40 protein-coding genes (1 of these 40 running past the window's edge) are annotated in these 57,671 nt (G+C 59.3%); 22 read left to right on the forward strand and 18 right to left on the reverse strand.

What is annotated here, in order from left to right:
* Positions 1-105: 105 nt before the first annotated feature.
* The 3 genes from AC1RJ3_RS26250 to AC1RJ3_RS26260 all read right to left on the reverse strand — a co-directional run bounded on the left by AC1RJ3_RS26250 (position 106) and on the right by AC1RJ3_RS26260 (position 3,336).
* Positions 106-1,953, reverse strand: a complete 1,848-nt coding sequence (locus AC1RJ3_RS26250; protein WP_493081440.1) for an amidohydrolase — start codon at positions 1,951-1,953, stop codon at positions 106-108.
* A gap of 307 nt (positions 1,954-2,260) precedes the next feature.
* Entirely contained in the window at positions 2,261-2,575 is a 315-nt protein-coding gene (locus AC1RJ3_RS26255; RefSeq protein ID WP_019690779.1) for an SCP2 sterol-binding domain-containing protein, read from the reverse strand.
* 50 nt (positions 2,576-2,625) lie between these two features.
* Positions 2,626-3,336: a histidine phosphatase family protein gene (locus AC1RJ3_RS26260; RefSeq protein ID WP_103319722.1), complete on the reverse strand. Its 711-nt coding sequence runs from the start codon at positions 3,334-3,336 to the stop codon at positions 2,626-2,628.
* 205 nt (positions 3,337-3,541) lie between these two features.
* On the opposite strand from AC1RJ3_RS26260, the gene sohB reads away from it, so the two are divergent.
* The gene (gene sohB / locus AC1RJ3_RS26265; protein WP_103319724.1) at positions 3,542-4,564 is read left to right on the forward strand and encodes a protease SohB; all 1,023 of its coding nucleotides are present in this window, start codon (positions 3,542-3,544) and stop codon (positions 4,562-4,564) included.
* A 205-nt stretch (positions 4,565-4,769) separates the two neighbouring features.
* The gene (locus AC1RJ3_RS26270; protein WP_493081337.1) at positions 4,770-8,600 is read left to right on the forward strand and encodes a leucine-rich repeat domain-containing protein; all 3,831 of its coding nucleotides are present in this window, start codon (positions 4,770-4,772) and stop codon (positions 8,598-8,600) included.
* Positions 8,601-8,679: 79 nt separating this feature from the next.
* On the opposite strand, the gene AC1RJ3_RS26275 is transcribed toward AC1RJ3_RS26270, so the two are convergent.
* Together AC1RJ3_RS26275 and AC1RJ3_RS26280 are read right to left on the reverse strand one after the other, a co-directional pair.
* A complete protein-coding gene (locus AC1RJ3_RS26275) occupies positions 8,680-9,174 on the reverse strand; it encodes a DUF934 domain-containing protein (RefSeq protein ID WP_054597001.1) in 495 nt (164 codons plus the stop codon).
* Entirely contained in the window at positions 9,158-10,816 is a 1,659-nt protein-coding gene (locus tag AC1RJ3_RS26280) for a nitrite/sulfite reductase (RefSeq protein WP_489112094.1), read from the reverse strand. Before AC1RJ3_RS26280 ends, AC1RJ3_RS26275 begins: the two co-directional genes overlap by 17 nt.
* A gap of 521 nt (positions 10,817-11,337) precedes the next feature.
* Here AC1RJ3_RS26280 and AC1RJ3_RS26285 point away from each other — a divergent pair.
* Positions 11,338-12,423, forward strand: coding sequence for an ABC transporter substrate-binding protein (locus AC1RJ3_RS26285; protein WP_347929805.1), 1,086 nt, complete (start codon positions 11,338-11,340; stop codon positions 12,421-12,423).
* 7 nt (positions 12,424-12,430) lie between these two features.
* On the opposite strand, the gene AC1RJ3_RS26290 is transcribed toward AC1RJ3_RS26285, so the two are convergent.
* Complete coding sequence (locus AC1RJ3_RS26290) at positions 12,431-12,649, reverse strand: DUF2970 domain-containing protein (protein WP_054597004.1); 219 nt, start codon at positions 12,647-12,649, stop codon at positions 12,431-12,433.
* 77 nt (positions 12,650-12,726) lie between these two features.
* Positions 12,727-13,083, reverse strand: coding sequence for a hypothetical protein (locus AC1RJ3_RS26295; protein WP_054597005.1), 357 nt, complete (start codon positions 13,081-13,083; stop codon positions 12,727-12,729).
* Between the two features lie 504 nt (positions 13,084-13,587).
* Here AC1RJ3_RS26295 and AC1RJ3_RS26300 point away from each other — a divergent pair.
* Entirely contained in the window at positions 13,588-18,489 is a 4,902-nt protein-coding gene (locus tag AC1RJ3_RS26300) for an NAD-glutamate dehydrogenase (RefSeq protein ID WP_054597006.1), read from the forward strand.
* Between the two features lie 76 nt (positions 18,490-18,565).
* On the opposite strand, the gene AC1RJ3_RS26305 is transcribed toward AC1RJ3_RS26300, so the two are convergent.
* The 4 genes from AC1RJ3_RS26305 to pdxR all read right to left on the reverse strand — a co-directional run bounded on the left by AC1RJ3_RS26305 (position 18,566) and on the right by pdxR (position 22,270).
* Positions 18,566-19,324, reverse strand: a complete 759-nt coding sequence (locus tag AC1RJ3_RS26305) for a lytic polysaccharide monooxygenase auxiliary activity family 9 protein (protein ID WP_493081341.1) — start codon at positions 19,322-19,324, stop codon at positions 18,566-18,568.
* Positions 19,325-19,441: 117 nt separating this feature from the next.
* Positions 19,442-20,149, reverse strand: coding sequence for an ATPase (locus AC1RJ3_RS26310; protein ID WP_493081343.1), 708 nt, complete (start codon positions 20,147-20,149; stop codon positions 19,442-19,444).
* A 268-nt stretch (positions 20,150-20,417) separates the two neighbouring features.
* Positions 20,418-20,711 (reverse strand): antibiotic biosynthesis monooxygenase family protein, encoded by a 294-nt coding sequence (locus AC1RJ3_RS26315; RefSeq protein WP_216742248.1) that lies wholly within the window; start codon positions 20,709-20,711, stop codon positions 20,418-20,420.
* Between the two features lie 125 nt (positions 20,712-20,836).
* Entirely contained in the window at positions 20,837-22,270 is a 1,434-nt protein-coding gene (pdxR, locus tag AC1RJ3_RS26320; RefSeq protein ID WP_493081345.1) for a MocR-like pyridoxine biosynthesis transcription factor PdxR, read from the reverse strand.
* Between the two features lie 187 nt (positions 22,271-22,457).
* Here pdxR and AC1RJ3_RS26325 point away from each other — a divergent pair, with 187 nt between their 5' ends.
* Together AC1RJ3_RS26325 and AC1RJ3_RS26330 are read left to right on the forward strand one after the other, a co-directional pair.
* Positions 22,458-22,979: a GNAT family N-acetyltransferase gene (locus AC1RJ3_RS26325; RefSeq protein WP_493081347.1), complete on the forward strand. Its 522-nt coding sequence runs from the start codon at positions 22,458-22,460 to the stop codon at positions 22,977-22,979.
* A gap of 244 nt (positions 22,980-23,223) precedes the next feature.
* Positions 23,224-23,718, forward strand: coding sequence for a hypothetical protein (locus tag AC1RJ3_RS26330; RefSeq protein ID WP_054597012.1), 495 nt, complete (start codon positions 23,224-23,226; stop codon positions 23,716-23,718).
* Positions 23,719-23,909: 191 nt separating this feature from the next.
* Here the strand turns inward: AC1RJ3_RS26330 and AC1RJ3_RS26335 are convergent, their stop codons facing one another.
* Together AC1RJ3_RS26335 and ccoN are read right to left on the reverse strand one after the other, a co-directional pair.
* A complete protein-coding gene (locus AC1RJ3_RS26335; protein ID WP_347929811.1) occupies positions 23,910-24,131 on the reverse strand; it encodes a cbb3-type cytochrome c oxidase subunit 3 in 222 nt (73 codons plus the stop codon).
* A gap of 57 nt (positions 24,132-24,188) precedes the next feature.
* Positions 24,189-25,616: a cytochrome-c oxidase, cbb3-type subunit I gene (gene ccoN / locus AC1RJ3_RS26340; protein ID WP_103319758.1), complete on the reverse strand. Its 1,428-nt coding sequence runs from the start codon at positions 25,614-25,616 to the stop codon at positions 24,189-24,191.
* Positions 25,617-25,880: 264 nt separating this feature from the next.
* Between ccoN and AC1RJ3_RS26345 the strand changes: the two genes are divergently transcribed.
* The gene (locus AC1RJ3_RS26345) at positions 25,881-27,554 is read left to right on the forward strand and encodes a nitrite/sulfite reductase (protein WP_347929812.1); all 1,674 of its coding nucleotides are present in this window, start codon (positions 25,881-25,883) and stop codon (positions 27,552-27,554) included.
* Positions 27,551-28,045 carry a DUF934 domain-containing protein gene (locus AC1RJ3_RS26350; RefSeq protein WP_054597015.1) on the forward strand — a complete coding sequence of 165 codons (495 nt, stop codon included), beginning with the start codon at positions 27,551-27,553 and terminating at the stop codon, positions 28,043-28,045. Before AC1RJ3_RS26345 ends, AC1RJ3_RS26350 begins: the two co-directional genes overlap by 4 nt.
* Positions 28,046-28,121: 76 nt before the next feature.
* On the opposite strand, the gene AC1RJ3_RS26355 is transcribed toward AC1RJ3_RS26350, so the two are convergent.
* On the reverse strand, positions 28,122-29,528 hold the full coding sequence (locus AC1RJ3_RS26355; protein ID WP_493081351.1) for a DUF1254 domain-containing protein: 1,407 nt from the start codon (positions 29,526-29,528) through the stop codon (positions 28,122-28,124).
* A gap of 271 nt (positions 29,529-29,799) precedes the next feature.
* Between AC1RJ3_RS26355 and AC1RJ3_RS26360 the strand changes: the two genes are divergently transcribed.
* The 8 genes from AC1RJ3_RS26360 (at position 29,800) to AC1RJ3_RS26395 (ending at position 43,437) form a co-directional block, all read left to right on the forward strand.
* On the forward strand, positions 29,800-30,243 hold the full coding sequence (locus AC1RJ3_RS26360) for an SRPBCC family protein (protein WP_493081353.1): 444 nt from the start codon (positions 29,800-29,802) through the stop codon (positions 30,241-30,243).
* Positions 30,244-30,474: 231 nt separating this feature from the next.
* A complete protein-coding gene (tpx, locus tag AC1RJ3_RS26365; protein WP_019690760.1) occupies positions 30,475-30,975 on the forward strand; it encodes a thiol peroxidase in 501 nt (166 codons plus the stop codon).
* 179 nt (positions 30,976-31,154) lie between these two features.
* Complete coding sequence (locus tag AC1RJ3_RS26370) at positions 31,155-32,477, forward strand: MdtA/MuxA family multidrug efflux RND transporter periplasmic adaptor subunit (protein WP_493081355.1); 1,323 nt, start codon at positions 31,155-31,157, stop codon at positions 32,475-32,477.
* A complete protein-coding gene (locus tag AC1RJ3_RS26375) occupies positions 32,474-35,578 on the forward strand; it encodes an MdtB/MuxB family multidrug efflux RND transporter permease subunit (RefSeq protein WP_493081357.1) in 3,105 nt (1,034 codons plus the stop codon). Before AC1RJ3_RS26370 ends, AC1RJ3_RS26375 begins: the two co-directional genes overlap by 4 nt.
* Positions 35,575-38,682: an efflux RND transporter permease subunit gene (locus AC1RJ3_RS26380; protein WP_477772024.1), complete on the forward strand. Its 3,108-nt coding sequence runs from the start codon at positions 35,575-35,577 to the stop codon at positions 38,680-38,682. Before AC1RJ3_RS26375 ends, AC1RJ3_RS26380 begins: the two co-directional genes overlap by 4 nt.
* The gene (locus tag AC1RJ3_RS26385) at positions 38,679-40,172 is read left to right on the forward strand and encodes an efflux transporter outer membrane subunit (protein WP_054597021.1); all 1,494 of its coding nucleotides are present in this window, start codon (positions 38,679-38,681) and stop codon (positions 40,170-40,172) included. Before AC1RJ3_RS26380 ends, AC1RJ3_RS26385 begins: the two co-directional genes overlap by 4 nt.
* Before the next feature lie 220 nt (positions 40,173-40,392).
* Positions 40,393-42,474 (forward strand): putative bifunctional diguanylate cyclase/phosphodiesterase, encoded by a 2,082-nt coding sequence (locus tag AC1RJ3_RS26390; protein WP_347929817.1) that lies wholly within the window; start codon positions 40,393-40,395, stop codon positions 42,472-42,474.
* A 216-nt stretch (positions 42,475-42,690) separates the two neighbouring features.
* Entirely contained in the window at positions 42,691-43,437 is a 747-nt protein-coding gene (locus AC1RJ3_RS26395) for an SDR family oxidoreductase (protein WP_347929818.1), read from the forward strand.
* Here the strand turns inward: AC1RJ3_RS26395 and mapR are convergent.
* The 3 genes from mapR to AC1RJ3_RS26410 all read right to left on the reverse strand — a co-directional run bounded on the left by mapR (position 43,434) and on the right by AC1RJ3_RS26410 (position 46,909).
* Positions 43,434-44,843, reverse strand: coding sequence for a GntR family transcriptional regulator MpaR (gene mapR / locus AC1RJ3_RS26400; RefSeq protein WP_103314357.1), 1,410 nt, complete (start codon positions 44,841-44,843; stop codon positions 43,434-43,436). The two genes, AC1RJ3_RS26395 and mapR, sit on opposite strands and share 4 nt — an antisense overlap.
* A 224-nt stretch (positions 44,844-45,067) precedes the next feature.
* Positions 45,068-46,480, reverse strand: a complete 1,413-nt coding sequence (gene ccoG / locus AC1RJ3_RS26405; protein WP_347929819.1) for a cytochrome c oxidase accessory protein CcoG — start codon at positions 46,478-46,480, stop codon at positions 45,068-45,070.
* 195 nt (positions 46,481-46,675) lie between these two features.
* Positions 46,676-46,909, reverse strand: coding sequence for a DUF3203 family protein (locus AC1RJ3_RS26410; protein WP_493081361.1), 234 nt, complete (start codon positions 46,907-46,909; stop codon positions 46,676-46,678).
* A 207-nt stretch (positions 46,910-47,116) separates the two neighbouring features.
* Here AC1RJ3_RS26410 and AC1RJ3_RS26415 point away from each other — a divergent pair, with 207 nt between their 5' ends.
* The 3 genes from AC1RJ3_RS26415 (at position 47,117) to glgB (ending at position 54,868) form a co-directional block, all read left to right on the forward strand.
* The gene (locus AC1RJ3_RS26415; RefSeq protein WP_493081363.1) at positions 47,117-49,114 is read left to right on the forward strand and encodes an alpha-1,4-glucan--maltose-1-phosphate maltosyltransferase; all 1,998 of its coding nucleotides are present in this window, start codon (positions 47,117-47,119) and stop codon (positions 49,112-49,114) included.
* A gap of 181 nt (positions 49,115-49,295) precedes the next feature.
* Positions 49,296-52,637: a maltose alpha-D-glucosyltransferase gene (treS, locus tag AC1RJ3_RS26420; protein ID WP_493081365.1), complete on the forward strand. Its 3,342-nt coding sequence runs from the start codon at positions 49,296-49,298 to the stop codon at positions 52,635-52,637.
* Entirely contained in the window at positions 52,634-54,868 is a 2,235-nt protein-coding gene (gene glgB, locus AC1RJ3_RS26425) for a 1,4-alpha-glucan branching protein GlgB (RefSeq protein ID WP_054597029.1), read from the forward strand. Before treS ends, glgB begins: the two co-directional genes overlap by 4 nt.
* A gap of 84 nt (positions 54,869-54,952) precedes the next feature.
* Here the strand turns inward: glgB and AC1RJ3_RS26430 are convergent, their stop codons facing one another.
* Entirely contained in the window at positions 54,953-55,819 is an 867-nt protein-coding gene (locus tag AC1RJ3_RS26430; RefSeq protein ID WP_103314363.1) for a universal stress protein, read from the reverse strand.
* Positions 55,820-56,046: 227 nt separating this feature from the next.
* Here AC1RJ3_RS26430 and AC1RJ3_RS26435 point away from each other — a divergent pair, with 227 nt between their 5' ends.
* The 3 genes from AC1RJ3_RS26435 to AC1RJ3_RS26445 form a co-directional block, all read left to right on the forward strand.
* Positions 56,047-56,658, forward strand: coding sequence for a MiaE family protein (locus AC1RJ3_RS26435; RefSeq protein ID WP_054597031.1), 612 nt, complete (start codon positions 56,047-56,049; stop codon positions 56,656-56,658).
* Between the two features lie 154 nt (positions 56,659-56,812).
* Positions 56,813-57,520 carry a winged helix-turn-helix domain-containing protein gene (locus AC1RJ3_RS26440; protein WP_347929823.1) on the forward strand — a complete coding sequence of 236 codons (708 nt, stop codon included), beginning with the start codon at positions 56,813-56,815 and terminating at the stop codon, positions 57,518-57,520.
* Positions 57,521-57,671, forward strand: partial view of an ATP-binding protein gene (locus tag AC1RJ3_RS26445; protein WP_489112107.1) — the start only. Its footprint extends 1,127 nt past the window's final position; only the first 151 of its 1,278 coding nucleotides appear in the window; the start codon lies at positions 57,521-57,523; its stop codon lies beyond the right edge, outside the window.

The following is a 57,671-nucleotide window of genomic DNA, read 5'->3' on the forward strand; positions in this document are numbered from 1 at the left end:
GTCCAGCGGGAGCAAGCTCCCTCGCCACAGATACTTCTCAGGCCTCCAGACTTCCTTAAGTGAACAGCATTGCGCCATTGGCGGGCTTACTGTCAAAGGCATTCGTCAAAACGCAAAACACGAACAGCCAAACGCGCCCCAGAATCCCTGGAAGTCGCTGACGGGTGCGTTCGACAAGCGCGCCCGCTCATGGCTGTGGGCATGCACTGCGCAGGCACCTGCGCACTGATGCATCTGGGCGGTGAGCGGTGCCAAGGGTTTCCAGTGCCCCGGCACGTTCACCACCGGTGACCAGTCGGGCATGACCGGCAAACGCGGTGGGCCGAGTTTTTCGAATTCGAGGCTGCCGTACACCACCTTGCCATCGACCACGGTCAGCACCGATTCAATCCATTTGATCGCTTCGTCGTCGACGCTGAAGTAGTCGGCAGACAACGCCACCAGATCGGCCAGTTGCCCGACCTTGATCTGGCCCTTTGTGCCTTGCTCGGAGGAGAACCAGGCGCTGCCATGGGTGTAGAGTTCCAGCGCCGTGTCACGGCTCAGGCCTTGCGGGTAAAGCTCCAGGCCGCCGACGGTGCGGCCGCTGACCAGCCAGTAGAGTGATGTCCATGGGTTGTAGCTGGAAACCCGTGTGGCGTCGGTGCCGGCACCGACCGGAATACCTTCGGCGAGCATGCGCTGGATCGGAGGGGTGTGCTCGGCAGCCTTGGCGCCGTAACGGTCGACAAAGTATTCGCCCTGAAAAGCCATGCGGTCCTGAATCGCAATGCCGCCGCCCAGTGCACGAACCCGCTCGATGTTCTGCGGGGTGATGGTTTCGGCGTGATCGAAGAACCACGGCAGCCCGTCGAACGGGATATCGCGGTTGACCTTTTCGAACACATCGAGCATCCGGCTGATCGATTCGTTGTAGGTGGCGTGCAGGCGAAATGGCCAGCGCTGCTCGACCAGATGCCGCACCACCGGTTCCAGTTCCTGCTCCATGGTTTGCAGCAGATCGGGGCGTGGTTCGAGGAAGTCTTCAAAGTCGGCGGCGGAGAACACCAGCATTTCGCCAGCGCCGTTGTGCCGCAGGAAATCGTCACCCTGGCCGTAGTGCGAGGTACTGGTCCAGTTCTTGAAGTCGGTCAGTTCTTCCTTGGGTTTTTGGGTGAACAGGTTGTAAGCGATGCGCACGCTCAGTTGCCGGTCCTTCGCCAATTGCTGGATGACCTGATAGTCGTCCGGGTAATTCTGAAAGCCGCCACCGGCATCGATGGCGCTGGTGACACCGAGGCGATTGAGTTCGCGCATGAACTGCCGGGTCGAGTTGAGCTGATACTCCAGTGGCAGCTTCGGCCCCTTGGCCAGCGTCGAGTAGAGAATCATCGCATTCGGGCGGGCGATCAGCATGCCTGTAGGGTCGCCATTGGCATCGCGCTGGATTTCGCCACCCGGCGGGTTCGGGGTATTGCGGTCGTAGCCCACCACTTTGAGTGCTGAGCGGTTGAGCAGGGCGCGGTCATACAGGTGCAGGACGAACACCGGTGTGTCAGGCGCAGCCTTGTTCAGCTCTTCAATCGTCGGCAGGCGCTTTTCGGCGAACTGGAACTCGGTCCAGCCACCGACCACGCGCACCCATTGCGGTGCCGGTGTGCGATCAGCCTGGTCCTTGAGCATGCGCAAGGCGTCGACCAATGACGGCACACCTTCCCAGCGCAGTTCGAGGTTGTAGTTCAGGCCGCCACGGATCAGGTGCAGGTGCGAGTCGTTGAGGCCAGGGATCACCGTACGTTTTTGCAGGTCGATGACTTGCGTGCTGGCGCCGCGCAGGGGCATGACGTCCGTATCATTGCCGACGGTAATAAACCGCCCGTCCTTGATGGCGACCGCGCTCGCAAGGGGTTTATCCCGGTCGACCGTGTGCATGCGACCGTTGAACAGGATGAGATCGGCTGGGGAGTTGGTCATGCTGGTGCTCTGCGCAAATAGAGGACTGGTCCAGGCGCTGACGGTGCCTGCCGAAAGGCCTTGCAGTACGCGGCGGTGGTTGAAATCGTCGTGTTCATCAGGTGGGCTCATGGCGCCGTTCTCCGCAGGTGTTCGGTCGAGCGAGCAGCCGAATGTGCGAGCCATACGGCCAGCAAAGAATATAGACGGCAAATCCGCAGTCGATGTGTCGGGCGGGCACATTTACGACCGGCAGAAACGACGAATCCCGCCATAAGGGCGGGATTCGTAGGCAGCCAGAGGGCTCCCGAGGCTGGGAGCCGTCGTCTTAGCTTGGGAACAGCTCGGACAGTTTCATGGCCAGCATCATGTCGCCTTCAGCGCGCAGTTTGCCGCCCATGAATGCCTGCATGCCGTCGGTCGAACCGTCGACGATGCCTTCCAGGGTTTCGCCGTCCATGACCAGAGTCACTTGAGCGTCCGGGTTCTCGCCTTCTTTCAGCTCGCACGTGCTGTCTTTAACGATCAGCGAGAAGTTCTTGGTGTCGTCGATGCGGAAACCGAAAACCAGGTCCAGACCGGCAGCAGCGGCTGGGTTGAACTTGGCTTTCATGGCTTGTACGGCGTCAGCTACGGAGGTCATGGTTCGATCCTTTTATGAAGTGTTACAGCAAGGGTCACAGTGATCCGGACTCAACGGAAAGTGATGAGTTCCGGGGCCTTCAGCAGTTGCAAATGTGCATGACTGTTGAAGGAAGCCAGTGTCACCTCGCGACCACGGAACTTCAGTTGGTTGAGCGAGGTGTTAACGATTTGCCAATTCAGCTCAAAGGCCTGCCTGGCCGGCATTTGAGTAATCAGGTGGAGCAGGGCAGTGATGGTCCCGCCGGAGGTGAACACGGCGATTTTCTGGGTGTTGTCGGCCTGTTCGAGAATACGCTGCAAACCGGCCTGGACCCGCTCGACGAAGCCTGGCCAGCTTTCCAGCCCCGGTGGGTCGTAAGTACCGGCCAACCAACGCTCGATGATCAAGGCAAAGATTCGCTGAAACTCGCCGCGATTCTGCGCGGCATTGCGCAGAATATTCAGGGCTTCGGGTTCTTCGGGCAGCAGGTCCGGAATCAGCGCGCGAATCACCGCGTCGGCGTCGAACTCGTTGAAGGCTGAATCGATTTCCAGCGGCGGCACTGGCAGGCCGACAGCGCCGAATTGTGCCAGGGCACTGCTGGCGGTGTGTTGCTGGCGACGCAGGTCGCCCGACAGGCAGCGATCGAAACTCAATCCCAGTTCAGCCAGGTGACTGCCGAGTATTTCTGCCTGGCGAATACCGGTCGGCGACAGCACGTCGTAGTCGTCTGCACCGAAAGAGGCCTGGCCATGTCGAATCAAATAGATGCTGCCCACGTCCGCGTCATCCGGGTACGTTGAAGGTTTTGCGAGGTTATGAGGATGGCGATGAGCTGTCAATGAAAAAACATACGCTTGTTTGAAATGCTCGTTGGGGGCCTGTCACGGAAGGTTTCACGACTGGTCGCAACGCGGCTGCATGGGTATGCTGAAGGTATACGCGCCTGCGTGTTCTGCGGCGCACTGTCGTTAAGGAGTCAATGTGGAGTTTTTTGCCGAGTACGCAAGTTTTCTGGCTAAAACCGTTACCCTGGTGATCGCCATTCTGGTGGTCCTGGCCAGCTTTGCGGCGTTGCGCAGCAAAGGCCGGCGCAAGTTCACGGGCCAGTTGCAGGTCAGTAAACTCAATGATTTCTACAAGGAACTGCGTGAGCGCCTGGAGCAGACACTGCTCGACAAGGACCAGCTCAAGGCCTTGCGTAAATCCGAAGCCAAGTCCGAGAAAAAACAGAAGAAAAAGCCGGAGGCCAAACCGCGGGTGTTCGTGCTGGATTTCGATGGTGACATCAGGGCTTCAGCGACTGAAAGCCTGCGCCATGAAATTACCGCGTTGTTGTCCCTGGCCACGCCGAAGGACGAAGTCGTGCTGCGCCTGGAAAGCGGCGGTGGCATGGTTCACAGCTACGGTCTGGCGTCCTCGCAACTGGCGCGCATTCGTCAGGCCGGTGTGCCATTGACCGTGTGTATCGACAAGGTCGCGGCCAGCGGTGGTTACATGATGGCGTGCATCGGCGAGAAGATCATCAGTGCGCCGTTTGCCATTCTGGGTTCGATCGGGGTGGTGGCGCAGTTGCCTAACGTCAATCGCCTGCTGAAAAAGCACGACATCGACTTTGAAGTCCTGACGGCGGGTGAGTACAAGCGCACGCTGACAGTGTTTGGCGAAAACACCGAGAAGGGCCGGGAGAAGTTCCAGGAAGACCTGGATGTGACTCACGAACTGTTCAAGAACTTCGTCTCACGCTACCGGCCGCAACTGGCCATCAATGAAGTGGCCACCGGTGAAGTCTGGCTGGGTGTTGCCGCACTGGAAAAACGACTGGTCGATGAGCTGAAAACCAGCGATGAATACCTTGCCGAACGGGCCAAGGGCGCAGAGCTGTTTCACTTGCATTATGCCGAACGCAAGAGCCTGCAAGAACGCGTCGGCCTGGCGGCCAGCGGTTCGATTGATCGGGTCTTGCTGACGTGGTGGAGCCGTCTCACCCAGCAGCGTTTTTGGTAGGGAGCACGGGGCTCGCCAATGCGGGCCCGTTTTTACGGCGTCGAGTGCAATGCTCGACGCTGCTCAGTTTCGAGTGTTTACCCGCCGTATTTCAGGTCTTTTGAGACCGTCGCGTTTTCCCACCGGATTGAGGACATTTCCTGCTTTTTTTGCGGCAGGCGATGCATAAGCTCATAGCTCCCGAATCAACTGCAAAGGATTGCAAATGATGGCGCTAGAGAGTCAACACCAGCCTGTCCCCCGCCGGTTATCTGCTCGGAACAAACAGCCACTGTCGAGCCTTGCACTGGACGCCGTATTGCCCTCGACCCCGACCCAATATGCCGCGAAGCTGATCGAGGAACGTTGGGGAGCAGAGTTATTGGCTGCTCGCCTGGTTGACCTCAATTACCATTTTTATGGTTACCCTGCACAACAGGACGTGCAGCAAGGCCGGGTCAGAAAATCACAAAGCCTGGTACAGGCCCTGTTGTCCAACCATCAGACCGTGGGCGCGGGTCGTTTCGGGGAAACGGGATTCGGCCTGTACACGCCTCCTGCCGTGGGCCCGGAAGTCCAAATCGTCGAGATCGATGAGTCTATCAATCCAGATGGCGGGTTCCTGGACTATGAGGGCATCTACCGCCATACCGACCCTCAGCTCTACGGTCCGAGCACTCAGCTAAAGCTGCAGCCGGCAGCGTTCAAAAAGTGGGTGTGGGAGCTGGAGTTCAAGGACAAATACACCGCTTATGTGCACGCTGCGTGGCCTTCCGACGAGGTTTGTCTTGCCCCCCAAGGTTATCCGCTGCGCACTTCGGTCAAGACGGCCTTTGTCATGGCGGCTTATTTGCAACACCGGGAAAACAGCCTGACCCAGGACGGACTCAAACTGGCACTGCAGGTTGCCGGGTTTGATCCGCAGCAAACGTGGGAGCAACTGACGGTTGAGCAATTGCAGGCCTGGGCGACGACCGAGTCCTCCATAGAGGCTGCGCGTCTGGTCATTTACCGTTATGTATCGAGCGATATCTGGAGCTTTCGAGAGAGAATCAGTGAGCGGATTTTGCTTTATGTCCCGAGTAACTCTTCTCCGTTCCACGAATTTGCCGATCAACAGGCCTTGCACAAATGGGTGGTCGATGTGGGCCGGGACGTTGCCAGGAGGGATGCTCTGGCAGCGCATTTTTCCGAAGATGACCGGCAGGACGGCACATTCCACGCAGGCGTGTCGACCGCGTTGGAGGGCATGGCGCTTTACCCCAAACAGCATCATTTGAAGAAAGGCCATGGTTTTTTCAACGATGATGGTTACTGGGATCCTGCCGATTACATTCACTTCGAGGTCGCAACGTCTCCAATCGATCCCTTCGCGCAGTGGGTGTTGCTGATGAAGCAAGCGGCCCAGTCCAGTATTGAAAAGATTCGAGACGATGCCCAGGTCAATCGGGATGATTTGAGAGCGGTGGTCGAGCCCATTGTGCAATGGATCAACAAATTTGGTCCCTTGGCGTTGTTCGTTCCGGGTGGCGAAGGTTTGTTGGCGCTGGCCGGACTGATCGATGCCGGTTATGGATTGGCTCAGGCGGTTGATGGCAAGACCGCTGAAGAGCGTTCGGCAGGTGTCACGCGTACCGTATTCGGTTTGCTCAATGCCTTGCCACTGGCCGCGGAAGGGGCAGCCATCAAGGCCGAAGAGCATGCCGTCGGCATCGGGTCTGAACCCGGTCCTGCCCCCGCGTTTATGGACGAACCCTTGTCCGGCGAGTCCTCGCTGGTGGCCGGAAATGTTGCACCTTCCGCCGTTGGCGCTGAACGGGCGCAACTGATGCGAGGTATTGGGCCGAGTGTCCAGGCATTCAGCGATGAGGTTCTGGCCCAGATAGCTCATGTCAGCCCCGTGGATGATGATGTATTACGCCTGATGCACACCGGGCAGCGGTCACCGGCTCCGGTGCTGGCGGATACCATCAGTCGTTTCACGCTCGATCAGGATCTGCAGCGTGCCGTTGACGCGCTCCCCGAAGGCTCGGCGCAGGCCGAACAGCTAAAAAGCACGCGAGTCGAACAGTTCAGGCAGCGCTACGACGCGCTACAGCAATCGGATAATGACTGGGTCAGGTTGTTTCGGGATCAATATCCCAGTTTGCCGAAAAGTGCGGTGGAGCAAATGCTCGACAGGTCGGGAGTGGACATTGCTGCGCCCCACACGCTGGCTGACGCCAAGCGAGTGCTCGGGCAGTTGGGCGGCAAGGCGCAGCAGTACACGCAGCATGTACGTCTGTGCCGCGCCTATGAGGGGCTTTATCTGAAGTCGGTCGAAAACGCCGACAGTGATGTGCTTGTATTGCAGACGCTGGAACGGCTGCCGGGCTGGTCGCGTGCGACTCGAATCGAAGTGCTCTACGGGCGGGTCGGTACGGCTGACTTTGATCAAGCGCTGTTCGGGCTTCTGCCGCAAGAACAACGCGCGGCCCTCGGTTTGCGTCCAGGCCGCGAATGGCAGGACTTGCAGTCCAAAATTCGGGAACACGTCCTGCCGCGCTCCGAATTGATGCTGGGGCTACACAGGATCGACTCCGGATTGCCCTTTCAGCGTTTCGGGTTGCACGGCGGCGGATTCCCTGGCACCGCGCAGTTCGGCGAGCTGTCCACAGAAATCATGAGGCTTCAGGTTAAAGAGATTTATCCTGCTTTTACGACTGAGCAGGCGGATGAGTTTCTATTGAATGCAGGCGCCCAGGCTCAGGCTGATCTTTATCGGCTGAGGTTGCAGTCAGAGCAACTACGTTTCGATATCACCGGTTGGATCGAAAACATCACCGATGATATCGAAGAGATGGATATAGATATTCTGCTCGCGGGTGATGAGGGCACGGAGGGAATGAGCGACGCCGAGATTAAGGCGGAGAACGACGCGCGCATAGACGAATGGATGGATATTGAACGTGATACCCGATATGAGCTGGCCGAAGACCTGATCGCCATTTGGCAAAAGCGTAGCGGGCCAGAAAGCCGGGTTTATCGGGACGGACAGTTCATCGGCTTTCACCTGGATATGGACTTCGAGCAGATGCACTACCTCCCGCAGCTCAACGTAAAGTTGAATGACGTAGTCTCTCTCACCATGCCGAATTTCAAGTTAACGCAGCGCGGCAGCCTTAACGGATTCCTTGAGTGTTTCCCCAACCTTCGCACATTGAATATGCAGGGCGTTGATCTACGACTCTTTGACCAGAATGGCATAGCGGTTGGTCGATTGCCGCCTGCCATCGGCCAGTTGTCTCGGCTTGAGATCTTGAACCTGAAAGCGACCCGGCTGGTCCTGACGGAGGGAACCGTAGGCCAACTCGCCGAGCTCACCCGACTTCAGGAGCTCGATCTAAGCGAAAATCCGTTGGGTCTCCCACCGCCAGTGTTTGAGATGTCCGAATTGCGTCAACTCAAGTTGAGGCGTGCGGAGCTTAAATCTTGCCCGACTTTTGCTCTGGATTTTCATGGCCTGGAGCGCTTGGATCTTCGTGATAACCAGCTTGTCCGAGTGCCTGAATCGGTTCGTGAGCAGTCGGTGGCCGTGGGCAACGTCTTGCTTTCAGGTAATCCGCTAACCGACGTAGACAGTCTGCAATGGGTTGTAGCCCATCGAAAGCAGACAGGGATCAATTTATGGATGGGGTCAGCGGTACACGATGTTACCAGTCCAAACACGTGGTTGACCGGGCTTCTCCCTGAGCAGGCGGCACAACAGACTGCACGCTGGGAGCGTGTGTTTGCAAAAGAGGGGAGTGATCGTTTCTTCGGTACTTTGGACGCGCTGACGCGCACGGCCGATTTCCTGGTGGACTATGCACCTTTGCAACAGCGAGTGTGGCGAATGGTTAATGAGATGGATGCTTCGCAGGAGCTTTGCCAGCACCTGTTCGAGGGCGTGGAATGGTCGATTTTCGATAGGGATGATCCGTTTGCCAGTTTTGTACGACTGGAAGACAGAATCACTTTATTCAAGGAGCCGCCAGTGAAAAAAGCCAGTCTCGATGGTGAGACTTTTCAAGCGTAGTAGGTGGAGCGAGGAGTCTGTAGCCACAATAAAAAACCTTGAGCCCGGCACCTGTCCGGGCTCAAGGTTTTTTTGTCGATCAGCGGCGACGGAACAGCGGCAGCGGTTCGTCGGTGGCGGCCTGGTAGGTCACCGAGAAGTCCTTGAGGCTTTCAAGGGCTTCGTACGGGTCTTTGTCCGCGCGCAATGCATACGCGTCGAAACCGCAGCGGTGCAGGTAGAACAACTGGTCGCGCAGCACATCGCCGATCGCCCGCAGTTCGCCCTTGTAGCCGTAGCGGTCACGCAGCAGGCGCGCGTTGGAGTAGTTGCGCCCGTCGGTGAAGGCCGGGAAGTTCAAAGCAATGACCTGGAAGTGATCGACGTCGTCACCGATTTCCTCGGCTTCTTCATCGGCATCCAGCCACACCCCCAAACCGCCATCACGCGCCTTGAGCGCATGCGCATGATCGCGCCACAGGGCCAGCGGGACGATCAGGTCGTCGCAGTTGGAAATGCCGTCGAAAGTCGCGTCCTTGGGCAACAAGTGCCAGGTTTCGTCGATGACTTCGTTGTTCTTAATTATTCGCTGCATAGACGCGTTCCTTGAAGAGGTCGATGCCGATACGTTGATAGGTGTCGATGAAGCGTTCGTCTTCGGTACGTTGTTCCACGTACACGTCGATCAGCTTCGAGATCACGTCAGGCATGTCGTCCTGGGCAAAGGACGGGCCGAGGATCTTGCCCAGGCTGGCGTCACGGCTGGCGCTGCCACCGAGGGATACCTGGTAGAACTCTTCACCTTTCTTGTCCACTCCGAGGATGCCGATGTGGCCGACGTGGTGGTGACCACAGGCGTTCATGCAGCCGGAGATGTTCAGGTCCAGTTCGCCAATGTCGAACAGGTAGTCCAGGTCATCGAAACGACGCTGGATGGCTTCGGCGATCGGGATCGACTTGGCGTTGGCCAGGGAGCAGAAGTCGCCACCGGGGCAGCAGATGATGTCGGTCAGCAGGCCGATATTCGGTGTAGCGAAGCCTTGCTCGCGCAATTCACCCCACAGGGTGAACAGTTGGCTCTGCTCGACGTCAGCCAGAATGATGTTCTGCTCATGGGAGGTGCGCAGCTGGCCAAAGCTGTAGCGGTCGGCCAGGTCGGCAACGCCATCGAGCTGCTTGTCGGTCAGGTCGCCCGGTGCAACGCCGGTCGGCTTGAGCGACAGGGTTACCGCGACATACCCCGGCTTCTTGTGAGCCAGGGTGTTGCGGGTGCGCCAGCGAGCAAAGCCCGGATATTGCTTGTCGAGTTCAGCCAGTTCTGCCGTCTGATCGTTCAGGACTTTGTAGTCCGGATCGACGAAGTGCTTGGCGACGCGATGCACTTCAGCCTCGGTCAGCGTGGTCTGGCCACCGCGAAGGTATTCCATTTCCGCGTCGACTTTTTGTGCGAAGACTTCAGGCGTCAGGGCCTTGACCAGAATCTTGATCCGCGCCTTGTACTTGTTGTCGCGACGACCATAGCGGTTGTACACACGCAGGATGGCGTCGAGGTAGCTCAACAGGTCTGGCCACGGCAGGAATTCATTGATGAACGCGCCAACGACAGGCGTTCGGCCGAGGCCACCACCGACCAGCACGCGGAAACCCAGTTCGCCTGCGGCGTTGTGCACCGGCTCAAGGCCGATGTCATGGACTTCAATGGCTGCACGGTCCGAGGTCGAACCGTTGATGGCGATCTTGAACTTGCGCGGCAGGTAGGCGAATTCCGGGTGGAAGGTGGTCCACTGACGGACGATTTCGCACCACGGACGCGGATCGATCAACTCGTCGGCAGCGACACCGGCGAACTGATCGGTGGTGACGTTGCGCAGGCAGTTGCCGCTGGTCTGGATAGCGTGCATCTGCACGGTCGCCAGCTCAGCCAGGATGTCCGGGATGTCTTCCAGTGCCGGCCAGTTGAACTGGACGTTCTGCCGGGTACTGATGTGGGCATAGCCCTTGTCGTAGTCGCGGGCAATCTTGGCCATCATTCGCGTCTGGCGCGAAGTCAGTTGGCCATAAGGCACGGCAACCCGCAGCATCGGAGCGAAGCGCTGGATGTAAAGGCCATTTTGCAGGCGCAGGGGGCGGAATTCTTCTTCGCTCAGCTCGCCTGCCAGATAGCGTCGGGTCTGATCACGGAACTGCTTGACGCGGTCCTCGATGATCCGCTGATCGTACTCGTCGTATACGTACATATAGGTCCTGTTCTCAGGCTTGGGCCAATCAGGAACAGCTGCGTTTTCCGCTCGCTTGATTCCGATACTGCCTTGGCAATTCTGCGCGCACGGCCGCGCACTCCCCACGGAGCCGAGGCAAGATACCAGTTTGCGTTTATGCGCAAAAGTGATGTTTGAGTATATGTAAAGAACCAAATCGACTAATGAGACTGGTTATTGTCTCACCCACATTTGTGGTGCGGGCAATCCTCTACTTAACTGTGCTCGAGTCTTTCTGCAATCACCGATAAAACCGACAAGAGGCGATGCAATGAGCAACCCAACCAAAGCACGGAAAAGCGATAGCACCGTCGATGCATGGGCCATTCTGTTTCTGATCATCCTGGTAGTGGGCACTGCGGTGTTCTGGGTCAGCCATCAATAGGTAAGCGTGTCCGGGCCCTGTCCTGACGATTGTCGGACAAAACGTCGATTAATCGCGATTTGCCAGCACTTCGCTGGCTATAATGCGCGGCTAATTGCCGGGGCTCGGATATTCAATGTTCAAGTTTTTCTGTGGGGTATTGCTGACGTTTTGCTCGGTCTATGGATCGGGTACGCAAGCGGCGTCAGTGCTGTTCCTGAGTCCTGGCACCTCTACGGAAACTTTTTGGCTGAGCTATTCGCAATTCATGCAGGCTGCCGCCCGGGATCTGGGCATGGACCTGCAGATCCAGTATTCCGAGCGCGTGCCTGAAACCACGATCAAACAGGCCCGTGAAGCCCTGCAAGGGCCAAAACGTCCGGACTATCTGGTGTTCGCCAACGAGCAATATGTTGCGCCGGAAATTTTGCGGCTGTCCGAGGGCAGCGGCGTGAAGCTGTTTATCGTCAATAGCGCGCTAAACGCTGATCAACTGGCGTTGCTCGGCAATCGCGAGAAAAAATACCCGGCTTTGCTCGGTAGCCTGGTACCCAACGATGAGGAGGGCGGTTACCTGATGCTCAAGGAGTTGATCCGCCTGCATCCTCCGGTCGCCCCCGGCCAGAAACTTGAATTGCTGGCGTTTGCCGGTTTGAAAATCACGCCGGCCTCGCAGTTGCGTGAAAAGGGCTTGATGCGGGCGTTGCGCGAGCACCCCGAGGTGCATTTGCAGCAACTGGTGTACGGCGGCTGGAACCGTCAGCGCGTCCATGAGCAGGCGACGTTGCTGTTCAAGCGCTATCCGCAGACGTCGCTGATCTGGACGGCCAACGATGAAATGGCGTTCGGCGCGATGCAGGCCTATGAAGAGGCGGGCGGCACGCCGGGCAAGGGCGCGCTGTTCAGCGCCGTCAATACCTCGCCGTCAGCCTTGCAGGCACTGCTGGATGGTCGTCTTAGTGTATTGGTAGGCGGACACTTCAGCCTGGGCGGTTGGGCGCTGGTGCAGTTGCATGACTATGACCAGGGCGTCCATGTCGAACGATATGGCGGTCGTGACCGGCAGGTCCCGCTGTTGCAGTTGATTGATCGGGAACAGGCCAGGCGCTTGTTGGCCATCGGTGCCACGCAGAACTACGGTGTGAACTTTCGCAGCTTTTCGGCCAAGGATCGTCCGCTGAGCTATCGCTATCCGTTCAGCCTGCAAGCACTGATGCACTGACGTCGGGCTAAACCCCGGCCAGATGCAGGACCAGTTTCACGATACCGAACAGCGTCAGCGCAAAGACTGCGGTGAACAGAATGCCCAATATCACGAAATGACTGGGTTTGCCGTGTGTGAAGTCGCGGGCGCGGTTCTTTCCGCTCTGTACGCCGAACGCCGCCGCCATCACGCTGTGCAGCATCTGCCAGAAGCTGGGTGGTTTGTTGTCGACTGGATCGTCCATAAATCCCTCGTCACCGGAGTGTATTAGGCAAGCATAGTCAATCTTCCCGGGGCCGTGAGGCCACCCACCCGCTAGGGTCAGCTCAACTGGCTCACATAAGTGCCCGTGCCCTTGAGAATGTTCTGCAACGTTTCTTCCACTTCAGCCAGATCCGCCGGCGCGGTGCTGTGGTGGATTTCCAGATGATCGTCGCCATTCAGCGCATCGGCGTCAGCGGCGGCTATTTCGATCAGCAGGCGGGTAGGGCTGAGGGTGACTTTCACGCCGTCGAGGGTCGACGGTTCGCCATCAAGGGTGATCTCCAGCTCATCTTCATCCGGGTAGCGAGTCATCAAAAACATCTCGCCCTGATTGCTGTGGCAGCAGAGCATGGCCAGGTTGTCTTCTTCGTCATCGCACGGGTTGGCGATAAGGTGGGCGGTGGTCAGTTGCATGGGGAAAATCCTCGCTCAAGGAGCGTTATGAAGACGACAAAAGCCGATTCTGCCAGCCCGAGTGAATTTCTGCTCGGATGTGTGTCTGAAAGTGTGTTGTGAACACTACAAGGGGAGTCGGTCATTTCTGGTACGAAGGCACCGTAAATCCGGGCATAAAACCGTCTTTTTTTCACGCAACTGCTAGTGTTGTTCGATGCGCTGCCGATGAGTTACGTACCGATGACCGAATATGTCGCAGCATCGCAAGCAGGCAGGTTGTCGCACCCGATAAGCTGCGCAACCAATGGGCACCTCTAAAGACATTGCTTGTCTATCCGGTAGTCGTTTTTACAGATGCCCATTCATGGAAGGTGAATGTGACCTGAGTGTCTCGTCCAGCTTCACCCATCTGTCACCCTGTTAACCTCTGCCCGAGATTCAGGAACTGGGTGACGGATTGCCCCGACAGGGGTTTTGCACGCGACGCTTCCATCAATAACAAGCCCAAGCGGAGTACCACAGATGGCGTTCTTCACCGCAGCCAGCAAAGCCGACTTCCAGCAACAACTGCAAGCGGCACTGGCGCAGCACATCAGTGAACAGTCACTGCCACAAGTGGCGCTGTTCGCTGAACAATTCTTCGGCATTATTTCCCTCGATGAGCTGACCCAGCGCCGGTTGTCCGACCTCGCCGGCTGCACCCTTTCTGCCTGGCGCCTGCTTGAGCGCTTTGATCACGCGCAACCGCAAGTGCGCGTTTACAACCCGGATTACGAACGTCACGGCTGGCAGTCGACCCACACGGCGGTCGAAGTGCTGCACCACGACTTGCCATTTCTCGTGGACTCGGTGCGCACCGAGCTGAACCGTCGCGGCTACAGCATCCACACCTTGCAAACCACGGTGCTGAGCGTGCGTCGCGGCGCCAAGGGCGAGTTGCTGGAAATCCTGCCTAAAGGCTCCCAGGGCGAAGGCATTCTGCAAGAATCGCTGATGTACCTTGAGATCGACCGTTGCGCCCATACCGCCGAACTCAATGTATTGAGCAAGGAACTGGAGCAGGTTCTCAGTGAAGTCCGCGTTGCGGTCGCCGATTTCGAACCGATGAAAGCCAAGGTCCAGGAACTGATCGAAGGCATCGACAAGAGCAAGTTTGCCGTCGATGCCGAAGAAAAGAGCGAGATCAAGGGCTTCCTCGAGTGGCTGGTGGGCAACCACTTCACGTTCCTCGGTTACGAAGAGTTCGTGGTTCGCGATGACAAGGATGGCGGCCATATCGAGTACGACCAGAGCTCGTTCCTGGGCCTGACCCGATTGCTGCGCGCCGGCCTGACGGCTGACGACCTGCGTATCGAAGACTACGCCGTGAACTACCTGCGTGAACCGACGCCGCTGTCGTTCGCCAAGGCTGCGCACCCAAGCCGTGTGCACCGTCCGGCTTACCCTGACTACGTGTCGATCCGCCAGATCGATGCCAACGGCAAAGTCATCAAGGAATGCCGTTTCATGGGCCTGTACACCTCGTCGGTGTATGGCGAAAGCGTGCGGGTCATTCCGTACATCCGTCGCAAGGTCGATGTCATCGAACAGCGCTCCGGCTTCCAGTCCAAGGCGCACCTGGGCAAGGAACTGGCCCAGGTACTCGAAGTACTGCCGCGTGACGATCTGTTCCAGACTCCGGTCGACGAGCTGTTCAGCACCGTGATGTCGATCGTGCAGATCCAGGAACGCAACAAGATTCGCGTGTTCCTGCGCAAAGACCCGTACGGTCGCTTCTGCTACTGCCTGGCCTACGTGCCACGCGACATCTACTCCACCGAAGTGCGTCAGAAGATCCAGCAAGTGCTGATGGATCGCCTGAAAGCCAGCGATTGCGAATTCTGGACCTTCTTCTCCGAGTCCGTGCTGGCCCGTGTGCAACTGATTCTGCGGGTCGACCCGAAGAATCGTCTGGACATCGATCCACTGCTGCTGGAAAAAGAAGTGGTTCAGGCCTGCCGCAGCTGGCAGGACGACTACGCAAGCCTGGTGGTCGAAAGCTTCGGCGAAGCCCAGGGCACCAATGTGCTGTCCGACTTCCCGAAAGGCTTCCCGGCCGGCTACCGCGAGCGTTTCGCCGCGCATTCGGCTGTGGTCGACATGCAGCACCTGCTGAGCCTGAGCGAAAAAAATCCGCTGGTCATGAGCTTCTATCAGCCGCTGGGTCAGGTGTCCGGTCAGCGCGAGCTGCACTGCAAGCTGTACCACGCCGATACCCCGCTGGCCCTGTCCGACGTCTTGCCAATCCTGGAAAACCTCGGCCTGCGCGTGCTGGGCGAGTTCCCGTATCGCCTGCGTCACAGCAACGGTCGCGAGTTCTGGATTCACGACTTCGCGTTCACCGCTGCTGAAGGCCTGGAACTCGACATCCAGCAGCTCAACGACACCCTGCAGGACGCGTTCGTCCACATCGTTCGCGGCGATGCCGAAAACGATGCATTCAACCGTCTGGTACTGACCGCCGGCCTGCCGTGGCGCGACGTTGCGCTGCTGCGTGCTTACGCCCGTTACCTGAAGCAGATTCGTCTGGGCTTCGACCTGGGCTACATCGCCAGCACCCTGAACAACCACACCGATATCGCTCGCGAATTGACCCGGTTGTTCAAGACCCGTTTCTACCTGGCGCGCAAGCTGACCAGCGACGACCTCGACGACAAGCAGCTGCGCCTGGAACAAGCGATTCTGAGCGCTCTGGACGACGTTCAAGTGTTGAACGAAGACCGCATCCTGCGTCGCTACCTGGACCTGATCAAGGCTACTTTGCGGACCAACTTCTACCAGACCGACGCCAACGGTCAGAACAAGTCCTACTTCAGCTTCAAGTTCAACCCGCACGCTATTCCAGAGCTGCCGAAGCCAGTACCGAAGTTCGAAATCTTCGTTTACTCGCCACGCGTCGAAGGCGTGCACCTGCGCTTCGGCAACGTGGCTCGTGGTGGTCTGCGCTGGTCCGACCGTGAAGAAGACTTCCGTACCGAAGTCCTGGGCCTGGTAAAAGCCCAGCAAGTGAAGAACTCGGTCATCGTGCCAGTGGGCGCCAAAGGCGGCTTCCTGCCGCGTCGCCTGCCGTTGGGCGGCAGCCGTGATGAGATCGCAGCAGAAGGCATCGCCTGCTACCGCATCTTCATTTCCGGTCTGTTGGACATCACCGACAACCTGAAAGACGGTGCGCTGGTACCGCCGGCCAACGTCGTGCGTCATGACGACGATGACCCGTACCTGGTGGTGGCAGCGGACAAGGGCACTGCGACCTTCTCCGACATCGCCAACGGTATTGCGATCGACTACGGCTTCTGGCTCGGTGACGCCTTCGCGTCGGGCGGCTCGGCCGGTTACGACCACAAGAAAATGGGCATCACCGCCAAAGGCGCGTGGGTTGGCGTACAACGTCACTTCCGCGAGCGCGGCATCAACGTCCAGGAAGACAGCATCACTGTCGTGGGTGTCGGCGACATGGCCGGTGACGTGTTCGGTAACGGTTTGTTGATGTCCGACAAGCTGCAACTGGTCGCAGCGTTCAACCACCTGCACATTTTCATCGACCCGAATCCACAGCCAGCCAACAGCTTCGCTGAGCGTCAGCGTCTGTTCGACCTGCCGCGTTCGGCGTGGTCGGATTACGACACCAGCATCATGTCTGAAGGCGGCGGGATCTTCTCCCGTAGCGCGAAGAGCATCGCGATTTCCCCGCAGATGAAAGAGCGCTTCGACATTCAGGCCGACAAGCTGACCCCGACCGAACTGCTGAACGCCTTGCTCAAGGCACCAGTGGATCTGTTGTGGAACGGCGGTATCGGTACGTACGTCAAAGCCAGCAGCGAAAGCCACGCCGATGTCGGCGACAAGGCCAACGATGCACTGCGCGTGAACGGCAACGAACTGCGCTGCAAAGTCGTGGGCGAGGGCGGTAACCTCGGTATGACCCAACTGGGTCGTGTCGAATTCGGTCTCAATGGCGGCGGCTCCAACACCGACTTCATCGACAACGCCGGTGGCGTGGACTGCTCCGACCACGAAGTGAACATCAAGATCCTGCTCAACGAAGTGGTGCAGGCTGGCGACATGACCGAGAAGCAACGTAACCAGTTGCTCGGCAGCATGACGGATGAAGTCGGCGGTCTGGTTCTCGGCAACAACTACAAGCAGACCCAGGCCCTGTCCTTGGCAGCCCGTCGCGCCTACGTGCGGATTGCCGAGTACAAGCGCTTGATGAACGACCTGGAAGGCCGTGGCAAGCTGGACCGTGCCATCGAGTTCCTGCCGACCGAAGATCAACTGAACGAGCGCGTTGCGGCAGGCCATGGTCTGACCCGTGCCGAGCTGTCGGTATTGATCTCCTACAGCAAGATCGACCTCAAGGAGCAGTTGCTCAACTCCCTGGTGCCGGACGACGACTATCTGACCCGCGACATGGAAACCGCTTTCCCGCCGATGCTGGTCAGCAAGTTCTCCGAGGCCATGCGTCGTCACCGTCTGAAGCGTGAGATCGTCAGCACCCAGATCGCCAACGATCTGGTCAACCACATGGGTATCACCTTCGTTCAGCGACTCAAAGAGTCGACCGGCATGAGCCCGGCGAACGTGGCCGGTGCGTATGTAATCGTGCGTGACATCTTCCATCTCCCGCACTGGTTCCGTCAGATCGAGGCGCTGGATTACCAGGTGTCGGCCGACGTACAACTGGAGCTGATGGATGAGCTGATGCGTCTGGGCCGTCGTGCCACTCGCTGGTTCCTGCGCAGCCGTCGCAACGAGCAGAACGCAGCGCGCGACGTCGCACACTTCGGTCCACATCTGGCAGCGCTGGGCCTCAAGCTCGACGAACTGCTGGAAGGTCCGACGCGCGAAGGCTGGCAGACTCGCTATCAGGCCTACGTCGCCGCTGGCGTACCCGAGTTGCTGGCGCGCATGGTTGCAGGCACCAGTCACCTGTACACCTTGTTGCCAATCATCGAGGCAGCGGACGTGACTGGCCAGAATGCAGCGGACGTGGCCAAGGCCTACTTCGCCGTGGGCAGCGCGTTGGACCTGACCTGGTACCTGCAACAGATCAGCGCTCTGCCGGTGGAAAACAACTGGCAAGCGCTGGCCCGTGAAGCGTTCCGCGATGACATCGACTGGCAGCAACGGGCGATCACCATCTCGGTCCTGCAAATGGGCAACGGCAAGCAGGACGTGGAAACACGTCTGGCCTTGTGGATGGACCAGAACCAGACCATGGTCGAGCGCTGGCGCGCCATGCTGGTGGACATCCGTGCCGCCAGCGGCACCGACTACGCCATGTACGCGGTCGCCAACCGCGAACTGCTGGACCTGGCGTTGAGCGGTCAAGCGGTGGTGCCTGTCACGGCCACTGCAATCGCTGAACTGGAGCCTGCTGCCTGATCATCAGGCGCTGAATAAAAAAGCCCCGTCTCGAGAGAGGCGGGGCTTTTTTTTTGTTGCAAGTGAGCATGGTCGGTCAGGCAGGGAAATTCAGGTCAATCACTTGATAGAAGGCTTTATCGGTATTTGCCACGTCCCAAATGGCGAGAAGGACGTGGTATCCCTTGCGCGGAGGCAAAGTCACTTCGTGTCGTTGAAGAGGACCAGGCATCAGTTCTTTGTCGGCCTCAGGTCCCCAGTATGGCTGGTAACTGTTGAGGTACGTCTTGAGCGGGGTTTCTTCGAAATGTCTCCTCGCCAATGGTTCATTGGAGTTCCAGTCCGCTTTGGTGATCAAGTACTTCCATCGGCGGGTCAAATGGCCTTGGCTTAACTCCCACATGAGCACCAGGTTTTGGCCCGACATGACGTCATGTTTTTTCCAGTGGGCGCCTGGTGCGTTGAGCAGGGCGCGTGCATCGCTATGCCCGCCACTGGCAATCATCCCGTCGAGGGGAGGTGCGATGTTGCGCACATCTTCCGGAGCATCAGGGTCCTGCAAGTTACCTTCAGTCGCAGGAAACAGTTTTCCGCCCTCAAGTGCGTTGGCTTGACCGGGATCCAGCTTACCTTCCTCAAGAAGGAACTGAGCGCGGGATTTTGGCGTGGTGATTCGGCCATGCCTGGGCCCAATTTCTTTCCTGTGGCTTAGCTCACTTAACAAACTCTCGATGAGTTTGTTTACCTCACCTGACGAGAGTTTTTCCAGCCCACTTTCAGAAGATTGTTCGTTTTTTGAAGTCATCGCATTGACACTCCATTCAATGAAACCACCAAAGACCGGACGAAAGTCCATCGGCCCGTCACCTGTCTGTCGAGGTGGATTAGAGAAGGAAGGATCGATCACTGTCTACTGTCAGAGTTGACAGTAGACAGTACGGTTTGGCTGTGTTTTCAGGCCTGGAAGGGAGGGTTATTTAATGGTTCGCAATCCTTCACTCGATAACGAAAGTTTATCTGACGGTTTAGTCAATAAATTATTGAGCGACTGGTCAAACTTTTGCAAGGCGCGAACTTGAATGCTCTGCTGTTCATTGATGTCGGCAACTATCTCGGCGGTAGGTTTAAAATCCGCCCACACCGGACTCAGGCTTTTTGCCTCATGGCCTTGAGCGGTTCCGATGTAATTGAGCCTGGCATCATAGAAAGCCGCCGAGACGTCGGCCTGCACATTGGAACTGCGCGAGGTGATGAGCTGACTATGGGTATCGATGACCGCCACGACATCCGGTTTCGCGGCTTTAAGACTTTGCATGTCCGGATAAACCGTTACCGAGCCGAACTGCCGTTGCAGGGAGGCCTTGATCCAATTCACCGCCATGTCCGGTTGGGAGGTGGAAACATAGGCGTCGTGGATCGGCTGCACCAGCAGGCTCTGGCCAAAACCGGTGCCGGCGTTGGCCTGGTAGTCCTTGAGGTAGGCACGGCTGTTCTGGGTGTTCTGACTGTAGACAATGCCCAGTGACACGTTCGGACCGTTGGTGACATGGGTGGTGCTGGAGTGCACGAGTGGTGCAGTGAAGTAATTGCTCAGCGCGGCTTGCTCTTCTGGAGCGGTGGGCACCGAACAGCCGGTTAATAAGGCAGTGAGGCTGATGCTGGTGACCAGGACTATGTTCATGGTGTGTCTCCAGTGAAACACATTCAATCGGGAAGTTTAACGGGTCGAACAGTGTCGACGTAGTTCCAGACTAAACCTGTTGGCGGGAAATTAAATAGCCAATAGTTCCACTGGTCGGAGGGCTGATTTATTAGGGATTTAAAAGTGCGTAGTTGATTTCCCAAGGAAATAAACAGGGCCCGAATATAGAGTTCAGGCCCTGTTACTTATGGCTGGACGCGCGGGTATTAGTTTTTCAATAGCGTCAGTAGTGCATCGTGTCGACGCGTTAAACGATGGGGAAACAGTTGAAGTCGACGCTGCTGGCCAGTCGGCTGTCGATCAGGCTGATGAAGCCTTGAACTTGCGGGCAGTAGAAGTGTGATTGCATGGCGGTTTCGGACTGCCAGCGGGCACTGACCGTCCATCGATTGTCATCCTCCGGACAGCGGTCGACCATGTAGGAATCGCAGCCTGGGAGCTCACGCAATGTTTCGACGATCTTCTGCAATTGCTTGCCCAGTTCATCCGAGCGGCCAGCGGCGGCCTGTACCTGGACCGTATTGATTATTTCGTTGGGCATCGCACACGCTCCTGTATCAAGCCGGACGAGGCTCGCTCAAGGTGGGATAACGCATGTGCAGGATAGGCCTGTGGCTGGTAGCGGCCAACAGCCAATTGGCAGTAAAAGTGCCATACCAATAGACCTCAACAGACTTGCTGCAAAATGTCCCGCAGGCGGTCAAGGGCACTATCGATGTCCAGGGTTTCGATGGAGCCGAAGCCCATGAACAGCCCGGCCCGTGGCGGTTGCTGATAGTAAAAACCGCTCAGGCCATACAGCCCGACGTCGAGTTTTTTCGCCAATGTGATGACCAACGGGACATCCACCTCGACTTTGCACAGCAAGGCCATGTGAAAGCCGGCAGTGGTTGGCACCGCTTCGAGCCAGGGCGAAAGGTCCCCGGCGACGCGTGCGAGGATTCGCTCGCGCCGCCCGGCATAGACCGTATGGCAGCGGCGGATGTGTTTCAGCAGACAGCCTTCGGCGATGAACTTGGCCAAGGCCCATTGCGGCAGGGTCGAGGTGTGCAGGTCGGTCAGTTGCTTGGCGCGGATCACCGCGTCGAGAATGGCCGGCGGCAGAATCGCGTAACCCAGGCGCAATTCTGGCAGCAGGGTTTTCGAAAAGGTCCCGACGTAGGCGACGATCCCGCGCTCATCCATGCTTTGCAGGGAGTCGGTGGGTCGGCCCGCGTAGCGGAACTCACTGTCGTAGTCGTCCTCGATAATGATCGCGCCCAGCTCATGTGCCCTTGCCAGCAAGGCTTCGCGCCGTGCCTGGCTCATCGGCATGCCGAGCGGGAACTGGTGAGAGGGTGTGACATAGATCAGCCGGGTTCCATCGGGAATCAGCTCGACTTGAATGCCTTGCTCATCCACCGGCACCCCGATCACTTCGGCGCCGTGAGAGGCGAACAACAGGCGTGCCGGCGGGTAGCCGGGATCTTCCATCGCGACGAGGCTACCGGGCTCGGTCAGTACGCGGGAGATCAGGTCCAGCGCTTGCTGCGCGCCGTTGCACACCACCACGTCGTCGTCCTGGCAATTGACCCCGCGAGAAAAGGCGATATGCCGGGCGATCGCGTTGCGCAGCGTCGGCAGGCCTTCCGGCTCGCTGTAAAAACCCTTGGAGCCAGCAATCTGCCGCAGCGCATGGGCGGTGCAGCGGCGCCAGTCATCCTGAGGAAACAGGCCCTTGCTGGTGGCACCGCCGATGAACTCGTAACGTAGCGAACCTTCCTGGGTGGGGTGGCGCAAGAACCACGGCATGTTGCGCCAACGCTCGAGGATGTCGGCGCTCGCCAGTTCGCAATGGCTCTGTTTGCGGACGATTGCCGAGGGGCGGGGATTGACGTAGGTGCCTTTGCCGATCCTCCCGGTGAGGAAGTTCTCGTAGGTCAACTGCGCGTAGGTGTCGGAAATGGTCTTGCGTGAGATGCCCAATTGCTCGGCGAGCAAGCGGCTCGGCGGTAGCTGTGTCCCGGCGGCCAGGCGACCCGACTCGATGGCGCTACGCAGTTGCTGATACAGCTGACCTGCGAGGTCCTTGCGGCCGTTGATCACAACATGAAGTTCCATACCCGCGAGGCTCCTGCGGCAGTTGGTGTTTCGGGTTGACGTGTGTGACATCAGATTACCCGTATTGCGGTGTCGGGAAGAAGTTGCAGCGCATCCATATTCGCGCCTCGTCGCGCTATGGCTGTCGTCATCCGGGTGATGATCCGTTTAGACTCGATGGCCATGCCACTTTCAAGGAGGAATCACCATGTCAGCCATCGATCCAGTGATCAGCATTGAGCGTATGAGCGAAGCCCACATCGAGGGCATCACCGCGCTTTACAACGATCCGGCGGTTGCCCGCCAGGTGCTGCAAATGCCGTTTCAGTCCACTGAAGTCTGGCGCAAGCGCCTGGCGCCGGAGAACGAGCGAGTGGTGCAACTGGTGGCGTTGCATCAGGGCCAGGTGATCGGCAACATCGGCCTGGAGCAGGTTTCGCGGATTCGTCGCAGTCATTGCGCCAACATCGGCATGGGCGTGGCGGTCGCGTGGCAAGGCAAGGGCGTTGGCTCGCGGCTGCTCGCGGCGGTGCTCGACCTTGCCGACAACTGGATGAACGTGCAGCGGGTCGAACTCTCGGTGTATGCGGATAACGAAGCGGCGATCGGGCTGTATCGCAAGTTTGGTTTCGACACAGAAGGCTTGTTTCGCGAGTATGCAGTGCGCGATGGGGTGCTGGTGGATGCCCTGAGCATGGCGCGCTTGCGCCGTCTGCTCAAGGCGCGCTGAGTCAGCCGCCGAGGGCGAACGCCAGCGCAGCTTGCGCATACCGTTCGGCGGCATCCGGGACCAATACGCTCCTGTTGATGACTGAGTGCAGCCTACAATGTCCGCGATCCGGCAGCGGAGTAAACCCTTGGCGCGGCGCTGAAGTGTCAGCAAGGTGTGCATGCCCGGTTTTAGTCGTACGCCGGCAGCGTGCATCTGCCATGCTCAAAGTCCGCAGTACTGCTTCAACCAAAGGAACACAGCAATGGATGACGTACAGCAACTGGGTGAGATGCTTCGCCACTACGCAGAAAGCGAAGCGCACAAGAAGCAGCTGTTTGAAACCCAATCGGCAGTCTGGGCAACACGAATTGGCGAGTTGTTCGGGCAGATCGAGCAGTGGCTGGCCCCGGTCAAGGCCCCGCATTTGCTGGAGGTGAGCCGCGAAGCCTATGTGGCGTTCGGGGCGAACGTGCCGGTCGAAAGCTCGACCTTCAAGACCGAAAAACTGAGCATTCTGATTGCCGGCAAACCGGTGGAAATCGTCCCGGAAGTGATGGGTGCCGGTGGGCTGATTACACTGGCGGTCATGGGCTTGACCGCTGCGCGTTACGGCAGCGTGTCGCTGGTGTGCCAACCCCCTTCGACTGACTGGCAGTGGCGCAAGACCAATGGCCTGAAAGACCCGGACACCTTTGCCTTCGACGCGAATTTCCTGGCGCAGCAGTTGCAGAGCCTGATACCGCGCGATCGGGGTTGAGTCGAGTTCTGGCAGGTGTGAACTTTTGTGGCGAGGGGGCTTGCCCCCGTTGGAGCGCGAAGCGGTCCAAAAGTCGATGATCGTATTGTGTCAGGGAAAATGCATCTGCCGGTTTTACGACTGCTTCGCAGCCGAACGGGGCGGTGCGGCGTTCCGGCAAGCCCCCTCGCCACAGGGGGTGTGGTTTGACTTCAAACCTCCAGATTCCCCCAACCCGGCCTGGCTTCTTCGGGTGCAACGGCTTTCACAGTCTTGCCCGTCGCCAACTCCACCCGCCGTGCCACTTCCGGGTCATCGGCAAACGGCATCAGACTGGCATCTTCCAGGCTTTCGGCCGACTGATGCTTCAAGCAATACTCCACCGATAAATACAGGCACGCCACGCCCAACAGATCCAACATGACTTCGATCATGGCAAACATTCCCTGAGGTGAGAGACGCAAGCCGGTGGGCTTGCGTCATGGGCCGGATCAAGCGATCTGCGCTTCTTGCTCAGCGATTTTCAGGTCGGCGACCCGCACGGTGCGCCAGGTGTTGTAAGCCATCAGCAGCATGCCGCTGAGGAAGAACACGCCGCCGACGAAACGCACAATGAAGCCAGGATGGCTGGCCACCAGGGTTTCGACGAAGGAATAGGTCAGCGTGCCATCGTCGTTGATGGCGCGCCACATCAGGCCCTGGGTGATGCCGTTGACCCACATCGAGGCGATGTACAGCACGGTGCCGATGGTTGCGAGCCAGAAGTGCGTGTTGATCAGACTGATGCTGTACATCTGCTCGCGGCCAAAGACTTTCGGGATCATGTGGTACAGCGAACCGAAGGTGATCATCGCCACCCAGCCCAAGGCGCCGGCGTGTACGTGGCCGATGGTCCAGTCGGTGTAGTGGGAGAGGGCGTTGACGGTTTTGATCGCCATCATCGGCCCTTCGAACGTCGACATGCCGTAGAACGCCAGCGACAGCACCAAGAACCGCAGAATCGGGTCGGTGCGCAACTTATGCCAGGCGCCCGAGAGCGTCATCATCCCGTTGATCATCCCGCCCCAGCTCGGCGCCAGCAGGATCAGCGACATCGCCATGCCCAGCGATTGCGCCCAGTCCGGCAGTGCGGTGTAGTGCAAGTGGTGTGGGCCGGCCCAGATGTACAGGGTGATCAGCGCCCAGAAATGCACGATCGACAACCGATAGGAATACACCGGCCGGCCGACCTGTTTCGGCACGAAGTAATACATCATCCCGAGGAAGCCGGTAGTCAGGAAGAAGCCCACTGCGTTGTGCCCATACCACCACTGCACCATCGCATCGGTGGCCCCGGAATACACCGGATAGGACTTGAACCAGTCCACCGGAATCGACAGGTGATTAACCACGTGCAGCATGGCGATCACCACAATGAACGCTCCGAAGAACCAGTTGCCGACGTAGATGTGCTTGGTCTTGCGCTGCACCACTGTGGTGAAGAACACAATGGCGTAGGCGACCCAGACCACCGTCATCCACACCGCGCCGGAGAACTCGATCTCGGCGTATTCCTTGGTGGTGGTGTAGCCCAGGGGGAGGGTGATCAGCATGCTGACGATCACCGATTGCCAGCCCCAGAAGGTGAAGGCGGCGAGTTTGTCGCTGTACAGTCGCACCTGGCAGGTGCGCTGAACCGCGTAGTAGCTGGCGGCAAATTGTGCGCTGCCGGCAAAACCGAAAATCACCAGGCTGGTGTGCAGCGGGCGCAAGCGACCAAAGGTGGTCCAGGGCAAATCGAGGTTCGCCTCCGGCCACACCAGTTGCGAGGCGATCCACACGCCCATCGCCATCCCGATAACACCCCATACCACTGTTGCCACGACGAATTGGCGGACGACCTTGTAGTTATAGGCCTGTCCGATTGCTGCTGTGCTCATGGTCAATGCTTCCACGGTTGCAAAGTCTTGCCAGGCCACCCGGTCTGGCATGCGGTCAACTGTAGAAACCCTGGTCGAAACAAAACAGACTCAGAAAAACTGCATTAATGCGGATCAGATGTAAGGCCTGCCTGCGGTGATCTGCCGCGCCCTGATATGGTTTTTTAGTCTTTAGCTGAATCTGTAACCACCTGAGCCGCTACTGCATAGTCACTCCCCCAGAAACGAGCCGCAGAGCCCGATCAACCCTGATGAGGTAGCGACATGTATCAGTACGATGACTATGACCGGGCCCTGGTCTTTGAACGGGTTGCGCAGTTCCGCGATCAGGTCGAGCGGTTCATGGCTGGAGCCTTGAGTGAGGAAGAGTTTTTGCCGTTGCGCCTGCAGAACGGCCTGTACATGCAAAAGCACGCCTACATGCTGCGGGTGGCCATTCCTTACGGCACCCTGAGCGCCCGGCAGATGCGTACGCTGGCGAGCATCGCCCGGGATTACGATCGGGGTTACGGGCACTTCACCACCCGACAAAACATGCAATTCAACTGGATCGAACTGGCCCAGGTGCCGGACATCCTCGAGCGCCTGGCCCAGGTCGAAATGCATGCGATCCAGACCTCCGGCAACTGCGTGCGCAACATCACCACCGAAGCCTTTGCCGGGGTGGCGGCCGATGAGCTGATCGATCCGCGGCCCTTGGCGGAAATCCTCCGGCAGTGGTCGACCATCAACCCCGAATTCCTGTTTTTGCCACGTAAATTCAAGATCGCCATCTGCTCGGCGGAACAGGACCGTGCGGCGATCATGATGCATGACATCGGTCTCTACCTTTACCGCGACGCGGCAGGGCAGATGCTGCTGCGGGTGATCGTTGGCGGCGGTCTGGGGCGCACACCGATCCTCGGTTTGCAGATCCGTGAAGGATTGCCGTGGCAGCATTTGCTGTCCTACGTCGAGGCGGTGTTGCGGGTCTACAACCGCCATGGTCGACGTGACAACAAGTACAAGGCGCGGATCAAGATTCTGGTCAAGGCGCTGGGCATCGAGGCCTTCGCCCAGGAAGTCGAACAGGAGTGGCAACACCTCAAGGACGGCCCGGCGCAGTTGACCGACGTCGAATACCAGCGCGTCGCCAGCGCGTTCGTGCCGCCCACCTATGCGCCACTGGCCGACACCGACCTGGACTTCGGTACTCGCCTGACCGAGAACCCGGCATTCGCGCGTTGGGTTGCGCGTAACGTGCAGCCGCACAAAGTACCTGGCTACACCAGCGTGGTGCTGTCGACCAAACCTGGCATGGCCTCGCCACCCGGTGATGTCACCGATGCGCAGATGGACGCGGTGGCCGACTGGTCCGAGCAGTTCGGTTTCGGCGAAATCCGCATTGCCCATGAACAGAACATTGTCCTGCCGGACGTGCCCAAGTCTGACCTGTACGCGTTGTGGTGCCTGGCCTGCGAGCATGGACTGGGCTGCGCCAATATCGGTTTGCTGACGGACATCATTGCCTGCCCCGGCGGCGATTTCTGCGCGCTGGCCAATGCCAAATCGATCCCCATCGCCCAAGCGATTCAGGCACGTTTCGATGACCTGGATTACCTTCACGACCTGGGTGACATCAGCCTCAACATTTCTGGCTGCATGAATGCCTGTGGTCATCACCACATCGGCAATATCGGCATTCTCGGCGTCGATAAGAATGGCAGCGAGTGGTACCAGATCACCCTCGGTGGATCACAGGGCAAGAACAGCGCGTTGGGCAAGGTCATCGGTCCGTCGTTCAGCGCCGCCGAAGTACCGCAAGTGATCGAGCGGATCATCGCGACCTTTGTCCGTTACCGCGAGAGCGAAGAACTGTTTGTCGACACCTTGCAGCGCATCGGTCTGGAGCCGTTCAAGGAGCGCGTTTATCCCAAGAGCCTGGAGGTCGTTGCATGAATAATCTGCTGCGGTTGGAAGATGGTGCTGCGCTTAAGGTCGACGACGATCCGTGGACCCTGGTCAGGGACCTGGAAAGCCAACTGCCAGCGGGGCCGCTGATTTTGCCGCTGGCTCTGTGGCTGACCCGCCGTACTGAACATCATCCGTCACGAGACGCGGTGTGGTTGGGGCCGGATGACGAGGTCGACAGTCTCAAGCCGTGGCTCAAGCTGATACCCATGATCGCGCTGGAGTTTCCAAGTTTTCGCGATGGTCGGGCTTACAGCCAGGCTTACCTGTTGCGCACGCGTTTGGGCTGGGCGGGGGAGTTGCGGGCGATTGGCGATGTGCTGCGCGACCAGCTCAGCCATATGCGCCAATGCGGTTTCGATGCGTTCGCGGTGCGTGAAGACAAATGCGCTGAAGATGCCCTGAAGGGGCTGGTGGGGATGAGCGTGCATTACGGTCGCTCGGTGATCGAGCCACGACCGTTGTTTCGCCGGCGCTGATCAATACGTTCAACAGATCCGGGTATGTGTGCACCCACGGTCGCGGGGGTGCACACGGTTTGCGTATCACTTCAACTTACGGGTTGATCGGCGTCAGCGGCGGCAGTTTCCATTGACCGTTGCCGACCTGAGGCTGGGGCAGGTACAGGCGCAACACCGCGTAGAACGGACCGTGCGGCGCCGGCAGCCAGTTACTGCGCTGATCCTTGAGCGGCTCGGAGTGCTGCAGGTAAAGCGTCAGTCCGCCGTCCGGGTCGCGCTTGAAGGTGGACAGCATGCGCGAGTTGAGCAGGTAGCGTTTCTTGTGGTTGGGTACCAGCAGCTTGGTCTTGCCGTCGTACATGGTCAGTGACCAGAACGCGTCGGCTGGCGGTAACTGATCCTTGTCAAAGTGCACGGTGTAGCTGTGTCTCGCGCCGTTGGCCGGTTTGCCCAGGCTGTCGACCAGATAACTGAACTTGGCTGCTTCATCGGCCGAGTTGCCAAAGATCCCCAGGTTGGCGCCGGCGTAGCGGTACAGATAATTGTTGTTCAAGTGGTCGCGGGTGCCGAACAAGTCACCGTTGTTGACCTGATGGGTATCGATCTTGTCTTTCTTGAACGCCGCGTACTCGGCCTTGGCATCGGCAATCCCGTCGTCGAGGGCTTTGCGCTGTTCGGCGGTGAGGGTTTTGAGGTCGTACGGCTGGCCGGCAACAATGCCGATTTTCGCGAAGCGTGTCAGTTGGTCTTTTTCAACGTCTTGCGCCGGAGCGAAGCCGAGCATGAAGTTCAGGTAGCGGAACAGCTCCGGGCTGTCGCTCATGGTCGGAGTTGGCTTTGGCCAGTCGATTTTTGGTGCAGCAGCCGGTGCCGGTTGCCCCAGGTACTGGCTCAACGTCTGAACCTTGTAGCCGTGCTGGATTTTCTTGACCTTCTCCAGGTCCTTTTCATCAAACAACTGCGTGCGGTACAGCGCATAGGCAATATTGGTTTCGCTACGTACCAGGCGATCGATCTTCAGCGGTTGCTGACCTTGCCAATTGGGACCGGCAATCATGAAGGTCCCGCCCTTGTTGCCCGTGCTGCGGGTGCCCAGGTAAGCAAAGTTCTGGGTGTAGAGGTCGACCAGTTGTACCGAGTAGTAACGCTCTTCGGCGATCTGCGGCAGGGTCACAACCACAGGCTCGGCGCGCAGGTCCATCCAGAGAAATGAGCTGGGAGTGTCCGGGTTTGGGCTAACGAACGCGGTGTCCTTGGGGGTGAACGCTCTTGCCGTATTGCTGATATGGTTGAGCGGTGCCTTGAAGTTCGGACCGTTCTTGTCCACCGCCTGGGTGTACAGGGTCTTGTACATCTCAACCACCGGGAAGCCGTAGAGATACGCGTCTTTGGCGATCCCCCGGGCTTCTTCGGGGCTGGCGCTGAAATCTGCCCAGGCGCTTGCGCTCAGTAGCAAAGAGAGGCCGGCGAGCAACAGGCGGGTCGGTTTTTCGATGGTCATTGCACAGTCCTATGGATAAGCGCGATTCAGGTGTCATTGCACGGGCGTAATGTCGTCGAGTTTGCGGTTTTTGTCGAAACAAGTTTCCGTTACCGAACAAAGGTGCACGTCATTGCGGGTCGTTACCTGGTCACTTTGTACATAAAGTCCCCTAAATTTCGTGCGCCAAAATAATAAGCCTATTCACAGGCTTGCATGTGAAAAGCGCTGTAATACGGTAAATGTCGAGTGCTAACCTGCCGGCATTCGTGCTCAAGGAAGGACACTGTCAATGCCTGTTCTGGAACTCTCCACGCTGATCAGAGGACAAACACCCGCACAGGTTCTCGATTTTTGCCTTGAAGGTAGCAATTTCCCGAAAATCTTCCCGGAACGGGTGACGCCATTAGGCAACATCGACGTGAATGACTTGCGCATTGCTGCCGGTCGCGAGTTCAGTTTTCGTCACTGGATGTTCGGCTGTATTCCGGCGACCTGGACCGTGACGATTCGCGAGGTCAGCGACAGCCATTTCATCGACGAAATGCTCAAGGGACCGATGGCGGCGTTTCGTCATGAGCACCGGGTCACGGCGGCGGAGGGGGGGACGCTGTACACCGATCGCGTCACCTATGCGGCCATTGGCGGTGCACTTTTCGAGTGGTTGATGGTCAATGCCTACATGCGGCGGATTTTCGAGGCGCGGCACCGCAATATGCTTCGTTTGCTGGGCTGAATCGCGCGCCCGTAGGAGCAAGGCTTGCCCGCGAAGAACGATAACGCGGTGAGGCTGTTGCACCGCAGTGTTCCAATCGCGGGCAAGCCTCGCTCCTGCAGAAATCGGCATATCTCCAATGTACGCAACGACCTATCACAATTTGCATCTGGCCATAGGTCGTCGGACAATTTCGTGGTTAACTTCGACCTCTTCGATATTTTCCAAACAACGTTCAGAAGGACTCCGTTCATGGCTCAAGTCACCCTCAAAGGCAATCCGGTTCAAGTCAACGGCCAACTGCCACAAGCCGGTTCCAAGGCGCCAGCCTTTTCCCTGGTTGCCGGCAATCTGTCCGACGTGACCCTGGCAAGCTTCGCCGGCAAGCGCAAAGTGCTGAACATCTTCCCAAGCATCGACACTCCGACCTGCGCCACGTCGGTACGCAAGTTCAACGCTCAGGCCAACGACGTGGCCAACACCGTTGTCCTGTGCATCTCGGCTGACCTGCCGTTCGCCCAGGCACGTTTCTGCGGCGCTGAAGGCCTGGAAAACGTCCAGAACCTGTCGACCCTGCGCGGCCGTGAGTTCATCGAAAACTATGGCGTTGCCATTGCCGACGGCCCGCTCAAAGGCCTGACCGCCCGCGCCGTGGTGGTACTCGATGAAAACGACACTGTGCTGCACAGCGAACTGGTTAAAGAAATCGCTGAAGAGCCAAACTACGAAGCGGCGTTGGCCGTTTTGAAGTAACCGCATTTTACAATTATTAACGGCCTGGCTCTGTCCAGGCCGTTTTCATTTGTGCTTCAGTGCCTTAGCAAAAAATCGCAAAAGCAGGCTGAAGGTAAATTGCCGGTAAAGGCGCTTTGCTTCAATGCCGTCAGTGCTTATCGTTCACTCTCCCGTATAAAGATGCCCACACGCGCCCAATGGTTGATCATTCCATGCAATCCTCTGCTTCCCGTCATCCCCGTCGCTGGCTATTTGGCCTGCTGGTCCTGTTGGTCATTGCCGGCCTGTGCTGGAAGTTCTGGCCAGGCGGTACGGCTCACAAAGACGCCCCAGTAGCTAAAGCGGCGGCGGGGCATGTCGGCAAGTCTGGCGGGATGCGTCCGGGTTTTGGTGGCGCCACAGGACCGGTCCCGGTTCGGGTCGCGCCTGCTGTCGTGGGTGATTTCCCGCTCTATTACAAAGCGCTGGGCACGGTCACTGCGCTGAACACCATCAATGTGCGCAGCCGTGTGGGCGGTGAACTGGTGAAGATTGCGTTTGAAGAAGGGCAAATGGTCAAGGCAGGCGATCTGCTCGCCGAGATCGACCCGCGCCCTTACCAGAACGCCTTGCTGCAAGCCGAAGGCACGTTGCTGCAGAACCAGGCACAGTTGAAAAACGCGCAGGTGGATCTGGAACGCTATCGCGGTTTGTATGCGCAAGACAGTATCGCCAAACAGACCCTCGACACCGCAGCTGCGCTGGTGGGGCAGTACCAGGGCACGGTCAAGACCAATCAGGCGGCGGTCAACGACGCCAAACTCAATCTGGAATTCACCAAGATCCGTGCGCCGATTACCGGGCGTGTCGGTCTGCGGCAGCTGGACGTTGGCAACCTGGTGTCCGCCAATGACACCACGTCCCTGGCGGTCATTACCCAGACCCAGCCGATCAGCGTGGTCTTTACCTTACCGGAAAACACGCTCGATACCGTGCTGACCCGCTACCACTCCGGTGCCAAACTGCCGGCTGAAGCCTGGGATCGTGGCGATACCAAAATGCAGGCCAGCGGCGTCTTGCAAAGCCTCGACAACCAGATCGACACCACCACCGGCACACTGAAGTTCAAGGCACGCTACGACAATCGCGATCTGGCACTGTTCCCGAATCAGTTCGTCAACGTCCGACTGCTGGCCGACACCCTCAAGGGCGTGGTGCTGGTGCCTTCGGCAGCCGTTCAGTTTGGCACCAACGGCACCTTTGCCTATGTCCTGGACGGTGACAAGAAAGTCACCATTCGCCCGTTGAAGATCGGTGCCAGCGATGGTGACAACACGGTGATCCAGGAAGGCTTGAAAGCCGGTGATCGCGTGGTTCTGGAAGGCACTGACCGCCTCAAGGAGGGCAGTGAAGTCGAGGTGGTCAACGACAGCAGTAATGTCGCCCCCGCGACCCCGACCCCGACCGAAAGCCAGGACCCATCGACCAACGCCACGACTGATCCGAAAGCCACCGGCAAGGCGCACAAGGGTCGCGCATGAACATCTCGCGGCTGTTTATCCTTCGCCCGGTAGCCACCACCCTGAGCATGCTGGCCATCGTTTTGGCCGGCATGATTGCCTACAAGTTGCTGCCGGTCTCGGCATTGCCTCAGGTCGACTACCCGACCATTCGGGTCATGACCCTGTACCCGGGCGCCAGTCCGGATGTAATGACCAGTGCGGTGACTGCGCCACTCGAGCGCCAGTTCGGGCAAATGCCCGGCCTGACCCAAATGGCCTCGACCAGTTCCGGCGGCGCCTCGGTGCTGACCCTGCGCTTCAGCCTCGACATCAACATGGACGTCGCCGAGCAGCAGGTGCAGGCGGCGATCAACGCGGCGACCAATCTGTTGCCCAAGGACTTGCCGGCACCGCCGGTGTACAACAAGGTCAACCCGGCGGACACCCCGGTGCTGACCCTGGCAATCACCTCCAAAACCATGCTGCTGCCCAAACTCAATGATTTGGTCGACACGCGCATGGCGCAGAAAATCGCCCAGATCAGTGGCGTCGGCATGGTCAGCATCGCCGGCGGCCAGCGTCAGGCCGTGCGGATCAAGGTCAACCCGGAAGCCCTGGCGGCCAACGGCTTGAACCTGTCGGACGTACGCACCTTGATCGGCGCGTCCAACGTCAACCAGCCCAAAGGCAACTTCGACGGCCCGACCCGGGTCTCGATGCTCGATGCCAACGATCAGTTGACCTCGCCCAAGGACTACGCCGAACTGATTCTGGCCTACAAGAACGGCGCGCCGTTGCGACTCAAGGACGTCGCGCAGATTGTCGATGGCGCCGAAAACGAACGCCTCGCCGCGTGGGCCAATGAAAACCAGGCCGTGCTGCTGAATATCCAGCGCCAGCCGGGTGCCAACGTGATCGAGGTGGTCGACCGGATCAAGGCCCTGTTGCCGAGCATCACCGACAACCTGCCGGCTGGCCTCGACGTTACCGTGCTGACCGACCGCACCCAGACCATCCGCGCGTCCGTCACCGACGTGCAGCATGAGCTGTTGATCGCTATCGCCCTGGTGGTGATGGTGACGTTCCTGTTCTTGCGCCGGGCCAGCGCCACGATCATTCCGTCGATTGCCGTGCCGTTGTCGTTGATCGGCACCTTTGGCGTGATGTACCTGGCCGGTTTTTCGGTCAACAACCTGACCTTGATGGCGTTGACCATTGCCACCGGTTTTGTGGTGGACGACGCGATCGTCATGCTGGAAAACATTTCGCGCTTCATCGAGGAGGGCGACAGCCCGTTGCAGGCGGCGCTCAAGGGCGCCAAGCAGATCGGTTTCACCCTGATATCGCTGACCTTGTCGCTGATTGCGGTATTGATTCCACTGTTGTTCATGGCCGATGTAGTGGGGCGGCTGTTCCGCGAGTTTGCGATTACCCTGGCGGTGGCGATCCTGATTTCCCTGGTGGTTTCCCTGACCCTGACGCCAATGATGTGCGCGCGGTTGCTCAAGCGTGAACCCAAGCCAGAAGAACAGGGCCGCTTCTACCGGGCCAGCGGTGCGTGGATCGACTGGCTGATCGCCGCCTACGGGCGCAAGTTGCAGTGGGTGCTCAAGCATCAGCCGCTGACCTTGCTGGTGGCCGTCGCTACCCTGGGCCTGACGGTGTTCCTGTACATCGTGGTACCCAAGGGCTTTTTCCCGGTGCAGGACACCGGGGTAATCCAGGGTATTTCCGAGGCGCCGCAGTCGATTTCCTTCGCCGCCATGAGCCAGCGCCAGCAGGAGCTGGCCAAGGTCATCCTGGCCGATCCGGCGGTGCAAAGCCTGTCGTCCTATATCGGAGTCGACGGCGACAACGCGACCCTGAACAGCGGGCGCTTGCTGATCAATCTCAAGCCGCACAAAGAGCGTGATCTGAGCGCGGCCCAGGTGATCAGCCGGTTGCAGCTGCAGCTGGACAAACTGGTGGGCATTCGTCTGTTCATGCAGCCGGTGCAGGACCTGACCATCGAAGACCGGGTCAGCCGCACACAGTACCAATTCAGCATGTCGTCGCCGGATGCCGAGATGCTCAGCCTGTGGAGCGGGCGACTGGTCGAGGCGCTGCGCAAGCAACCCGAGCTGACTGACGTTGCCAGTGACTTGCAGGACAAGGGCTTGCAGGTCTATCTGGTGATCGACCGTGACGCGGCTTCGCGAATCGGCGTTTCGGTGTCGAACATCACCGACGCGCTGTACGACGCTTTTGGCCAGCGCCAGATCTCGACCATTTACACCCAGGCCAGCCAATACCGCGTGGTGATGCAGGCACAGGACGGCGAAAAGATCGGCCCGCAGGCGCTGGAGCAGATTCACGTCAAGACCACCAATGGCGGCCAGGTGCGGCTGTCCAGCCTGGCCCACGTCGAAGAGCGCCAGGCGCAATTGGCGATTGCGCACATTGGCCAGTTCCCGGCAGTGATGATGTCCTTCAACCTCGCGCCCGGCGTGGCGTTGGGGCAGGCCGTCGAGCTGATCAACAAGGTGCAGCAGGACATCGGCATGCCGCTTGGCGTGCAGACTCAGTTCCAGGGTGCGGCCCAAGCGTTCGAAGCCTCGCTGTCGAGTACCTTGCTGCTGATTCTGGCGGCGGTGGTGACCATGTACATCGTGCTCGGCGTGCTGTACGAGAGCTACATTCACCCGATCACCATTCTCTCGACGCTGCCATCGGCGGCGGTCGGCGCATTGCTGGCGTTGATTCTCAGCGGCAACGACCTGGGCATGATCGCGATCATCGGCATCATCTTGCTGATCGGCATCGTCAAGAAGAACGCGATTATGATGATCGACTTCGCCCTCGACGCCGAGCGTAATCAGGGCATGGACCCGGCTACCGCGATTTATCAGGCGGCGCTGCTGCGTTTCCGGCCAATCCTGATGACCACCCTGGCCGCGTTGTTTGGCGCGGTGCCGTTGATGCTCGCCACCGGTTCAGGTGCTGAACTGCGCCAGCCATTGGGTCTGGTGATGGTCGGTGGCCTGCTGGTGAGCCAGGTGCTGACGCTGTTTACCACGCCGGTGATCTATCTGTACTTCGACCGCCTCGGTCGGCGCTGGCGACGTGCGCCTGAGCGCCTGGAGCCGGTAGAGCAGCCATGAACCTGTCCGGACCTTTCATTCGCCGGCCGGTAGCGACGATGCTGCTGAGCCTGGCGATCATGTTGCTGGGCGGTGTGAGTTTCGGCTTGCTGCCGGTGTCGCCGCTGCCGCAGATGGATTTCCCGGTGATCGTGGTGTCGGCGAGCCTGCCGGGCGCAAGCCCCGAGGTCATGGCCTCCACCGTGGCGACGCCGCTGGAGCGATCCTTCGGCGCCATCGCCGGGGTCAACACCATGAGCAGCCGATCCAGCCAGGGTTCGACCCGGGTGATCCTGCAATTTGACATGGACCGCGACATCAATGGCGCGGCGCGAGAAGTGCAAGCGGCGATCAACGCCTCGCGCAACCTGCTGCCCAGCGGTATGCGCAGCATGCCGACCTACAAGAAGGTCAACCCGTCCCAGGCGCCGATCATGGTGCTGTCGCTGACCTCGGACGTACTGGAAAAAGGTCAGCTTTATGACCTGGCCTCGACCATTCTTTCGCAAAGCCTGTCTCAAGTGCCCGGTGTCGGCGAGGTGCAGATTGGCGGCAGTTCGTTGCCGGCAGTGCGCATCGAGCTTGAACCGCAACTGCTGAACCAGTACGGCGTGGCGCTGGATGATGTACGCAACACCATTGCCAACGCCAACGTGCGCCGGCCCAAGGGTTCGATCGAAGACGACCAGCGGATGTGGCAGGTCCAGGCCAACGACCAGTTGGAGAAGGCCAAGGATTATGAACCGCTGATCATTCGCTACCAGAATGGCTCGGCGTTGCGCCTGGGTGATGTGGCCAAGGTTCGCGACAGCGTCGAAGACCGCTACAACAGCGGTTTCTTCAACGATGACGCGGCGGTGCTGTTGGTGATCAACCGTCAGGCCGGCGCCAACATCATTAAAACGGTCAACGATATCAAGGCGCAGTTGCCGGCGTTGCAGGCGGTGTTGCCGGCCAGCGTCAAGCTGAACCTGGCGATGGACCGTTCACCGGTGATCAAGGCGACCCTGCACGAAGCGGAAATGACCCTGCTGATTGCCGTGGCGCTGGTGATTCTGGTGGTGTACCTGTTCCTCGGTAACTTCCGCGCGTCGTTGATCCCGACGCTGGCGGTGCCGGTGTCGTTGGTCGGTACGTTCGCGGTGATGTACCTCTATGGCTTTTCGCTGAACAACCTGTCGCTGATGGCGCTGATTCTGGCCACGGGGCTGGTGGTGGACGATGCTATCGTGGTGCTCGAAAACATTTCGCGGCACATCGACGAAGGGATCGCGCCGATGAAGGCGGCGTACCTGGGCGCCAAGGAAGTCGGTTTTACCTTGCTGTCGATGAACGTTTCGCTGGTGGCGGTGTTCCTGTCGATTCTGTTCATGGGCGGGATCATCGAGAGCCTGTTCCGCGAGTTTTCGATTACCCTCGCGGCGTCCATTGTGGTGTCGCTGGTGGTCTCCCTGACCCTGACGCCGATGCTCTGTGCCCGCTGGCTGAAACCCCACACACCCGGCGAGGAAAACCGTTTGCAGCGTGCCAGCCGGCGCGCCAACGACTGGATGGTCAAGCACTATGCCAGCGGCCTGGATTGGGTGCTGCGTCACAAGCGGCTGACGCTGCTCAGCCTGTTTGTCACCATTGGCGTCAATATCGCCTTGTATGTGGTGGTGCCCAAGACCTTCCTGCCGCAGCAGGACACCGGTCAACTGATCGGTTTTGTCCGCGGCGACAATGGCCTGTCGTTCAACGTCATGCAGCCGAAAATGGAAACCTTCCGCCGCGCGGTGTTGAAAGACGCGGCGGTGGAAAGTGTCGCCGGTTTTATCGGCGGGACCAACGGCACCAATAACGCTTTCATGCTGGTACGCCTGAAGCCGATCAAGGAACGCAATATTTCTGCGCAGAAGGTCATCGAACGCCTGCGCAAGGAAATGCCCAAGGTCGCCGGTGCCCAATTGATGTTGATGGCCGACCAGGACTTGCAGTTTGGCGGTGGCCGCGAGCAGACCACCTCGCAATACACCTACATCCTGCAAAGCGGCGATTTATCGGCGTTGCGCGAGTGGTATCCAAAGGTCGTCACCGCACTCAAGGCATTGCCTGAACTGACGGCCATCGACGCCCGCGAAGGGCGAGGTGCCGCGCAGGTGACACTGGTGGTCGATCGTGATCAGGCCAAACGCCTGGGGGTCGACATGTCGATGGTCACCGCCGTGCTGAACAACGCCTATAGCCAGCGCCAGATATCGACCATTTACGACAGTCTCAACCAGTATCAGGTGGTGATGGAGGTCAATCCGAAATACGCCCAGGACCCGATCACCCTCAATCAGGTCCAGGTGATTACCGCTGCCGGCGCGCGCATTCCGTTGTCGGCGATTGCCCACTATGAAAACAGCCTGGAAAACGACCGGGTCAGCCATGAAGGGCAGTTCGCTTCCGAAAGCATTTCTTTTGATATGGCCGAAGGCGTCACCGTTGAACAAGGCTCGGCCGCCATCGAACGGGCGATTGCCAAGCTGGGGTTGCCGGAAGAAGTGATCGCCAAGATGGCCGGCACTGCCGACGCTTTCGCGGCGACCCAGAAGAGTCAGCCGTGGATGATTCTCGGTGCGCTGGTGGCGGTGTATCTGGTGTTGGGCGTGCTGTACGAAAGTTACGTGCACCCGCTGACGATCCTCTCGACATTACCTTCGGCAGGGGTCGGTGCGTTGCTGTCGATCTATGTGCTGGGCGGCGAGTTCAGCCTGATTTCGCTGCTCGGGCTGTTTTTGCTGATCGGCGTGGTGAAGAAAAACGCCATTCTGATGATCGACCTCGCGCTACAGCTTGAACGCCATCAGGGCATGGAACCGCTGGAGTCGATTCGCAGTGCGTGTCTGTTGCGTCTGCGGCCGATTCTGATGACCACCCTGGCGGCGATTCTGGGCGCCTTGCCGTTGTTGCTCAGCACCGCCGAGGGCGCGGAAATGCGCCAGCCACTGGGCCTGACCATTATCGGCGGGTTGATTTTCAGCCAGGTGCTGACGCTTTTTACCACCCCGGTGGTTTACCTCTATCTCGACCGTTTGCGCCATCGGGTCAACCGCTGGCGTGGGGTTCGTACCGATGCTTCTCTGGAAACTCCGCTATGACTGACCGTTGCCCACTCAACCTCGACGCACCGATGGCCCGGCGCCTGGTATCGGCCCGCGGTTCGCGTTTACTGAGTCTTTCGCTCAGCGTCTTGATGCTCAGTGCCTGCGCCATCGGCCCGGACTATCAGCGCCCGACAGTGGCCGAGCCGGCACAGTACAAGCAGGCAGACGGCTGGCGTCAGGCGACACCGAGTGACTCATTGGCGCGTGGCGCCTGGTGGGAACTGTACGGTGATCAGCAGCTCAACGGGCTGGTCGAAAAACTCAACAGTGCCAACCAGACCGTTGCCCAGTCCGAAGCCCAGTACCGTCAGGCTCAGGCGTTGGTACGCAGTGCCCGAGGTGCGTTTTTTCCGACGGTTGATCTGAGCGCCGGGAAAACCCGTTCGAGTCAAGGCACCGGTAGCAGCAGTTCGAGCCTGAGCAGTACCAACAGTGGTATCCGCGACACCTATAACACTCAGCTTGGGGTGAGTTGGGAAGCGGACGTCTGGGGCAAATTGCGTCGCGGCCTGGAAGCCGACAAGGCCAGTGCCCAAGCGAGTTTTGCCGACCTGGCCGCGATGCGCCTGAGCCAGCAATCGGAGCTGGTGCAGAACTACCTGCAATTGCGAGTGATCGACCAGCAAAAGCGCCTGCTGCAAGCCACGGTCGAGAATTATCAGCGCTCGCTGCAAATGACCGAAAATCAGTACCGCGCGGGAGTGTCCGGCAAGGACGCGGTGGCCCAGGCGCAAACCCAACTGAAAAGCACACAGGCCGACATGGTCGACCTGATCTGGCAGCGTGCGCAGTTCGAGAACGCGATTGCGGTGCTGATCGGCTTGCCGCCGGCTGACTTCAACCTGGCAGAAACCCAGAACATTCCAGCATTGCCGCAGGTTCCGCTGAGCCTGCCCTCGCAACTGCTGGAGCGACGCCCGGACATTGCCTCCGCCGAGCGTTCGGTGATTGCCGCCAACGCCAACATCGGCGTGGCCAAGGCAGCCTACTACCCGGACCTGACCTTGAGCATGAGTGGCGGCTACAGCAGTAGCACTTACTCTAACCTGATCAGCTTGCCGAACCGTTTCTGGTCGGTAGGGCCGAAACTCGCCATGACCTTGTTCGATGGCGGCCAACGCTCGGCGGAAGTCGACCGAACCGAGGCGGCCTATGACCAGACCGTGGCCAAGTATCGGCAAACCGTGCTCGACGGGTTCCGCGAAGTCGAAAACTACCTGGTGCAGCTCAAGGTCATGGAAGACGAAGCAGCGGTGCGCCAGGAAGCGCTGGATGCGGCCCGCGAGTCGTTGCGCCTGACCCTGAACCAGTACAAGGCCGGGTTGATCGCCTACCTTGATGTGGTGGTGGTCCAGGCCACAGCGCTGAGCAACGAGCGTAGCGTGCTGACCTTGCAGCAAAGCCGGCTGATTGCCAGTGTGAACTTGATCGCCGCGTTGGGCGGTGGCTGGGATGGTCAGACCCAGATCAGCGAAAAAAACTAGGGTAGAGCGCTTCTGTGGCGAGGGAGCAAGCTCCCTCGCCACAAATTGCAGTCAGCCTTACGCTCTGTAAGGGCATGTCCTGCCTTGTTTCAGACTGTCCGTCGCGCTAATGGCCTTTTGGTTACTTTGTGAGTGCGTTCGTTGATGGAATCAGTACAATCGCGCACTTTGCCCCAACGAGCATGGATGCAGTCCAGCGGGGGCGTCACGAGAAGTTCTGATGCTCATCGGTAGCTATTCCCCCGCGCTGGTTCTGATCTCCCTTTGCGTGGCGATTCTTGCCTCCTATACCGCCCTGGACCTGACCGGTCGTATCGCAACCGCCAAAGGCCGCGCAGTTCATTTTTGGACGGCGGGTGGCGCGTTGGCGATGGGTATCGGCGTCTGGTCGATGCACTTCATTGGCATGCTGGCATTCAGGTTGCCGATCATCCTCGGCTACGATATCGGTATCACCGCGTTGTCGCTGGTGATCGCCATTCTGTCCTGCGGATTCGCGCTGTGGCTGGTCAGCCAGCCGCGTATGCCGGGCTGGCAACTGGCGTTTGGCGCATTGATCATGGGCGCGGGCATCAGCGGCATGCATTACACCGGCATGGCCGCCATGCGCATGCAGCCGGGTATCGATTACGATCCGACATTGTTTGGTGCTTCGCTGGTGATCGCGGTCGGCGCTTCAGCCGCGGCATTGTGGATTGCCTTTCGTTTACGCCAGAACACCCCGTATGTGCGCCTCGTTCGTGGCGGCGCCGCGGTGATCATGGGTATCGCAATTGTCGGTATGCACTACACAGGGATGGCGGCCGCACGATTTGCCGAGGGCAGCTATTGCGGCGCGACAGTCGACGGTTTGAGTGGCAAGGGCCTGGACAATCTGGTGCTGGTCACCACTCTGGCAGTGTTGAGCATCGCGCTGCTGACGTCGATCCTCGATGCACGCCTGGAAGCACGCACCGCCGAGTTGGCCAATTCCTTGACCCTGGCCAACCGCGAACTCACCCAGCTGGCATTGCACGACCCCCTGACCGGGTTGCCGAACCGTGTACTGCTGGCCGATCGCATCGATCAAGCCATGCATGTGGTGCAGGAGCAGGGCGGCTGTTTTGCGTTGATGTTCATCGATCTCGATGGTTTTAAACCGGTCAACGATGCCTTTGGTCACCATATAGGCGACCAGTTGCTGCGCGAAGTCGGCGTACGTTTGCGCGAGGACCTGCGCGGCCAGGACACGCTGGCGCGGATAGGCGGCGATGAATTCGTGTTGCTGGTGCAGCTCGCCGAACCTGACGATGCCTTGCGCCTGGCGGCGCGTCAGGTGGGGTTGATCTCGCGCGCATTCCGGGTCGCCGAGCACGATTTGCAGATCTCTGCCAGCGTTGGCATTGCCGTATACCCTGGCAACGGACAGACCCCGCAAGAACTGCTGATGAACGCCGACGCGGCGATGTATCACGCCAAGGGCGCGGGCAAGAACGGTCACAGCTTCTTCGATGCCTCGATGAATACCAACGCCCGCAAGCAACTGCAAATGCTTCAGGATTTGCGTAATGCGCTTGAGCAACAGCAATTCAGCCTGCACTACCAACCCAAGTTTGACGCCAGCAATGGTCGGCCGGTCGGCGCCGAAGCCTTGCTGCGCTGGGAACACCCGACCCTGGGCATGCTGCTGCCGGACAAGTTCATCGAACTGGCGGAGAAAACCGGGTTGATCATTCCGATCGGCGACTGGGTGCTCAACGAAGCGTGCCGGCAAATGAGCCTCTGGCACAGCCAGGGTTACACCCATTGGCGTATTGCAGTGAATCTCTCGGCGTTGCAGTTCTGTCATGCCGGGCTGGTTCAAAGCGTCGCCAAAGCCTTGGCCACTCACCGTTTGCCGGCTAACAGCCTGACCCTGGAAATCACCGAAACCACCGCCATGAGCGATGCCGACGCGAGCATGACGGTGCTCCAGCAACTGTCGGAAATGGGCGTCGATCTGTCCATCGACGACTTCGGTACCGGTTACTCGAGCTTGATGTACCTCAAGCGCCTGCCGGCCAATGAGCTGAAGATCGACCGTGGTTTTGTCCGTGACCTTGAGCGCGACAGCGATGACGCGGCGATCGTCTCGGCCATCGTCGCCCTTGGGCAGGCGCTGGGTTTGCGCATCGTCGCCGAAGGCGTGGAAACCGATGTGCAACAGGACTTCCTGACTCAGCTAGGCTGTGATTCCTTGCAGGGCTACCTGCTCGGCCACCCGTTACCGGCCGACAGGTTCATGGTCGATATACACCGGGCCGAGCAATTGGTGACGGGTTGATTGACCACTGTGGCGAGGGAGCTTGCTCCCGTCGGCCGGTCCGCGTTCGGGCGAAGCAGTCGTAAACCTGGCTTGCCGTGGTGGAGGTCAGGAGCGCTGCGCACTCCAGCGGGAGCAAGCTCCCTCGCCACAGTGGCAGTGACAGGCCATGCAAAACCCGGCGTTGGCAGTTATTCTTGCGGCGCAAGGCTTTGGGTTCGAATGGGGGGATTGAGCATGGACAAAGTCATCGTTATCACTGGCGGCAGTCGCGGTATCGGCGCTGCTACGGCGCTCCTGGCGGCTGAGCAGGGCTATCGAATCTGCATCAACTACCAGGCCGATGAGCAGGCTGCGCAACAGGTCCTCGAGCAAGTCCGCGCGCTCGGCGCCCAGGCGATTGCGGTGCGCGCTGACGTCAGCATCGAAGATGAAGTGATCAGCCTGTTCCATCGCGTCGACACCGAGCTGGGCCGAGTCACCGCACTGGTGAACAACGCCGGCACCGTCGGACAAAAGTCGCGGGTCGATGAAATGTCCGAATTCCGCATTCTGAAAGTCCTGAAAACCAATGTCCTGGCGCCGATTCTCTGCGCCAAGCATGCACTGCTGCGCATGTCACCCAGACACGGCGGGCAGGGCGGCAGCATCGTCAACGTCTCCTCGGTCGCCTCGCGCCTCGGCTCGCCGGGTGAATACGTCGACTACGCAGCCTCCAAGGGTGCGCTGGATACGTTCACCATCGGCCTGTCCAAGGAAGTCGCCGGCGAAGGCATCCGCGTCAATGCCGTGCGTCCCGGCTACATCTACACCGACTTCCATGCCCTGAGCGGCGATCCGGATCGGGTCAGCAAGCTTGAATCGGGCATTCCCATGGCCCGCGGCGGCCGCCCGGATGAAGTGGCCGAGGCGATTATCTGGTTGCTGTCGGACAAGGCTTCTTATGCGACCGGGACCTTTGTTGACTTGGGTGGCGGGCGTTAAAAAGATCGCACAATCCTGCCCAAGGTCTCCATCGCCTTTTCGGTATCCTCGGTCCACGGGCTGCCGTAGTTCAAACGAATACAATTCCTGAAGCGCTGGGTCGGTGAAAAGATCGGTCCCGGCGCAATGCTGATGCCTTGGGCCAACGCCATCTGGAACAACTTCAACGAATCCATCTGCGAGGGCAATTCCAGCCACAGGAAGTAGCCGCCGGCCGGCTGGCTGACGCGGGTCTGGGCCGGGAAGTAGCGGGCGATGGCCGCAAGCATGGCGCTTTGCTGTTCTTCGAGGGCGTAGCGCAGTTTGCGCAGGTGGCGGTCGTAACCGCCGTGTTGCAGGTAATCGGCGATTGCCGCCTGGGCCGGCATCGAGGCGCAGAGCGAAGTCATCAGTTTCAGCCGTTCAATTTTCTGCGCATAACGCCCGGCGGCGACCCAGCCGATGCGGTAACCGGGAGCGAGGCTCTTGGCGAAGGACCCGCAGTGCATCACCAGCCCTTCAGTGTCGAAGGCTTTGGCCGGTTTCGGTGCTTGCTGGCCGTAATAGAGCTCGGCGTAGACATCGTCCTCGATCAGCGGCACCTGATGGCTGCGCAACAACTCGACCAGTTCCTGTTTCTTGGCCTCAGGCATGGTGGCGCCCATGGGGTTCTGGAAACTGGTCATGCACCAACAGGCCTTGATCGGATGGCGCTCGAGGGTTTGCGCCAACACGCCGAGGTCGATGCCGTCGCGCGGGTGCACGGGAATTTCCACGGCTTTGAGTTTGAGTCGCTCAAGCACTTGCAGGCTGGCATAGAACGCCGGGGCTTCGATGGCCACCAGGTCGCCGGGTTCGGTGACCGCTTGCAGGCACAGGTTCAGCGCTTCGAGCGCGCCGTTGGTGATCAGCAGTTCTTCCATGGGCAGCATCAGGCCGCCGACCATGTAGCGCAGGGCGATTTGCCGACGCAATTGCGGATTGCCCGGCGACATGTCGGTCACCACCATGCGTGGGTCCATTTCCCGGGCGGCACTGGCCAGCGAGCGTGACAGGCGTTGCAGTGGAAACAGCGTCGGGCTCGGGAAGGCCGAGCCGAAGGGTACGGTGTTCGGGTCCTTGATCGAGTCGAGTACCGAGAACACCAGTTCGCTGACGTCGACTTCGGTGGATTCGCTGACTTGGCTGCTGATCACCGGCTCCGAGAACGGGCTCGGCGCGTGGGTGTTGACGAAGTAGCCGGAGCGCGGTCGGGCGCGGATCAGCCCGCGACGCTCCAGCAGGTAATAAGCCTGAAACACTGTGGACGGGCTGACCCCGTAAGTCTGGCTGGCGTAACGCACCGAGGGTACACGCTGGCCTGGGCCGAGCACCCCGGAGCGGATCAGTTCAGCAATGTCGTCAGCGAATTTTTCGTAGCGTTTCATCTAGGACCCGGATTTGACGGAAAACAGGCGACACATACTTCTGTGGCGAGTGGAGCTCTTTGTGGCGAGGGGGCTTGCCCCCGTTCGACTGCGAAGCAGTCGTAAAACTAGCGTGTCAGATCTATCTGTATGAATAAATGAAGGGGCCGCTACGCAGCCCAACGGAGGCAAGCCCCCTCGCCACAATGACTGTGCTCAATCTGGTGGGCACAGAGTTTAAAGGCTCAACGATTCAACGGTGCAACAAAACGGCTCTGTGCCACGCTGTTCACCGAAGGTTCATCGCTGTCAGTGATCTTGAAGCTGATCGTCTGCGAGCTGCTGCTTGGCTTGTCGGTGGTCATGGCCACTGAAACAGGCACATCGACAATTTCTCCCGGCGCCAGGCTCAACTCGGTCTTGCCCTGCAACTGGAAGCCGTCGCCGTCCACCAGAGACAAGCGATAGTCCTGCCGCTGCTGGGTTTTGTTGATGACTTTGAGGCTGTAGATGTTTTCGATCTGGCCCTGGCTGTTTTCGCGAAACAGGCCACGGTCCTTGCTGACGTCCAGCGATACCATCGACCGCTCCATCAGCGCCAGCGTCAGTGCACCAATCATTACCACCAGCACCGCGGTGTAGCCGATCAACCGAGGCCTGAGCAAGTGCGTCTTGCCACCTTGCAACTCATGCTCGGAGGTGTAGCTGATCAGGCCACGGGCATAGCCCATTTTGTCCATGATCGAATCGCAGGCGTCGATGCATGCCGCGCAACCAATGCACTCCATCTGCAAGCCGTCGCGAATGTCGATGCCGGTCGGGCAGACCTGCACACACAGGTGACAGTCGATGCAATCGCCCAGACCCGCGTCGGCAGGCTTCACCTCGCGTTTGCGCGGGCCACGGCTTTCGCCACGGGCGGCGTCGTAGGAGATGGTCAGCGTGTCTTTGTCGAACATCACGCTCTGGAACCGTGCATACGGACACATATGCATGCACACCGCTTCACGCAGCCAACCGGCGTTGATGTAGGTCGCGCCGGTGAAGAACAGCACCCAGAACAGACTGACGCCGCCCATTTGCAGGGTCAGCAGCTCATTGGCCAGCGGACGGATCGGCGTGAAGTAGCCGACAAACGTCAGCCCCGTCAGCACACTGATGGCCAGCCACATCGTGTGTTTGGCCGAGCGACGCAGCAGTTTGTTCAGGCCCCAGGGGGCGGCTTGCAGCTTGATCCGCTGATTGCGCTCGCCCTCGGTGACCTTTTCGCACCACATGAACAGCCAGGTGAAGGAACTCTGCGGGCAGGTGTAGCCACACCACACTCGCCCGGCGAACACGGTGATCGCGAACAGACCGAAGGCGCAGATGATCAGCAGCGCCGAGAGCAGGATGAAATCCTGCGGCCAGAAGGTCGCGCCGAAGATGTGGAATTTGCTTTCCGACAAGTCCCAGAGCACCGCCTGCCGGCCGCCCCAGTTCAGCCACACCGTGCCGAAAAACGCCAGGAACAGAAACCCCGCGCCACTCAGGCGCAAGGTGCGGAACAAACCGGTGAAGCTGCGGGTGTGAATCTGGTTGTCGCTGGATTTGGCCTTCATCTTTGGACGTGAAGGCTCGAATGTCTCTACTAATCGGACGGGGATTCTATCGCTCATGGTCTTTCGCTCATCAGCCTCCATCAGGCAGATGAACTATGACCACCGAACTGTTTGCATAACAGACTCAGGTATTGGATTAAAAAGCGGATCAGATGAGTCCTTGATCCGCCCCTGCGACAACTTGATGCACCCCGGCAGGCGCGGCGACAGCGCCTGTCACAAGCGTTTGCGGCGGTCTCTGATCTGCGTCAGTCAAATCACCGAATCACTGCTGGTGACCATCAGGTGCCGACGACCATCGATGGCACCTGCTACGGTTAATGCGTCGGCTTCTGCTTCGGTGATGTAGAAGCGCTGGCCATCGAGGTCCACCGCCGACATGGCTTTGTCCGCGTCGGTAATGATGGTCACATCGGCAGCGAGGCGAATCTCTTCGCCGTTCTCGGTAATGAAAAAGCAGACCTGGTTTTCGATTCGCATGGTCATGGGGGTCACCCTTTTCTGCGGGATCTAAAGGTTAGGGCACAGGTCTTGCTCATCGTTCTGTGTAACCGATTAGTGGTCATGGAGCGTGGCTAAAGTGAAAGGATCTGAACTTTTAGCAGCGCCCGGCGCTCGGAACCTAAGTAGCGTCATGCAAGCAGCACACGATCAAGCACAGGAGCGTCCATGGGGCGTAAGGGGCGAGGCTCGATGACGACTGAAAAACCGACGGAGCTGCAGTACAACCCGCAACTGCCACTGTCGCAGGCTTTGCTGCTGCCGCGGATTATTATCGAAAACACCATGCCGGTGATCGATGGCGGCCAGTTCGCGGCCAAGGCTATCGAACGGCAGGCGGTGACGGTGACCAGCAAGGTTTTTGCCGACGGTCACGATACGCTTGCGGTGCGCGTGCGTTGGCGTGCCGAGGCCGACTCGATTTGGCAGAGCGAAGTCATGACCGATCTCGGTAATAACACCTGGCAGGGGCAGTTCAGCGTCGCAACGCCGGGTAGGTATCGGTTTTGTATCGAGGCCTGGATCGATCAGTTCGCCAGTTTCTGTCATGAACTGGAAAAGAAACACACGGCAGGTGTGCCGGTCAGCCTGGAGCTGCAAGAAGGGCGCATCCAGGTGCTGCAGGCGGCGGAGCGCAGTGACGGTCCGTTGAGCAAGAAGCTTACGGCGCTGCACCATGAGCTGGCCGGGCTGCTTGAAACCGAGCAAGTCGCGCTGTTTCTGCACCCACGCAGTGCCCGGTTGATGGCCGAGGCCGATCTGCGTCCCTACCTCAGCCTGAGTCCGGAGTACCCGCTGGACGTCGAGCGTGAACGTGCGCAGTTCGCCAGTTGGTATGAGTTGTTTCCCCGCTCGATCACCGATGATCCAGATCGCCACGGTACGTTCAACGATGTGCATTCACGTCTGGCGATGATCCAGGACATGGGCTTTGACGTGTTGTACTTCCCGCCGATCCACCCGATTGGTCGCAGCTATCGCAAAGGTCCCAACAACGCCCTGACTGCCGGCCCCGATGACCACGGCAGCCCGTACGCCATCGGCGGTATCGAGGGGGGGCACGAGGCGATTCACCCGCAGTTGGGCAGTCGCGAGGACTTCCGTCGCCTGGTCAAGGCCGCCGCTGCACACGGGCTGGAGATCGCGCTGGATTTCGCGATTCAATGCTCTCAGGACCATCCGTGGCTGAAGCAGCATCCGGGCTGGTTCAACTGGCGGCCGGACGGCACCATCAAATACGCCGAAAACCCGCCGAAGAAATACCAGGACATCGTCAACGTCGACTTCTACGCCAGCGAGGCGATTCCCAGCCTGTGGCTGGAGCTGCGGGACATTGTGGTCGGCTGGGTCGAGGAGGGCGTGAAGATCTTCCGGGTCGACAATCCGCACACCAAACCCTTGCCGTTCTGGCAGTGGCTGATCGGCGATGTGCGGGCGTTGTATCCCGAGGTGATCTTCCTGGCCGAGGCCTTTACCACCCCGGCGATGATGGCGCGCCTGGGCAAGGTCGGTTACTCCCAGAGCTACACCTACTTCACCTGGCGTAACACCAAGCACGAATTGGTGACGTACCTCACCGAGCTGAACCAGTCGCCCTGGCGCGAATGCTTCCGGCCCAACTTTTTCGTCAATACGCCCGACATCAATCCAGGCTTTCTCCATGAGTCGGGCCGCGCCGGCTTTCTGATCCGGGCTGCGCTGGCGACCATGGGCTCGGGCCTGTGGGGCATGTATTCGGGGTTTGAACTGTGCGAGTCGGCGCCAGTGCCGGGCAAGGAGGAATACCTCGACTCCGAGAAGTATGAAATCCGTGTCCGGGACTTCACTGCGCCGGGCAACATCATCGCCGAGATCGCCCAGCTCAACCGTATTCGCCGGCAAAACCCGGCCTTGCACAGCCATTTGGGCCTGCAGGTCTACAACGTGTGGAACGACAACATTCTGTACTTCGGTAAACGCACGGCCGATGGCAGCAATTTTATTCTGGTGGCGGTCAGCCTCGACCCGTTCAACGCCCAGGAGGCGCACTTTGAGCTACCGCTGTGGGAGATGGGCCTGCCCGACGACGCGGTGACCCAGGGTGAAGACCTGATGAACGGCCACCGCTGGGACTGGCACGGCAAGACCCAATGGATGCGCATCGAGCCGTGGAACCAGCCGTTCGGGATTTGGCGGATTACGGCAACTTGAAGTTGATGCAGTTTTTTGTGGCGAGGGGGCTTGCCCCCGCTCGGCTGCGTAGCAGTCGTAAAGTCTGCGCACGCGGTGTGCCTGAAAAATGGGCTCTCTGGACCGGGGTCTGCTTCGCAGCCCAACGGGGGCAAGCCCCCTCGCCACAGAGAAGCCTCATCGAATCGAGCAGGAGTTTCCAATGGCGAAGAAACCCAGGTCAGCCACCTTCAGCAATGACCCGCTCTGGTACAAGGATGCGGTGATTTATCAGGTTCACGTAAAGTCCTATTTCGACTCTAACAACGACGGAATCGGCGACTTTCCCGGTTTGATCGCCAAACTGGATTACATCGCCGATCTGGGCGTCAACACCATCTGGTTGCTGCCGTTTTACCCCTCGCCACGCCGCGACGATGGCTACGACATTGCCGAATACCGTGGCGTACACCGCGACTACGGAACGCTCACCGACGCCAAGCGCTTTATAGCCGAGGCTCACAATCGTGGCTTGCGGGTGATCACCGAGTTGGTCATCAACCACACCTCCGACCAACATCCCTGGTTTCAACGGGCGCGCAAGGCCAAGCCAGGCTCAAAGGCGCGGGACTTTTATGTCTGGTCCGATGACGATCAAAAGTACGACGGCACGCGGATCATTTTTCTCGACACCGAGAAGTCCAATTGGACCTGGGACCCGGTGGCCGGCCAATACTTCTGGCACCGTTTTTATTCGCATCAACCGGACCTGAACTTCGACAACCCGCAGGTCATGAAAGCCGTGCTCTCGGTGATGCGCTACTGGCTGGACCTGGGCATCGACGGCCTGCGCCTGGATGCGATTCCCTATTTGATCGAGCGTGACGGCACCAACAACGAGAACCTGCCCGAGACCCATGCGGTGCTCAAGCAGATTCGCGCCGAGATCGACGCCCATTACCCGGACCGCATGCTGCTGGCCGAAGCCAACCAGTGGCCGGAAGACACTCAGTTGTATTTCGGTGATGTTCATGGCGATAACGGCGACGAATGCCACATGGCCTTTCACTTCCCGCTGATGCCGCGCATGTACATGGCGCTGGCCCAGGAAGACCGTTTTCCGATCACCGATATTTTGCGTCAGACGCCGGAGATTCCGGCCAACTGCCAATGGGCGATTTTCCTGCGCAACCATGATGAGCTGACCCTGGAGATGGTCACCGACAAGGAGCGCGATTACCTGTGGAACTACTACGCGGCTGACCGCCGCGCGCGGATCAACCTCGGCATTCGTCGGCGCCTGGCACCGCTGATGGAGCGAGACCGGCGCCGCGTCGAGCTGCTCAACAGCCTGCTGCTGTCGATGCCCGGGACGCCGACGCTGTACTACGGCGACGAAATCGGCATGGGCGACAATATCTATCTCGGCGACCGCGATGGCGTGCGCACGCCGATGCAGTGGTCGATCGACCGTAATGGCGGGTTTTCCCGCGCCGACCCGGCAAGCCTGGTGCTGCCGCCGATCATGGACCCGCTCTACGGTTACTTGTCGGTGAACGTCGAAACCCAGGCGGGCGATCCACATTCATTGCTGAACTGGACCCGACGCATGCTGGCGATCCGCAAGCAGTCCAAGGCCTTCGGTCGGGGCAGCTTGAAAATGCTCTCGCCGAGCAACCGGCGGATTCTGGCGTATACCCGTGAATACACCGGTGATGACGGTAAACACGAAATCATTCTTTGCGTGGCCAACGTCTCGCGCAGTGCCCAGGCGGCCGAGCTGGACCTTTCGGCCTTCGCTGGCATGGTTCCCGTGGAAATGCTCGGCGGCAATGCTTTCCCGCCGATTGGCCAGCTCAACTTTCTACTGACCCTGGCGCCGTACGGCTTTTACTGGTTTGTGCTGGCAGCGGAAAACCAGATGCCGAGCTGGCACGTCGAGCCTGCGCAAAGCCTGCCGGACTTCACCACCCTGGTACTAAAAAAGCGCATGGAAGAGCTGCTCGAGGCGCCATCGCGCACCATTCTGGAGCAAAGTGCGCTGCCGAGCTGGTTGCACAATCGACGTTGGTTCGCCTGCAAGGACTCCCGTATCGAAATGGTGCACATTGCTTACGGTGTGCGTTTTGGTGATCCGCTGCATCCGGTGCTGTTCAGCGAAATCGAGGTGGTCAGCGACAGTCAAACCAGCCGTTACCAACTGCCGTTCGGGTTTCTCGCCGAAGACCAGGTGGGCGCCGCATTGCCGCAGCAACTGGCGTTGGCGCGAGTTCGGCGCGGGCGGCAAGTGGGCTTGGTGACGGACGCGTTCAGTCTCGACAGCTTCGTTCGTGCGGTGATCCAGGCGATGCAGGCGTACACGGTGCTGGACGCCAGTGACGGCGAAATTCGTTTCGAGCCGAGCGTCGGGCTGGCGGACCTCAATCTGCAGGCTGACTGCGATGTGCGCTACTTGTCGGCCGAGCAATCCAACAGCTCCGCGGTGATTGGCGGCAGCGTGGTGCTCAAGCTGATCCGCAAGGTCGCCAGTGGCGTGCATCCGGAGCTGGAGATGGGCGCATACCTGACGTCCGCCGGGTTCAAGCATATTTCACCGCTGCTCGGCTCGGTGATTCGCCGTGATCGGCAAGGTGAAGACACTCTGCTGATGATCGCCCAAGGGTATCTGAGCAATCAGGGCGATGCCTGGGAATGGACCCAGAACAACCTTGAGCGGGCGGTTCGCGATGAGTTGGCCGAGGCCATCTCCGAGCAGGAACAGCACTACAACGCGCTCGGTGAATTGAAAGATTTCGCTGGCATGCTCGGTCAACGGCTCGGGGAAATGCACCAGATACTGGCCGCGCCCGGTGACAACCCGGCGTTTGGTTCGCGGGTCAGTACGCACAAGGATCAGCAGGCATTGGCGAAAGCGATTGCTGCACAGCTGGAGCATGCCTTGCAGTTGCTCAAACAGCATCAGGCCCGGCTGAGCCCGGAGGACCAGGTGTTGGTGGTGCGTTTGCAGGAGCAGAAGAGAGCCATCCTCAGGCACATTCAGGAGCTGGCGGCAAAAGCGGTGGGCGGTTTGCAAATGCGTGTCCACGGTGATCTGCACCTGGGCCAGGTGCTGGTGATCAAGGGTGATGCCTACCTGATCGATTTCGAGGGGGAACCGGCGCGGCCATTGCATGAGCGAAGAGGCAAGCACAGTCCGTACAAGGATGTCAGCGGCGTGCTGCGTTCGTTCGATTACGCAGCGGCGATGGCCCTGGATGGGCAAGGGGTTGAAGTCACCGCGCAGACGCTGGCAGCACGTCAACGGGTGACGGAGCGTTATTTGCGTGAGGCCACCGCAACGTTTGTTCAGGCGTATCGGCAGGCAGCAGCTAGTCTTGCTCATGCTTGGCAGGATCCTGCAGCCGAAGACGCTGCACTGGCGTTGTTCTGCCTGGAGAAGGCGGCCTATGAAGTGGGGTATGAAGCCGAAAATCGTCCCGCCTGGTTGCCTGTGCCATTGCACGGTTTATACGGGTTGTTGAGTGGACTCAAACCCTTTTCCTATGTGAGTGGAGAGCAGTCATGACGGAGCCATCATTGAGGGAGCAGGGACAGGTGAAAGAAGCGCTGCTGCCAGCGGCGCGAGACATTGAGGCGCTGGTGCGCGCCGAGCATCAGGATCCCTTTGCGATACTCGGACCCCATGCAGATGGGGCCGGCGGTCAGTTCATTCGTGCCTACCTGCCGGACGCCTTGAGCGTGCAGGTGATCGCCCGTGACTCCGGCGAAGAACTCGGCAGCTTGAACCCGACCGAAGTGCCGGGGTTGTTCGTCGGGCATTTCGACCGGGCACAGGCTTATCTGTTGCGTACCCGATGGGCGGGTGGCGAGCAGACCGCAGAGGACCCTTACAGCTTCGGTCCGTTGTTGGGCGAGATGGATTTGTATCTGTTCGCCGAGGGTAATCACCGGGACCTCAGTGCGTGTCTGGGGGCGCAGCTGAAGAACGTCGAGGGTGTCGACGGCGTGCGTTTTGCCGTGTGGGCGCCGAATGCCCGGCGGGTCTCGGTGGTCGGCGATTTCAACGTCTGGGATGGTCGTCGTCACCCGATGCGGTTGCGTCATCCGTCCGGGGTCTGGGAGCTGTTTGTTCCGCGCTTGCAGGCCGGTGAAGCGTACAAGTACGAAATTCTCGGTGCCCACGGGATTCTGCCGCTGAAGGCTGACCCCGTGGCACTGGCGACACAGCTACCGCCTGATACCGCCTCGAAAGTCGCCTCACCGTTGCATATCGAATGGCAGGATCAGGACTGGATGCAGACACGCGGCGAGCGCCACCGGCCGAGCGCGCCGCTGTCGATCTATGAGCTGCATGCCGGTTCCTGGCAGTGCGAAGTGGATGACGTCGGTGAAGTGGCGCGCCAATACCATTGGGGCGAGCTGGCCGAGCATCTGATCCCTTATGTGCAGAAACTCGGCTTCACCCATATTGAACTGATGCCGATCATGGAGCACCCGTTCGGCGGTTCCTGGGGATATCAGCCATTATCGCAATTCGCCCCGAGCGCCCGTTACGGCTCGCCCAGTGACTTTGCCGCGTTCGTCAACGCCTGCCACCTGGCCGACATCGGGGTGATCCTCGATTGGGTGCCGGCGCATTTTCCCACCGATACCCATGGACTCGCGCAGTTCGACGGCACCGCGCTGTACGAGTACGGCAACCCGCTCGAAGGTTTTCACCAGGACTGGGACACGCTGATTTACAACCTCGGACGCACCGAAGTGCATGGCTTCATGCTGGCGTCGGCGTTGCACTGGCTCAAGCATTTTCACGTCGATGGGCTGCGGGTCGATGCAGTGGCTTCGATGCTGTATCGCGACTATTCACGCAAGGCCGGCGAGTGGGTACCCAATCGCCATGGCGGTCGGGAGAACCTCGAAGCCATCGATTTTGTCCGCCATCTCAACGATGTGATCGACCTCGAAGCCCCCGGAGCGCTGGTGATTGCCGAGGAGTCGACGGCCTGGCCGGGCGTCAGCCAGGGCACGCAGCATGGCGGGTTAGGGTTCGACTACAAATGGAACATGGGCTGGATGCACGATTCGCTGCATTACATTCAGCAGGACCCGGTCTACCGCGCCCATCATCACAACGAGCTGAGCTTTGGCCTGGTTTACGCCTGGTCCGAACGCTTCATCCTGCCGATTTCCCACGACGAAGTGGTCCACGGCAAACACTCGCTGATCGACAAGATGCCCGGCGATCGCTGGCAGAAGTTCGCCAACTTGCGTGCCTACCTGAGTTTCATGTGGGGGCACCCGGGTAAAAAACTGCTGTTCATGGGCTGTGAGTTCGGCCAGTGGCGCGAATGGAATCACGATCAGCAGCTGGATTGGTACTTGCTGCAATACCCGGAACACCGCGGCGTGCAAAAACTGGTGACTGACCTCAACCAGCTCTACCGCGAAGAGCCGGCGCTGCATGATCAGGACGATGTGCCGCAGGGCTTCCAATGGCTGATCGGCGATGACGCGATGAACAGCGTCTATGCCTGGCTGCGTTGGAGCAAGGAAGGGCGGCCGGTGCTGGTAGTGGCTAACTTTACACCGGTGCCGCGTCCGGCGTATCGGATTGGCGTGCCCATTGGCGGGCGCTGGAATGAAGTGTTCAACAGCGATGCGGGCATCTACGCCGGCTCCAACTATGGCAATGGCGGCGGTGTGATGACCGAAGAGGAGGGCAGCCACGGCCAACCCTTGTCGTTGGTGCTGAATCTGCCGCCGTTGGCGGTGTTGATGTTGCGTCCAGAGGGTTGATGTTGAGCTGATGTGCTGACTGGCTTCGATTGCCGACTCCTGCGCAGGATGGTGATCCTGCGCAGGAACGGCGACCGGTTGCGCTTACTTGCCGCTGGTCACCAGTTCTTCCAGGTGATCCATGATTTCCTGTGGCTTGAGCACCAGCACATCGCTTTCCAGCGAATCGAGCACCACTTCCGCGGTGTTTCCGATCAAGGCCCCCGAGAACCCGGTACGCGCCACGGTGCCGATGACGGTCACCGACGCCTGCAATTTATGCGCAATGTGGGGAATCAGCACATCGGCCGGACCTTCTTCGATATGCAGGTGTTCATCGTCGATGTCGAACTCGGCCTGGAACGCCTTGCACGCTTCGCGGTAGCGGGCCTCGATGGTTTCCTTGAGCTGGAACACCGGGTCGGCCGCCGAGAGCATGGGCGACGGATGGGCGCTGATGACGTGCAGATGGGCCTTGGCCAGGTGAGCGATGTCGAAGCCATGATCGACGATGCTCGCATGCAGCACGCGGTGCTCGGGGTCGTTGTTGCCCACGTCGATGGCCGCCAGAATCGTCCCGCCGGTCCAGGGTTTCGAGGTCTTCACCAGTAACACCGGGCTCGGGCACTGGCGCAGCAGTTTCCAGTCCGCCGGGGTCAGCAGGGCTTTCTTCAGCGGGTTGTCCGGAAAGTGTTGCTTGATCACCAGCCCGCAACCCTCGGCCTGCTGCACATCGATGATGGTTTCATGCAGGCTTTTGTTCCAGGCTTGCTCGGTGGTGACACTGTGGCCGTCTTCCTGCAGGCTGGCTTTGAGCACACTCAACAGCGCCGAGTGATCATGCTCTTTATCGCAGATCAGCAAGTGCAGATGCGCCTGAGTCACCCCGGCGATCATCTTGGCGCGCTTGAGGGCCAGGCTCTCTTCGGGCAAGGGTTCGATGACCACCAGGATGCTGCGGATGGCTTGCATGGTCGGAATCTCCGATGAATGAAAAACACGTCGTTGCACAACTATAGTTGCTGGTCGTGAACTCGGGTCTTGATGCATATCAAGTCTGGCGACTGGTGGTCTGCCGGCAGGCACGTATAATCGGCCCCCTTCGCTGTGAACTTATTGCCCGTGAGCCTCATGTTACTGAACCCTGAAATCGTCGCCGTCCTGCCCAATGGTCCTGTTGAACTGTCGGAAGTGAGCCAATGATCCTTCCTGAAATTCACGAATTCCTTGGCTGCCGCACGCCCGATGGCTGGGTTCAAGCCGCATTGGCCGATCAGGAAACCCTGCTGATTGACCACAAGAACTGCGAGTTCAAGGCTGCCAGTACCGCGCTCAGCCTGATTGCCAAGTACCATTCGCATGTCGACCTGATCAATTTGATGTCACGCCTGGCCCGGGAAGAGCTGGTGCATCACGAGCAAGTCATGCGCCTGATGAAAAAACGCAAGATCGAACTGCGCCAATTGTCCGCCGGTCGTTACGCCTCGGGTTTGCGCAAAGTGGTGCGCAGCCACGAGCCGGTCAAACTGGTCGACACGCTGGTGGTCGGGGCGTTTATCGAGGCGCGCAGCTGCGAGCGTTTCGAAGCGTTGGTGCCCCATCTGGATGAAGAACTGGGCAAATTCTACTTCGGCTTGCTGAAAAGCGAGGCGCGGCATTTTCAGGGGTATCTGAAACTGGCCTACCAGTACGGCGATGCCAAGGACATTGCCCAGGTGATCGACAAGGTTCGCGCCGCCGAGCAGGAACTGATCGAGTCCCCGGACATCGAGTTCCGCTTCCACAGTGGCGTGCCTGCGGCAAGTCTGTGAAAGAAATCAGGCAAATTGTTAAAAACTCTTAAGAACATGAAAGTTCTCCGAAAACCGGCCCGCGAGGCCGGTTTTTCCTGTCTGGCATGTCGGTTGAGGGTGAGATTGGCGCCATAATGCGCGCTCTCAATCATCGGCTCACAGATTGGCACTTATGGACAATCAGGCGTTTGGCAAGGTACTGCTCGTGGAGGATGACGAAAAGCTCGCGGGGTTGATCGCGCACTTCCTCTCCCAACATGGTTTCGAGGTACGGACCGTGCACCGTGGCGATCTGGCGCTGGCGGCGTTTCTCGAATTCAAGCCGAAAATCGTCGTGCTCGACCTGATGCTGCCCGGCCAGAGCGGCCTGCATGTGTGCCGCGAGATCCGCAGTGTGTCCGAGACGCCAATTGTCATCCTCACGGCCAAGGAAGACGACCTGGACCACATCCTGGGCCTGGAGTCCGGCGCCGACGACTATGTCATCAAACCGATAAAACCACCGGTATTGCTGGCCCGGCTGCGCGCCTTGCAACGTCGCCAGATACCGGAAACCACGGTACGCGGTTCGCTGGAGTTCGGCCGTTTGCTGATTGATCGCAGCTGCCGCGAAGTGCGGCTGGCGGGTGAGGGTATCGAGCTGACCACCATGGAGTTCGAATTGCTGTGGCTGCTGGCCAGCGCCGCCGGCAAGATTCTTTCCCGCGATGACATCCTCAATCGCATGCGCGGCATCGCCTTTGACGGGCTCAACCGCAGCGTCGACGTGTACATCAGCAAACTGCGCGGCAAGCTCAAGGACAATCCCAGAGAACCGGTGTGCATCAAGACCGTTTGGGGCAAGGGTTATCTGTTCAATCCATTTGCCTGGGAGCTCTAGATGCTAAGGCTGTTTCTGCGGCTGTACGTCATTCTCGCCTTTGGCTTTGCAGGGGCGATCTGGACGGTCAATTACATTTTTGCCGAGCTGTTGCCCGAGGCCAACGAGACCTATAACCGCGAAGCCATGCGCGGGCCAGCTTACAGCCTGG

The organism is Pseudomonas sp. GW822-FHT04C11, from assembly GCF_058800905.1.

Bases quoted from the DNA above. Each gene is read 5' to 3' on its own strand.
- AC1RJ3_RS26280 (WP_489112094.1), bottom strand. From the start codon at position 10,816: ATGTACGTATACGACGAGTACGATCAGCGGATCATCGAGGACCGCGTC.
- glgB (WP_054597029.1), top strand. From the start codon at position 52,634: ATGACGGAGCCATCATTGAGGGAGCAGGGACAGGTGAAAGAAGCGCTG.
- AC1RJ3_RS26255 (WP_019690779.1), bottom strand. From the start codon at position 2,575: ATGACCTCCGTAGCTGACGCCGTACAAGCCATGAAAGCCAAGTTCAAC.
- tpx (WP_019690760.1), top strand. From the start codon at position 30,475: ATGGCTCAAGTCACCCTCAAAGGCAATCCGGTTCAAGTCAACGGCCAA.
- AC1RJ3_RS26270 (WP_493081337.1), top strand. From the start codon at position 4,770: ATGATGGCGCTAGAGAGTCAACACCAGCCTGTCCCCCGCCGGTTATCT.
- AC1RJ3_RS26250 (WP_493081440.1), bottom strand. From the start codon at position 1,953: ATGACCAACTCCCCAGCCGATCTCATCCTGTTCAACGGTCGCATGCAC.
- treS (WP_493081365.1), top strand. From the start codon at position 49,296: ATGGCGAAGAAACCCAGGTCAGCCACCTTCAGCAATGACCCGCTCTGG.
- AC1RJ3_RS26360 (WP_493081353.1), top strand. From the start codon at position 29,800: ATGCCTGTTCTGGAACTCTCCACGCTGATCAGAGGACAAACACCCGCA.
- AC1RJ3_RS26415 (WP_493081363.1), top strand. From the start codon at position 47,117: ATGACGACTGAAAAACCGACGGAGCTGCAGTACAACCCGCAACTGCCA.
- AC1RJ3_RS26350 (WP_054597015.1), top strand. From the start codon at position 27,551: ATGAATAATCTGCTGCGGTTGGAAGATGGTGCTGCGCTTAAGGTCGAC.
- AC1RJ3_RS26435 (WP_054597031.1), top strand. From the start codon at position 56,047: ATGATCCTTCCTGAAATTCACGAATTCCTTGGCTGCCGCACGCCCGAT.
- mapR (WP_103314357.1), bottom strand. From the start codon at position 44,843: ATGAAACGCTACGAAAAATTCGCTGACGACATTGCTGAACTGATCCGC.
- AC1RJ3_RS26440 (WP_347929823.1), top strand. From the start codon at position 56,813: ATGGACAATCAGGCGTTTGGCAAGGTACTGCTCGTGGAGGATGACGAA.
- AC1RJ3_RS26300 (WP_054597006.1), top strand. From the start codon at position 13,588: ATGGCGTTCTTCACCGCAGCCAGCAAAGCCGACTTCCAGCAACAACTG.
- ccoG (WP_347929819.1), bottom strand. From the start codon at position 46,480: ATGAGCGATAGAATCCCCGTCCGATTAGTAGAGACATTCGAGCCTTCA.
- AC1RJ3_RS26385 (WP_054597021.1), top strand. From the start codon at position 38,679: ATGACTGACCGTTGCCCACTCAACCTCGACGCACCGATGGCCCGGCGC.
- AC1RJ3_RS26325 (WP_493081347.1), top strand. From the start codon at position 22,458: ATGTCAGCCATCGATCCAGTGATCAGCATTGAGCGTATGAGCGAAGCC.
- AC1RJ3_RS26310 (WP_493081343.1), bottom strand. From the start codon at position 20,149: ATGAACATAGTCCTGGTCACCAGCATCAGCCTCACTGCCTTATTAACC.
- AC1RJ3_RS26370 (WP_493081355.1), top strand. From the start codon at position 31,155: ATGGTTGATCATTCCATGCAATCCTCTGCTTCCCGTCATCCCCGTCGC.
- AC1RJ3_RS26355 (WP_493081351.1), bottom strand. From the start codon at position 29,528: ATGACCATCGAAAAACCGACCCGCCTGTTGCTCGCCGGCCTCTCTTTG.
- AC1RJ3_RS26335 (WP_347929811.1), bottom strand. From the start codon at position 24,131: ATGATCGAAGTCATGTTGGATCTGTTGGGCGTGGCGTGCCTGTATTTA.
- AC1RJ3_RS26305 (WP_493081341.1), bottom strand. From the start codon at position 19,324: ATGGACTTTCGTCCGGTCTTTGGTGGTTTCATTGAATGGAGTGTCAAT.
- AC1RJ3_RS26380 (WP_477772024.1), top strand. From the start codon at position 35,575: ATGAACCTGTCCGGACCTTTCATTCGCCGGCCGGTAGCGACGATGCTG.
- AC1RJ3_RS26410 (WP_493081361.1), bottom strand. From the start codon at position 46,909: ATGACCATGCGAATCGAAAACCAGGTCTGCTTTTTCATTACCGAGAAC.
- AC1RJ3_RS26390 (WP_347929817.1), top strand. From the start codon at position 40,393: ATGCTCATCGGTAGCTATTCCCCCGCGCTGGTTCTGATCTCCCTTTGC.
- AC1RJ3_RS26275 (WP_054597001.1), bottom strand. From the start codon at position 9,174: ATGCAGCGAATAATTAAGAACAACGAAGTCATCGACGAAACCTGGCAC.
- AC1RJ3_RS26395 (WP_347929818.1), top strand. From the start codon at position 42,691: ATGGACAAAGTCATCGTTATCACTGGCGGCAGTCGCGGTATCGGCGCT.
- AC1RJ3_RS26290 (WP_054597004.1), bottom strand. From the start codon at position 12,649: ATGGACGATCCAGTCGACAACAAACCACCCAGCTTCTGGCAGATGCTG.
- AC1RJ3_RS26345 (WP_347929812.1), top strand. From the start codon at position 25,881: ATGTATCAGTACGATGACTATGACCGGGCCCTGGTCTTTGAACGGGTT.
- AC1RJ3_RS26375 (WP_493081357.1), top strand. From the start codon at position 32,474: ATGAACATCTCGCGGCTGTTTATCCTTCGCCCGGTAGCCACCACCCTG.
- ccoN (WP_103319758.1), bottom strand. From the start codon at position 25,616: ATGAGCACAGCAGCAATCGGACAGGCCTATAACTACAAGGTCGTCCGC.
- AC1RJ3_RS26430 (WP_103314363.1), bottom strand. From the start codon at position 55,819: ATGCAAGCCATCCGCAGCATCCTGGTGGTCATCGAACCCTTGCCCGAA.
- AC1RJ3_RS26330 (WP_054597012.1), top strand. From the start codon at position 23,224: ATGGATGACGTACAGCAACTGGGTGAGATGCTTCGCCACTACGCAGAA.
- pdxR (WP_493081345.1), bottom strand. From the start codon at position 22,270: ATGGAACTTCATGTTGTGATCAACGGCCGCAAGGACCTCGCAGGTCAG.
- AC1RJ3_RS26315 (WP_216742248.1), bottom strand. From the start codon at position 20,711: ATGCCCAACGAAATAATCAATACGGTCCAGGTACAGGCCGCCGCTGGC.
- AC1RJ3_RS26295 (WP_054597005.1), bottom strand. From the start codon at position 13,083: ATGCAACTGACCACCGCCCACCTTATCGCCAACCCGTGCGATGACGAA.
- AC1RJ3_RS26285 (WP_347929805.1), top strand. From the start codon at position 11,338: ATGTTCAAGTTTTTCTGTGGGGTATTGCTGACGTTTTGCTCGGTCTAT.